Source organism: Chromobacterium sp. HL1, from assembly GCF_057418835.1.
Genome location: NZ_CP162399.1, coordinates 4,633,863 through 4,687,716 on the forward strand (window position 1 = coordinate 4,633,863; position 53,854 = coordinate 4,687,716).

A 53,854-nucleotide genomic window follows, 5' to 3' on the forward strand; every position below is an offset into this window, starting at 1 on the left:
CGAGCCCTCGGCGCGCGCCAGGCTGTCCAACCAATTTTCATTGCCTGAAAAAATCATGGCAGCTTCCTCCAGCCCTCATATTGCAAACGCCGCTCCACCGCGGTGGCGGATCGGCGGCAGGCCACCACCGGAATGCCCAGCGCGTGGGCGCTGTCCCGGTAATTGCGCATCACATTGTGTCCCAGGAAATCGGTGAGCAGGATCAACAGATCCGGCTTGCCCGGCAGCGGCGCCTTGCGCTGATGCACGACGTTGCGCCCGCAGATGTGGCGGGAAATCCGGATATCGTAGCTTTGCAGAACCGCCGGAATATTCCCCAAGCTGTCCGCGCCTATCAGCAGAGCGTTCATCAGCCACCTCCTTCTCGCGCGGCGCGGCACGCCGCCTTGACATGTCCTCACTCTAAGCCGATGTAATGGCGCAGTAAAGATATATAAAATTAGTTTTTTATTTCCAATAAATATATAAATGCCGCCGCGATCCCATCGCGTCATCCTCCGCGACGATGAATCGGCAAACCTTTGAAATCTCTAGGTAAAACAAGACGCCGCCTCCGCCGCCACGGCGGGCCTCATCTCGCGCCCCTCCCCCCGTCCTTGCCAGCAAAACTATCGACAGAAAAACCGAAACCCGCTACGCTGCGCGCCCTCGGCCTATCCGCCCAACCTATTGATCTGTATATACAAATGAACGCAGTTCTTCTGGCCGTCATCGTCATGCTCGGGCTGGCGCTCTTGCGCACCCACGTCGTCATCAGCCTGCTGCTCGGCGCCTTGATCGGCGGTCTTAGCGGCGGCCTGTCTCTGTCCCGCACGCTGGAAGCCTTCAACAACGGCATCACCGGCGGCGCCGCGGTGGCCTTGTCCTACGCCCTGCTGGGCGCCTTCGCTCTTGCCATCGCCAAATCCGGCCTGCCCCACGCGATGGCGGATCTGGCGATCAAGCGGCTGGAACGAGGCGGCGCGCAAGGCAAACTGAAATGGGCCTTGATCCTGTTGCTGGCCCTGGTCAGCGTCGCCAGTCAGAACCTGGTTCCCATCCACATCGCCTTCATCCCGCTGCTGGTGCCGCCGCTGCTCTATGTGATGGCGCGGCTGCACCTGGACCGCCGCCTGGTCGCCTGCGTGATCACCTTCGGCCTGGTCACGCCCTATATGGTGTTCCCGGTGGGCTTCGGCGATATCTTTCTGAAGCAGATCCTGCTCGGCAACATCGCCAAATCCGGCATGGACGTGCGCGGCGTCAATGTGATGCACGCGATGGCGATACCGGCGCTGGGCATGCTGGCCGGCCTGCTGTGGGCGGTGCTGGTCAGCTACCGCAAACCGCGCCAGTACGCGCTGGGCAAGATAGAAAACGCCGAACGCACCCGCGCCAAGGTCAGCCGCAAATCGCTGGCCACCGCGCTGCTGGCGATCACGCTGGCCTTCGCGGTGCAGCTGTATACCGATTCGATGATCATGGGCGCGCTGGCGGGCTTTCTGCTCTTCCTCGCCACCGGCGTGGTGAAATGGAAGGACGCGGACGGTTTGTTCAACGAAGGCATGAAGATGATGGCGATGATAGGCTTCACCATGATCACCGCCCAGGGCTTCGCGGAAGTGCTGAAAGCCACCGGCCAGGTGGGCGCGCTGGTGACCGCCAGCGCCGGCCTGTTCGCCGGCAATCAGGGCGTGGCCGCCTTCGCCATGCTGCTGGTGGGCCTGGTGGTGACCCTGGGCATAGGCTCGTCCTTCTCCACCGTGCCCATTCTCACCGCCATCTACGTGCCCCTGTGCATGCACCTGGGCTTCTCGCCGCTGGCCACCGTGGCCATCATCGGCACCGCCGGCGCGCTGGGCGACGCCGGCTCGCCGGCTTCGGACTCCACGCTGGGCCCGACTTCAGGCCTGAACGTGGACGGCCAGCACGACCATATCCGCGACACCGTGCTGCCCACCTTCCTGCACTACAACCTGCCTGTGCTGGCGGCCGGCTGGATCGCGGCCATGGTGTTGTAGAATGGCCGGCATGGATGATCAAATCGATGCCCGCCTGGCCGAAATGGAAGTGAAGCTCGCCTTCCAGGACGAACTATTGGACGCGCTGAACGCCACCGTGGCGCGCCAGCAAAAAGACATGGAGTTGCTGCAACAGCAGATGCGTCTGCTCTACCAGCAATTCCGTCAGGCCCAGCCGGACGACGCCGCGTCCGGCCTCAGCCTGCGCGACGAGATTCCGCCGCACTATTGAGGAGCAGGCGGCTCAAGCACCCCGCCGCCGCGACACCACCGCCTCGATATTCTTGCGGCCGATCAACGGCGCCGGCTCCGGCATGTCCGCCGGCTCCGGCCCCAGCCATTTGTACATCACCAGACAGTCCACCAGACCCAGCCGCGCGTGACGATAGGCGCGCGGCAAACGCCCCACCTGCTCGTAGCCCAGCTTGCGCCACAAGGCCACCGCCACCTCATTGCTGGCCACCACGGAATTGAACTGCATCGCCAGGAAGCCGCTGTCCCGCGCCAATTGCTGCGAATGCTCGCACATCAGCCGCGCCACGCCCTTGCCGCGCGCCGCCTCGGCCACCATATAGCCGCAGTTGCAGACATGGCCGCCCGGGCCGGCGGCGTTGGGCTTGAGAAAATACGAGCCCAGCAGCGCGCCGTCCTCCTCCGCCACCAGCGTGTGCAAAGGCAGCCGCAACCACAGCTCGCGCGCCTGCTCCCGCGTCATCTCCGGATCGAAGGCGTAGGTTTCCCTGGCCGCCACCACCGCGTGGAACACCGGCCAGAAACGCTCGAAATCGTCGTCGTTCATCGGTCTGATCGTAATCATGCTGCCTCCTGTTTCAATTGCGCCGTCCCCGGCTTCCTGGTCATGCGTCCGGACAACAGGCTGGCGCTGGCGATCAAGGCGCCGCCCGCCCATTCGCGCGGCGTCATCGCCTCGCCGGCCAGCAAATAGGCCGACGCCGCCGCGAACAACAACTCCATCAGCATCAACGTCATCGTCTGCGTCGCCGGCAGAATGGAAACCCCGTGCTGCGATATCACGCTGGTGCACAGCAAGGTGACGCCCAGGATGCCCAGCACCAGCCAGCTTTGCGGCGGTATCTCCAGGATACCGCCCAACTGCCCGGCCAGCGCCAGCTTGATCGCGCCGATGGACGCCACGCCGAACCAGATCGACGCCGATTTGACCGGCACCGGAATGGACTGGGCGCCGCGGCTGATCACATTGCCCAGCGCGAAGGCCATGCCGCCGGACAAGGCCAGCCATTCGTAGCGATGGCTGAGCGGCAGCTCCCCGGCGAACAGGCCGGGACGATAGATGAAGATGAAGCAGCCGAGCAGCGACAGGGCCACCACCAGCCAGCCGCTGCGGGTCAGGCGCTCCTTCAGGATCAGCCGCGACAGGAACACCGTCCACAGCGGCGATAGGTAGAACAGCAGCAAGACCCGCATCACTTGTCCCTCGGACACGGCCCAGGTATAGCTGTAGTTGCACCAGCCGAACACCGCGGTCAGCACCAGCAACACCGGCTGCAGCCGGAATTGGCGGCGGTAGACGTCGAAAAAGGTGATCACGCCCAGGGTGATGGCCACCAGATAGACCACCAGCGAGGTCATCGCCACGCTGACTCCGCTTTGATTGAGGCTGCGGAAGGGATACCACATCAGCCCCCACACCAGCGCGGTGGTCAGAATGCCGGTGGTGGCCAGAAACTTTTGTTTTACAGGTGTCATTGCTGTTCTTAAGATGTTCGCTGTTCGTTTGCTTGCGCCCGCTTTCCTGGAGATACCCGTGAACCCTCGCCTGGCCCAATTGCAGCCCTATCCGTTTCAACGCCTGCGCGCCCTGCTCGCCGGCGCGACGCCGCCCGCGGACAAGGCGCACATCAACCTGTCGATAGGCGAACCCAAGCACCCGACGCCGGCGCTGGTGGAACAGGCGCTGATAGCCAATCTGGGCGGCTTGTCGCAATACCCGGCCACGCTGGGCAGCGAAGCGCTGCGCCAGGCCTGCGCCGCCTGGATGCGGCGGCGTTATGATCTGAACCTGGATGCGCAAAGCGAGATACTGCCGGTCAACGGCAGCCGTGAAGCCTTGTTTGCTTTTGTGCAGACGGTGATCGACGCAAGCGCGGAGCCTGCGCCGGTAGTGATATCCCCGAATCCTTTTTACCAGATTTACGAAGGCGCGGCACTGTTGGCCGGCGCCGAGCCCCACTATGTCAACTGCCTGGCCGAACAGCGCTTCCAGCCGGACTGGAGCCAGGTGCCGGAATCGGTGTGGGCACGCACCCAGCTGGTGATCGTGTGCAGCCCCGGCAATCCCACCGGCGCGGTGATGTCGCTGGCCGATTGGGAAACCCTGTTCCAGCTGTCCGACCGCTACGGCTTCGTCATCGCCAGCGACGAGTGCTATTCCGAAATCCACTTCGGCCGGCCGCCGCTGGGCGGACTGGAGGCGGCGAGCAAGCTGGGACGCGGCTTTGAGCGGCTGCTGATGTTCACCAGCCTGTCCAAGCGCTCCAATGTGCCGGGCATGCGCTCGGGCTTCGTCGCCGGCGACGCGGCGCTCCTGGCGAAATTCCTGCTCTACCGCACCTACCACGGCAGCGCGATGAGCCTGACGATACAGGCGGCCAGCGTGGCGGCCTGGAACGACGAGGATCACGTCGAGTCCAACCGGGCGCAATACATCGCCAAGTTCGACGCGGTCACCCCGCGGCTGGCGATGGGGCTGGAAGTGCGCCGCCCGGACGCCGGTTTCTACCTGTGGGCCAAGGTGCCGGACGGGAATGATGTAGACTTCGCCAAGGCGCTGTTCGCCGAAGAACACGTCACCGTGCTGCCCGGCAGCTACCTGGCGCGCGAGGCCCACGGCGTCAATCCCGGCGCCGGCTATGTCCGCGTCGCGCTGGTGGCCACGCAGGAGGAATGCGTGGCCGGCGTCGAGCGCATCGTCGCCTTCACCGAGCGCCGGCAGCGCCAGACCCCCTGAATCCACGCGGCCCGCCTCCGGCGCGGCCGCTTGAAAGCGAATTGAATGACGACTTCCATCCACATTGCCAAAGGACTGAACACCATGCATCCGATCCAGACCCTGATCGAAGAAGCGTTTGAGAAGCGCGCCGAGATCACGCCCGCCACCGTCTCCGCCGAACTGAAGGCCGCCATCGGCCAGGTGATCGCCGAGCTGGACGCCGGCCGCCTGCGCGTGGCGGAAAAACAGGGCGCCGACTGGGTGGTGAACCAGTGGGTGAAGAAGGCGGTGCTGCTGTCTTTCCGCATCCGCGACAATGAAATCTCCGACGACGGCGTCAACCGCTACTTCGACAAGGTCGACACCAAGTTCGCCGACTGGAACCCGGCCCGCTTCCAGGAAGCCGGTTTCCGCGTGGTGCCGGGCGCGGTGGCGCGCAAGGGCAGCTTCATCGCCAAGAACACCGTGCTGATGCCGTCCTACGTCAATATCGGCGCCTACGTCGACGAAGGCGCGATGGTGGACACCTGGGCCACCGTCGGCTCCTGCGCCCAGATCGGCAAGAATGTTCACCTGTCCGGCGGCGTCGGCATCGGCGGCGTGCTGGAACCGCTGCAGGCCAACCCCACCATCATCGAAGACAACTGCTTCATCGGCGCGCGTTCGGAAATCGTCGAAGGCGTGATCGTAGGCGAAGGCTCGGTGATCTCCATGGGCGTCTACATCGGCCAATCCACCAAGATCTACGACCGCGAAACCGGCGAAGTCAGCTACGGCCGCGTGCCGCCGGGCTCGGTGGTGGTGTCCGGCAACCTGCCCAGCAAGGATGGCAGCCACAGCCTGTACTGCGCGGTGATCGTCAAGAAAGTGGACGCTCAGACTCGCAGCAAGACCAGCATCAACGAGCTGCTGCGCGGCGTGTAAGGCCCCGCCGTCCGCCGGCTCGGGCGGACGGTCGGCTCCCCCGCCGTCCGCCTTTTCTCCCCTCCGTCGTCGCCTCTCGGCGTCTCCGGCCGCATTGCAATGCAGCATATTTGCATCGCGAATGCTGTTGAAATTTGGCTAGTCCACGACAAGTCTATAAAATCTCCAGTTCGAAAAGAATCGGCAAAAAAGCGGCCGCTCTCCAAGCACCGCTCAGCCCAGGCCGCGAAGCGCCGCCAGCCAAGGCGCAGCGCAACGCCAAAGCTTGGGCGACGGGCTTCAAGAGCCGCTTTGCCTGAACGGCCCGCCATCGCACCGCTCCGGGTCCGCCGTTTCAACCGAAGCCGTCCGCGGCTTCACGCATGCTATCTGGAAAACTTGTGTCTTCTGACAATTTCATCGAGTTCAGAAACGTCAGCTTCGCCTATGGCGAACGGCCCATTCTGAAAAACCTCAACCTCGCGATTCCGCGCGGCAAGCTGGTGGCCGTCATGGGCGGCAGCGGCAGCGGCAAGACCACGCTGCTGCGGCTGATCTCGGGCCAGAACCGGCCGCAAAGCGGCGAGGTGCTGGTGGACGGCAAGAGCGTCGCCAAAATGAGCGCCGCCGAACTTTATCAACACCGCCGCCGCATGGGCATGTTGTTCCAGTTCGGCGCGCTGTTCACCGATCTGTCGGTGTTCGACAACGTCGCCTTCCCCATTCGCGAGCACACCAAGCTGCCGGACAGCATGATCCGCGACCTGGTGACCATGAAGCTGGAAGCGGTCGGCCTGCGCGGCACCCAGCAGCTGATGCCGGCCGAACTGTCCGGCGGCATGGCGCGCCGGGTGGCGCTGGCGCGCGCCATCGCGCTGGACCCTCAGCTGATGCTGTACGACGAACCCTTCACCGGCCTGGACCCGATCTCGCTGGGCGTGATCGCCCACCTGATCAAGAAGCTCAACCACGCGCTGGGCACCACCGCGGTGATGGTCACCCACGACGTGCACAAATCGCTGGAGATCGTGGACCACGTGCTCTTCGTCGCAGGCGGCGAAATCGTCGCCCAGGGCACGCCGGACCAGGTGCGCAATTCGGATTCGCCATGGGTGCACCAATTCATCTGGGGCGAGGCCGACGGCCCGGTGCATTACGCCTATCCGGCGGAGCGCTCGCTCGCCGACGACCTGGGACTCAACGGAGGCCGCCATGCTTGACCTGATCGCCGCGCCCTTGCGCAGACTAGGCCATCTCGCCATCAACGCCGTCTGGCGGCTGGGCTTCGCCTGCCGCTTTCTGGTGGCCATCCTGCGGGGCAGCGGCCAAAGCCTGCTGCGGCCGCAGCTGACCATACGCGAGGTCTACTTCGCCGGCGTGATGTCCTTGATCATCATCCTGGTGTCCGGCCTCTTCGTCGGCATGGTGCTGGGCCTGCAGGGCTACAGCACCCTCGCCAAATTCGGCTCCTCCGACGCGCTGGGCGCGGTGGTGGCGCTGGCCCTGCTGCGCGAATTGGGCCCGGTGCTGGCCGCGCTCTTGTTCGCCAGCCGCGCCGGCAGCGCGATGACGGCCGAAATCGGCCTGATGAAAACCACGGAGCAACTGGACGCGATGAGCGTGATGGCGGTCGATCCGATCGCCCGCGTCGTGGCGCCGCGCTTCTGGGCCGGCGTGATCTCCATGCCCATCCTGGCCGCGCTGTTCAACGTGGTCGGCATCTTCGGCGGCTACCTGGTGGGCGTGGTGATGATAGGCCTGGACGTCGGCACCTTCTGGTCGCAGATGCAGGCCAACGTCGATCTGCATTTCGATGTGGTCAACGGACTGATCAAGAGCCTGTGCTTCGGCGTCGCCGTCACCCTGATCGCCGTGTTCGAAGGCTATGACGCCACTCCGACGGCCAGCGGCGTGTCCGCCGCCACCACCCGGACCGTGGTCACCTCCGCATTGGTCATCCTGGCGCTGGATTTCATCCTGACCGCCTTCATGTTCTAGGAAAAACCCGAATGAAACGCTCTACTATTGACTTGTGGGTAGGCATTTTCGTGGCGCTGGGCATTGCCGCCGTCACCTTTCTGTCGCTGAAAGTGGCCAATCTGGTCCCGCAAAGCGCCAACCAGACCTATGTGCTCTACGCCGACTTCGACAACGTCGGCGGACTGAAGGTCAAAGCGCCGGTCAAGGAAGCCGGCGTGGTGATCGGACGCGTGGCCGACATCCGGCTCAACCCGAAAACTTATCGCGCCCGCGTGACTCTGAATATTGACAAGACCTATCAGATCAGCGACGACGCCAGCGCGTCCATCCTGACCGCCGGCCTGCTGGGCGAACAATATATCGGCATGCTGCAAGGCGGCTCGGAAACCAATCTGGCCCCGGGCGGCACCATCACCATCACCTCCTCGGCCATGGTGCTGGAACAATTGATCGGCAAGTTCATAACGGGCTTTACCGATAGCAACAAGAGCGCTGACAAATAGCGCGGCACAAAGACGGGGCACCCCGCAACACACTGCCGGCCGGCGCGCTGCCCGCGCCGCCGGCTCACTCGCAATCGATTGGAAAAAAGATGAAAAAACTGCTCGCATTCTGCTGTCTGCTGTTCGGCCTGTCCGCCGCGGCCCAAGCCGCCGGCGACACCCCCACCGACGTGATCAAGGACGCTTCCCGCCAGGTGCTGGAAGTGCTGAAACAGGACAACGGCAAGAACACCAAGCAAATCCGCCTGCAGGCGGAAGCGGTGGCGGTGCCGATGTTCGACTTCCCGCGCATGACCGCGCTGGCCGTGGGCCTGGGCTGGCGTCAGGCCAGCGCCGAACAGCGCGCGCAACTGACCCAGCAATTCCAGACCCTGCTGGTGCGCACCTATTCCGCGACCATGACCCGCTTCAAGACCGCCCAGGTCGACGTCAAGCCCAACCCGCTGATGAGCAACGGCGACCGCGACGCCACCGTGAAAACCACGGTGACCCTGCCGGGCAACGCCAACCCGGTCGCGGTGGATTATTCGCTGAACAAAGGCGCGCAAGGCTGGAAGATCTATAACGTCAGCGTGGAAGGCGCCAGCCTGGTCACCGTCTATCGCAACTCCTTCAACGAAGAAGTGCGCAAAAGCGGCGTGGACGGTCTGATCAAGCTGCTGCAGAACAAGAACGCGGCGCCGGCCGCCGCCGCGCCCGCCAAGGGCAACGCCTGATGCTGGAACGCACCGCCCCCGGCCAGGCCCGGCTCAGCGGCCAACTGAACATGGACAGCTGCGGCCCCTTCGCCGCGCCGCTGGCCAAGCTCGCCGGCGAAGCGCCCTTGCGCCTGGATCTGTCCGGCGTGACCGGCGCCGACTCGGCCGCGCTGGCCCTGTTGCTCGGCGCGCGCCGCGCCGCCGACGCCGCCGGCCACGCCCTGTCGCTGGAAAACTGGCCGAGCGGGCTCAGCGCCTTGCTGGACCTTTACTCGCTGGCGGAGCTGCTGTCCGCCCCGGCGGCGGATTGATATGCGGAGAGGATTTATGTCGTCCCTGAAACCCGCGCTGACCTGCCTGGCGCTCTCGCTGCTGCTGGCCGGCTGCGCCAGCAACCCGACGGTACCTTACGACCGCTTCGAGCCCTATAACCGCGCCATGTACCAGGTCAACGACACCGCCGACCGCTACGTGATCAAGCCGGTGGCCGAGGGCTACAAGGCCGTCACGCCGTCGCCGGTGCGCACCGGCGTCAGCAATTTCTTCGACAATCTCAAAGACGTCTACAGCGCGCTGTCCAACGCCTTGCGCGCCGAGCCGGAAAAAGCGCTGAACGACGTGATGCGAGTGGCGATGAACACCGGCTTCGGCCTGTTCGGCCTGATCGACATCGCCAGCCAGGCCGGCCTGAAGAACAACAAGACCACGCTGGGCGACACCTTCGCCGCCTGGGGCTGGCACGACAGCAACTATCTGGTGCTGCCCTTCTTCGGCCCCTCCACCGTGCGCGACGGCGCCGGCCTGACCGCCTCGCTGGCCGGCCCGGGCCCGGAAAAAATGTTCTACGACACCACCTGGCAGGCGGTGGGCTTCTACGGCCTGTACGGCGTGAACACCCGCGCCCGCTACCTGGGCGTGGAAGCCATGCTCAGCACCGCGGCGCTGGATCCGTACAGCTACACCCGCGACGCCTATATGCAGTTGCGCGCGCAGCAGCTGGGCCTGCCCAACCCCACCCAGCCGGCGGACACCTTCAGCCTGGACGAACTGGTCGACTCGCCCGCCGCGACGGCGCCCGGCGACAAGACAGCGGCCTCCGCCGCGCAGTAAACCCACTCTCTCCGCCGCCGGCCACTGGCCGGCGGCCTTCCTTTTTACTTATCAACAGGAAACGCCATGAGCAATCTGCCAGCCTGTCCGCAATGCAAATCCGAATACACCTATCAGGATGGCGCGATGTATGTCTGCCCGGAGTGCGCGCACGAATGGAACGAGCAGGCCGCGCCGTCCGAAGAGGCCCGCGTGATCAAGGACGCCAACGGCAATGTGCTGCAGAACGGCGACAGCGTCACCGTGATCAAGGATCTGAAAGTCAAAGGCTCCTCCCTGGTGGTGAAAGTGGGCACCAAGGTGAAGAACATCCGCCTGGTCGACGGCGACCACGACATCGATTGCAAGATCGACGGCATCGGCGCGATGAGCCTGAAGTCCGAATTCGTCAAGAAAGCGTAAATTCCGCGCTTCAAAACAAAACGCCACGGCCTGAGCCGTGGCGTTTTTCATTGCAAAAGCAAGCTTATCGCTTAGAGCCTGTTTACGATCTCGCGAGCTAGAGCGAGACAAGACGAAAACGGCTGAGAAAGCGGAATGTACATTCGGTACATGAGCATTTCGAAGACGGTTTCAACGCCGTATCGCCGACGCGCAGCAGATCGTAAACAGACTCTTAGCTGATCCGTTCGATCAGCGCGCCCACCGCGCCCAGCTTCTTCTCGATATGCTCGTAGCCGCGGTCCAGGTGGTAGATGCGATCGACGATGGTCTCGCCCTCGGCCACCAGACCGGCGATCACCAGGCTGGCCGACGCGCGCAGATCGGTGGCCATCACCGTGGCGCCGGACAGCTTCTCCACGCCCTTGATGATGGCGGTGTTGCCTTCCACTTCGATATTGGCGCCCATGCGGTTCAGCTCGGGCACGTGCATGAAGCGGTTTTCGAAAATGGTTTCGGTCACCACGCCGGCGCCCTCGGCCACGCAGTTCAGCGTCATCAGCTGGGCCTGCATGTCGGTGGGGAAAGCCGGGTAAGGCAAGGTGCGGAAGTTCACCGCCTGCGGACGGCGCTTCATGTCCAGCGAGATCCAGTCGTCGCCGCACTCCACCACCGCGCCGGTTTCGGCCAGCTTGTCCAGCACCGCTTCCATGCTCTTGGGCGCGGCGTTGCGCAGCACGATGTGGCCGCGCGTCATCGCGCCGGCCACCAGGAAGGTGCCCGCCTCGATGCGGTCCGGCATCACCGCGTAATCCGCGCCGTGCAGACGCTCCACGCCCTCGATCACCAGCCGGTCCGTGCCGATGCCGCTGATCTTGGCGCCCATGGCCACCAGACAGTTGGCCAGATCGGTCACTTCCGGTTCGCGCGCGGCGTTTTCCAGTACGGTGGTGCCCTCGGCCAGCGTCGCCGCCATCAACAGGTTCTCGGTGCCGCCCACGGTCACCATGTCCATGATGATGCGCGCGCCGCGCAGGCGGCGGGCCTTGGCCTTGACGTAGCCGTGCTCGATGCTGACCTCGGCGCCCATCGCCACCAGGCCCTTGATGTGCTGATCCACCGGCCGGCTGCCGATGGCGCAGCCGCCCGGCAGGGACACCGTGGCCTCGCCGAAGCGCGCCAGCGTCGGGCCCAGCACCAGGATGGACGCGCGCATGGTCTTCACCAGATCGTACGGCGCCACCAGGCTGTCCAGATGGCCGGCGGTGATTTCCATCTCGTGCACATTGTCCGTCATCACCCGCACCCCCATGCCTTGCAGCAGCTTCTGGGTGGTGGCGATGTCGCGCAACATCGGCACATTGGTGAAGCGCATGGTGTCTCCGGTCAACAGACTGGCGCACAGAATGGGCAGGGCGGCGTTCTTGGCGCCGGAAACGCGGATCTCGCCGTTGATCGGACCGTTGCCGATGATTTTCAATTTATCCATGACGGATCAGCCTTGCAGTTTTTGCCATTCGTCCGGCGTGGCGGCCTTGACGATGGACAGAGCGTGAATTTCATTGCTGGCCAGGCGGGTGGCGATCACCTCCTTGACCAGGCGGTGGCGGTCGATCAGGCGCTTGCCCTCGAAAGCCGCCGACACGATGGTGGCGTAGAAGTGGTGGCCGTCGCCTTCCACTTCCAGATGGGTACAGGCCAGGCCGGCCTCGATGTACTGTTTGACTTGTTGCGGAGTAATCATGAGAAATCCCGTGGATGCGCTCAATGGCGCAGTTTATAGCCAGATTTGATCAGCCAGAGCGTCAGGCCCGACAAGACGGCGAAGCTGCCGCCCACCACGCCGGCCGACAGCCAGGGGCTGACGTCGGCCTGGCCGAAGAAGCCGTAGCGGAAGCCGTCTATCATGTAGAACACCGGGTTGAGATGAGACGCGGCGTACCAGAACGGCGGCAGGCTGTTGATCGAATAGAACACGCCTGACAGGAAAGTCAGCGGCATGATCAGAAAGTTCTGGAAGGCGGCCAGTTGATCGAACTTTTCCGCCCAGATGCCGGCCAGGATGCCCAGCGCGCCCAGCACGCCGCAGCCCAGCACGGCAAAGGTCAGCGCCCACAGCGGCTGAGCCGGCAGCGGCAGGCCGAACCAGCCGGTGATCAGCAAAACCCCGGCGCCGACGGCCAGGCCGCGCACGACGGAGGCCAGCAGATAGGCGCCGAAGAATTCCAGCGCGGTCAGCGGCGGCAGCAGCAGGAACACGATGTTGCCGGTGATCTTGGACTGGATCAGGCTGCTGGAGCTGTTGGCAAAGGCGTTCTGCGCCATCGACATCATCGCCAGGCCCGGAATCAGGAAGGCGGTGTAGCTGATGCCCGGATAGGCCTCGACATGGCGCGACAACACATGGGCGAAGATCAATTGATACATCAACGCGGTCAACACCGGCGCGGCCACGGTCTGGAACGCCACCTTCCAGAAGCGCACCAGCTCTTTCTTGAACAGGGTCATGAAGCCGGTCATGGCTGCGGCCCTCCATTCATCATCTTGACGAACACGCTTTCCAGATCCGTCTCCACCACGTTCAGTTCACGCACTTCCACCGCCGCTTCGCGCAGCGCGGTCAGCACCGCTTCCAGCTGGCCCAGATGCTCCAGCTGCAACACCACGCGGCGGTCCTCGTCGCGCAGCTTCAAAGGCAGCAAGGCCGCCGGCAAATCGCCGGACAGCAGCAAGGCCACTTCGCGGCGCGCGCTGTGCGCCAGCAACTTGTCCTTGTTCTCCAGCGCCACCAGCCGGCCCTTCTTCAGCATGGCGATGCGCGAGCACAAGGCCTCGGCCTCCTCCAGATAATGAGTGGTCAGCACAATGGTGTGGCCGGCGCGGTTCAGTTCCTGCACGAACACCCACAGACTCTGGCGCAGCTCCACGTCCACGCCGGCGGTGGGCTCGTCCAACACGATGACCGGCGGGCGGTGCACCAGCGCCTGGGCCACCATCACCCGGCGCTTCATGCCGCCGGACAGGGCGCGCATATTGCTGTGCGCCTTGTCCGCCAAACCCAGCTTGAACAGCAACTCGTCGATCCAGTCGTCGTTGCGGCCCAGGCCGAAGTAGCCGGACTGGAAGCGCAGCGTTTCCCGCACCGACAGAAAGGGATCGAACACCAGTTCCTGCGGCACCACGCCCAGCGCCTTGCGCGCGGCGCGGAAATCGCCGACCACTTCGTGGCCCATGATGCGGATGCTGCCGCTGTCCGGCCGCGACAAACCTGCCATCGCGGAAATCAGCGTGGTCTTGCCGGCCCCGTTGGGGCCGAGCAGGGCGAAGAATTCGCCCGGTGCGACGGTAAAGCCGACCTGGTCCAGCGCCTGCAGCTGGCCATAGCGCTTGCTCACCGCCTGAATTTCAATAGCCTGGGGCATGAGAGAGGTAACACCGACAACGCCGCGCGGCTGAAGCCGCCAACGGCGCTAATGGTTTGACAAAAAAGGTCAATTATAGCGCTGGGCTACGCTTGAGGGGGAGAGTTCTTCCATCACTTCCGGCAGGAATATTCCACGGTAGACATATTGCAACAGTTGCGTGGCATTCTCGCCCAGATTGGTCTGGCTGCCGTCCGCCAGCCAGCGGTTGATCAGGCCGTGATGCATGGACTGCAACACCTCGGCCACCGTCTCCGGCGTCACGTAGGGCAAGGTCTGGCCGGCATCCACCGCCATCTGCACCACCAGGGTCAATTGCTCGCGGGTTTCTTGCATATGCGCAACACACTCGTCGTGAATGGGAGCCAGTTCGCCGACATGCTCGCTACGCATAAACAGAATGAGTAATATACGACGAACCTGTTGGTTCTCCCCAATCATGGTCAGCAGCCGGTGGCTATGGTTCCACAAGGCCAGAGCCGGACTCGAGTGTGCCGTTCTCAACAATTGCTCGCAGATGTCATCAAACTGCCCGCCCATCCTGTCCAGCATCGCCCGGTACAAGTCCAGCTTGTTCTGGAAATGCCAATACACCGCGCCGCGCGTCAATCCCGCCGCGCTGGCGATGTCTGCCAGTGTCGTTTTAGAGACACCCTTCTCGCTAAAAAGCTGCTCCGCCGTATCCAGCAGCAGATGCCGCGTTTGTTCGGCTTCTTCCCGGGTTTTGCGTGCCATGTTGAACGTATCGCTGATCAAAGGGGTCTGTCGGAAGCCCGCACCATAACACAATGCGTCGCTGGAAGCATTTTACATACGTACACGCATGTATGTAAAATGTCGCGACTCAAGATCGATCAATTCCCACTATCAAAGAAAAATTGCAGTACCTTTTACTTATAACACTCATACCCCCACATTCCTGAGGACATCCCATGAAGATGCAAGGAAACACCTTCGCCCAGAAAGGCGGGCACTGGCTGTTGCTCACCGCTCTGGCCGCCAGCCTGATGGCCTGCGGTCAAAAAAACGACCAGCACGCCGGCGCCATGCCGCCGGTGCCGGTAGGCGTGATTGAAATCACCCCTAGCGATGTGCCGGTCTCCTTCGAATTCGTCGGCCAGGCGGCAGGCTCGCGAGAAGTGGAAGTACGCGCCCGTGTGGGCGGCATTCTGCTCAAGCGCGCCTATACCGAAGGCAAGCCGGTCAAACAGGGCGACTTGTTGTTCCAGATCGATCCGGAGCCGTTGAAGGCGACGCTGGACCAGGCCCAGGGCAATCTGCAAGTGCAACAGGCTCAGCTGGTGCGCACCAAGCAGGACTTCGACCGCATCAGCCCGCTGTTCAAAGAGAACGCGGTCAGCCAGAAAGACCGCGACGACGCGGTCAGCGCTTATGAAGCCGCCAAGGCTTCCGTCGCCGCCGCCCAGGCCCAGGTGCAGCAGGCCAAGATCAATCTTGGCTACGCCCGCGTCACCGCGCCGATTTCCGGCATGACCAGCCAGGAAACCCGTTCCGAAGGCAGCCTGGTGTCCACCAGCGCCGACGGCAGCCTGCTGACCAAGGTATCCCAGCTGGACCCGGTCTACGTCAATTTCAGCATGTCCGACAGCGACATGATGAATCTGCGCAAGATGCAGGACTCCGGCCAATTGAAGCTGGCCTCCAACGGCCACTTCAACGTGCAGCTGAAGCTGACCGACGGCTCCACCTACGGCAAGAGCGGCCGGCTGAACTTCACCGACAGCCTGGTGGACGCCAGCACCGGCACCATCCGTTCGCGGGCCACCTTCGCCAACCCGGACGGCAGCATTCTGCCCGGCCAGTTCGTGCGCGTGATCCTGCAAGGCGCCCAACGCAGCAACGCCATCGCCGTGCCGCAGCGCGCGGTGCTGACCTCGCAGCAGGGCAAGATGGTCTGGGTCGTCGGCGCCGACAACAAGGTGCAGCCGCGTCCCATCACCGTGTCCCAGGACGTGGGTCTGAACGTATTGGTGGAAAGCGGCCTGAAAGCCGGCGACAAAGTGGTGGTGGACAACATCATCAAGCTGCGCCCGGGCGCCGATGTGAAGCCGCATCCGTTCAAGGCCGACGCCAGCGCGCCCGCCGCCGCGCCCAAACAATAAGGCAAAGGGGTAACCATCCATGTTTTCCGCCTTTTTCATCAGGCGGCCCATCTTCGCCAGCGTGATCTCCATCGTGATCACGCTGGCCGGCTTGGCCGCCCTCAAGGCATTGCCCATTGAGCAGTACCCGGAAATCGTGCCGCCGATGATCTCGGTGAGCGCGAGCTACCCGGGCGCCTCCGCCGAGGTGATCGCCAACACCGTCGCTTCGCCGCTGGAACAGGCGATCAACGGCGTGGACGACATGCTCTATGTGCAGTCCACCAGCTCCTCCAGCGGCAAGCTGTCGCTGAGCGTGACCTTCAAGATCGGCACCGACGCCGACCAGGCCACCATCAACGTCAACAACCGCGTGCAGTCGGTGTTGTCGCAGCTGCCGGAAGAAGTCCGCCGGCAAGGCGTCAACGTGACCAAGAAATCCTCGGCCTTCCTGCAGGTGATTTCGCTGTTCTCGCCGGACAAGACCTACGACACCCTGTTCATCAGCAACTACGCGCTGTTGAACGTGGTGGACGAGCTCAAGCGGGTGCCGGGCGTGGGCGACGTGATCAACTTCGCCGGCCAGGACTACTCGATGCGCGTCTGGCTGAAGCCCGATCGCCTGGCCCAGCTCAAGCTGACGCCCAGCGACGTGGCCGCCGCCATCCGCGAGCAGAACGCTCAGTTCGCCGCCGGCAAGGTGGGCGCGGAGCCGGTCAAAGGCAAGCAGGACTTCACCTACACCGTGACCACCCAGGGCCGCCTGTCCGAACCGGAAGAGTTCGAGAACATCATCGTGCGCTCCAACCCGGACGGCTCCGCCGTGCGGCTGAAAGACGTGGCGCGCGTGGAACTGGGCGCCTTGTCCTATGACTTCACCGGCACGCACAACGGCCGGCCCACCATCCCGATCGGCATCTTCCTGGCGCCCGGCGCCAACCAGCTGGCCACCGCGCAAGCCGTGGAACAGACGATGCAGAAACTGGCGGTGAGCTTCCCCAAAGGCCTGAACTACGCCATCCCTTACGACACCACCAAGTTCGTGGAAGTGTCGATCAAAGAGGTGTACTCCACGCTGGCCGAAGCCATGGTGCTGGTATTCCTGGTGGTGTTCCTGTTCCTGCAGAACTGGCGCGCAACCCTGATTCCCTGCCTGGCGGTGCCCGTCTCCATCATCGGCACCTTCGCCGGCATGTACGCCTTCGGCTTCACCATCAACACCCTGACGCTGTTCGGCCTGGTGCTGGCCATCGGCATCGTGGTGGACGACGCCATCGTGGTGCTGGAAAACGTCGAACGCCTGATGACCCAGGAAAAGCTGTCGCCGCTGCAAGCCAGCTTCAAGGCGATGGATGAAGTGTCCGGCGCGCTGGTGGCCATCGTGCTGGTGCTGTGCTCGGTGTTCATCCCGGTGGCCTTCCTCGGCGGCATCGCCGGCCAGATGTACAAGCAGTTCGCCATCACCATCGCGGTGTCGGTGTCGATTTCCGGCCTGGTGGCCCTGACCCTGACCCCGGCGCTGTGCGCGCTGCTGTTGAAGGAAGGCCATCAGCATCCGGCCCGCTTCTTCGTCTGGTTCAACAACTGGTTCGATCGCCTGACCCAGGGTTATTCCCGCGGCGTGGTGTTCCTGATCAAGCGCAGCGCGGTGGGCATCCTGCTGTTCGCCGGCCTGATCGCCATCTGCGTCGGCCTGTTCCGCATCATCCCGTCCAGCCTGGCCCCGGACGAGGACCAGGGCTACATCATCGCCGCCGCCTTCCTGCCGGACGGCGCGTCGATGCAGCGCACCTCGGCCACCATGACCAAGCTGGACGCGATGACCAGCAAGAACCCGGCGGTCCAGGACGTGATGAGCTTCGCCGGCTTCGACATCCTGACCGGCGGCAACAAGACCAACGCCGGCGTGTCCTTCATCACCCTGAAACCGTGGGATGAGCGCAAAACGCCCAACCTGTCGTCTCAGGCCGTGGTGGGCGACACCTTCGCCAAGGGCATGATGGGCATCACCGACGGCATCGTGCTGGCCTTCAACCCGCCGCCGATCTCCGGCATGTCCAACACCGGCGGTTTCGAGGCCTATGTGCAAAGCCGCGGCGGCGCCAGCTCCGTGGAACTGGGCGAAGTCACCAAGAAACTGGTGGCCGCGGCCGCCAAACGCCCGGAACTGAAAGGGGTGCAAACCACCTTCTCCGCCAGCGTGCCGCAGATCTACGTCAAGCTGGATCGGGCCAAGGCCAAGTCCCTGGGCGTGCCGGTCAACACCGTGTTCGACACCATGCAGAGCACCTTCGGCGCGCTGTACGTCAACGACTTCAACAAGTTCGGCCGCACCTTCCGCGTGCAGCTGCAATCGGAGGCGGATTTCCGCACCCGGGTTGAAGACCTGCGCAACATCTATGTGCGTTCGCAGGACGGCAATATGATCCCGCTGACGGCGCTGGTGACCATCAAGCACACCACCGGTCCGGAAAGCCTGGAGCGCTTCAACATCTTCCCGGCGGCCAAGCTGGTGGGCGGTCCCGCGCCCGGCTTCAGCTCCGGCGAGGCGTTGAACGTGCTGGAAGCCGTGGCCAAGGACACCTTGCCCGACGGCTACACCCTGGCGTGGACCGGTTCCGCCTTCCAGGAGAAATCCACCAGCGGTTCTTCCGCCGTGGTGTTCGGCTTCGGCATGATCATGGTGTTCCTGATCCTGGCGGCGCAGTACGAACGCTGGAGCCTGCCTATCAGCGTGCTGATGGCGGTGCCTTTCGCCATGTTCGGCGCGCTGATGGCCAACTGGATGCGCGGACTCGCCAACGACGTCTACTTCCAGGTGGCCTTGGTGACGCTGATCGGCCTATCGGCCAAGAACGCGATCCTGATCGTGGAGTTCGCCGTCCAACAAATGGAAGAAGAAGGCCTAAGCGTGGTCGAAGCCGCCATCGAGGCCGCCAAACTGCGCTTCCGCCCCATCGTGATGACTTCGCTGGCCTTCGTGCTGGGTTGCATGCCCTTGGCCATCTCCAGCGGCGCCGGCTCCGCCAGCCGCCACTCGATCGGCACCGGCGTGGTGGGCGGCATGTTGGCCGCCACCTTCATCGCCACCTTCTTCATCCCGATGTTCTTCATGCTCATCATGAAGTTCAGCAAACCGAAACAGCCTCAGCCCGCGGCCGAGGCAGGAGACAAGGCCGATGCTTAAACGCGCCCTGATTCCCTCATTGGTGGCGCTGGCGCTGACCGCTTGCGCGGTCGGCCCCGACTACAGCCGCCCCAAACTGGAGCTGCCGGACAGCGCCCAGGCCCAGAACCCGGCCATCGCCCTGGACTGGTGGAAGCAGTTCAACGATCCGGTGCTGGATCAGTTGATCGCCCAAGCCCTGGAACACAACCAGGACCTGGCCGCCGCCTCCGCCCGCGTCGACGAAGCCGCGGCCCAGGCCGGCATCGCCCGCGCCCAGCTGCTGCCGGCGCTGAACGCCAACGCCGGTTATCAGCGCGGCCGCGCTTCCAGCACGACAAGCACGCCGGGCGCGCCGCTGGTCAGCGACGTGCGCAACGCCAACCTCACCGCGTCTTGGGAACTGGACCTGTGGGGCAAGCTGCGCCGCGGCAATGAAGCGGCCCGCGCCGACTTCGCCGCCAGCCGTTTCGCCCGCGACAGCTCGAAGCTGGCGATCGCCGCGCAAACCGCGCAGACCTATTTCCAGCTGCGCGCCTACGACGCCCAGTTGGACATCGCCAAGCGCACGCTGCAAAGCCGCGAGGAATCGCTGAAGCTGCAGACCAAGCGCTTCAAGGGCGGCTTGATCTCGGAGCTGGACCAGCAGCAGGCCGAGGCCGAGGCGGCCTCCGCCCGCGCCAAGGTGCCGCAGATCGCCAGCGCGCTGGAGCAGACCGAAAGCGCGCTGGGCGTGCTGCTCGGCCACTCGCCCAAGCAGCTGGTGGCCGGCGGCATCCAGCGCGGCCAAAGCCTGGACGCGCTGTCCGCCCCGCCGGAAGTGCCGGCCGGGCTGTCCTCCAGCCTGCTGGAGCGTCGGCCGGACATCGCCGCCAGCGAGCAGCAGCTGATTGCGGCCAACGCCCGCATCGGCGTGGCGCGCGCGGCCTACTTCCCCAGCATCAGCCTGAGCGGGGCGCTGGGTTCGCAAAGCCTGTCACTGGACACCCTGTTCACCGGCCCGACGCGGACCTGGAGCTTTGTCGGCAATCTGGCGGCGCCGGTGTTCAACTTCGGCCAGACCGGCTACGCGGTGGACGCGGCCAGCGCGCGGCAGAAACAGGCGCTGGCGCAGTATCAGAAGACGGTGCAAAGCGCGTTCAAGGACGCGCTGGACGCACTGTCCGGCTACGGCGCGGCGCGGGAGATCCAGGCGGCGCAGACCACGCAGTTCCAGGCCTTGAACAAATCGCTGCGCCTGGCCAATCTGCGTTACGACAACGGCTACGCCAGCTATCTGGACGTGCTGGACGCGCAACGCAACAGCTTCCAGGCGGAGCTGGGCCTGGTGAGCGCCAAGCTGGACCAACTGAATGCCGTGGTGGGCCTGTACAAGGCGCTGGGCGGCGGCTGGGAAGCCCCGGCCAAGTCCTGATCCGCTACGTGCAAAGACAAACCCCGCCTTGGCGGGGTTTTTTATTGGCTAACCGCGGCATCAGGCCGGGAGAGCCGGCCACACTACATGGTCAAGGTCCGGCACGGACTCGGGCATATCCCGCAGTTGCTTGCGGTAGGCCTGCCAGGCGGTTCGCTGCTCGGCGCTGTACGGCGCGTCCGGCAACTGGGTTTTGTCGGACGCGGCTAGCAGACGGTCACGCTCAATACGCAGCAGCTCCAACTTGGCTGCGCGAATCAGCTGGCTCGCAGTGGCCGCGTCGACGTCTAGTTCGGCCAGTTGGTCGGCGGGCACATTGATCATGCCGTTAGGCAGTTTGGCAATCATCAGCATCGGAATCTCCTGGAGTTAAGCGGTCGGCGCGTCGACAAAGGCGTTCAGGGTTTGCGGCGGCGCAACGCGGCTGGCCAATGCAATAGGGCTGGCCACCCAGCGGGTGTTGACATGCTCATAACGCGCCAACTCCCTCTCCTCCCCTTTCCCATCATGAAAACCAAAATTCAAGGGCAAATTAGAAATGACTCGATAATTCAAACCCCCGCCACGCAGATAAGCTCCACTCAACACCATATTGCACTCAGCCAACGTTCCCTCCGGAAGGCTGTTGTACGCCGGCTTATTCACATCTATCCGATTTTGCTTGCAATACATCGCATGGGCGACATGCGACACCGTTGGATTATAGGTTTCGCTGAAGCGCTTGATTTCGAGAAACTTGGCGTCCCCGCCCCAAGCCACGTCACTGCCCTCCATTTCCAGCAACAAGCCCGCCTGATGCACACTGCTGGCATTCAACGGCCGCTCCGTCTCGGCGCCATTCCACGCATAATGACGAACAATGGATACCTGATGGACTCCGACATCTCCCGCGGACTGGAAACGCCACCACACCGGATAGAAGAAGTCCTTGCTGCCACCGATAGTAAAATCGATGACGATGCGGCGTTCCGGCGTATTCTCCTTGCGCCAATCCTCCATTTGCTGAATCTTGACATCCACGCGTCGATCGATATCGGCAATCTTGCCGTTTACCGTGCCGGTCAGCGCGTTCGACGCCTGTACCAGTTCCGCGATATTGCTTTCCAAGCTCATCATGCTCTCCAATAGTTCATCACAGAGTTCGGCCGGAACCCAGAGTCCGACCATGCTTTTCGTCCACATCAAGAAAGGTATGAACGAACTCGAGACTGACAAGGAAGCATTCTGGCACTGGCAAAATGCGCTGTATCTTAAAACATTTTAAAAAAGCAAAGGAAGCCACCTCCCCAAGTGGCTTCTTATTCATCCCTTCCAATCAGGGTTGAATTTTCTCAAGCTCGTCGAAGTCTGGGTTGGCACCACCTCTCCAAGCCAGAACCGCATCGATGAATGTACCCATTGCTTCGACCTCCTCCTTTTTTCCTCTACGCACGATGTTCAACTGTTGTTGGATGCTATAGGCGCTAAGGATTTTCCCCTCCGCCGCTGCCCGCAGATAATGATCAGCATCCACCTCCGGCACCTCGGTGCCTTCTGTATAATCAAACCAGCCGCCATCCAAATTCAGGCCGGCCGCTCCTTCATCAAATTCATTAATATTTTCAATATAGTCCATGATGTTTCTCCTTAACTAAAAACGATGGTCGCGTTGGCATTACCTGCCACACCGCTACTCGCCGGGGAGTACTTGACTTTGTTTTCTATTGATTTGGCAGAGCTACCTGTCGCATTGATGAATCCTCCGTTGGTTGCCTCATAAGCGATGACCGAACAATGACTGGCTGAGCTACCAACCACACTAGCCAGACCCGCCAGATCAACATAGAAACCCTTCTCAACATTTTGAATAGCCAGATCACTACCAAATACAGCGCCTTGATACCGTGCGCCAACACCTACCTTACAATCCTTGATTGCAGAAGGCTCCCCATCATTTGGGTGAACCTCCACTTTAGAACCGGAACTGCTGTAAATACCATAATTGGCACAATCTCGGATTTGTACTCCATAGGCAAAAACAACACTATTCTTGCCGGCAAGGCACCCCGTATCACTGCACTGGCTAATCACAGCACGATGCGCTGTTACAAAAGATTGATAGTCAGCCTTGATTCCAATGGTTATGACTTTGACACCATCAGGCCTGACACTTACAAACTGCTTCCCCCTTCCTTTTAACTTCACGTCATCAACAGTCGCTCGAGAAAAATCATGCACCAATATTCCATGACCGCCAAAATCTGTTACCTTTAAACCAGGGCAAAAATAAAGACTGCCATAAATCAATTCAACACCATTATGCACACCTTCTATTTGTATAGAGTTAGGGTCGGACACCACATAAGCTCCTCTTTGCAAATTCACGCCACGCCAAGTGAAATTTTTATCGGCATCGTTCTCTCCGACAATTTTAAACCCACTAAAATTGACCCCCCGCACCCCATTAAAAATCATCCCATGAGAAAGCTTGGCGTTATCCGGCACAAACTTAAGCACACATGCCTCCGGGTTTTTGATATTGCCTTCAATCCTGATCCGATGCGCATAGGGCTGCCCTCTCAAATGAATTGAAGTACTGGTGTGCACCCCGTCACTCACTTTAATTTTCACATCATGTCGCAATACCTTGCCACTCAAGGATGTCCACGCCTCATAAATCGTCTTGAAGGGCTTGCCCGGTCCCACTTCCAGAATCTGGCTGGCCGTGGTTCCCCAATTGGCCATCGTGCTGTCCATTTTAGCGACTTGAACATCCACCCTTTTATCAATAGCGCCGATCTTGCCATTGACAACTCCAGTCAATGCATTTGCTGACTTGACCAGATCTGCAACATTGCTTTCCAAGCTCATCTCTTTCTCCTTAAAGTCAAACAACAACACACAGCCATTTCGGCTGACATCAAAACCGCCTTTACCAACACTCTTTCATGACAAGTCCAGCAATTAATGAACATTTAAATTAATAAATTCAATAAATGCCGAACTAAACAGCGGATCAGCGTATTCATGAGATAGACGGGGAAGCCCTGCGACAAGTGCTGGATGCTGTCTCTTTACCGCATGCGATGTGCCAGCAACATCAGCACAGCTCGCCTAGACGGCTCAAAATAGTTTCATCCTCAACGCTTGGCTGCCCGCCTCCCCCCACGATCCGTTGGCTCAAATGCCCAGATGTTGTTTCACGAACAAATGCTGGAGACTGACGATGGCCGCCGCGTTGGCAGTGGCCAGTTCCAGGCCAGCGCGTTTATCGGCGGCATGCTCCTGCTCCAATGCTCGGCTTTGGCTTTGCAGGGCGGCCACCTGCGGTTCCAGCGCCTGCTGCTTGTCCGCCTGCGCGCGGATGCGATAGTCGCGCTCCAGACCGCGGGTGGCCTCGCTGATCTGGGCGGCGGCCAAAGCCGCCAACTCGCTGGCCAGGCTCAAATTGAGGCCGGCGCCGCTGGACTGGATGGTGACACTGTCCGGCGGCAGCGCGTTCAAGGCCAGGTCATAGGCCAGCAGCAATTGCACATCGGCGGCCTTATAGGCCAGCGCCGCCTTCGGGTCCGACCAGACCGCCAGCAAAGTGCCGTCCGCCAGAATGAAGCCGATCTCGCGCACCCAGAACGCCTTGTCGTCGTCGGCGATGGCGGTCAGATGGATCTGGGTATTGCCCAGCCGTTCGCCGCCGGCGATAGGGTAGCGCGCCTGCTCGCCGCGCAATTTGGTCTGGCTCTGCGCAGGCGCGTAAGCGCCGTCGCCCAAGGCGATGTGAGTGATCTGCGCGGACACGCCATCATTGCTGGCGCGCCAGATCGCGGCCAGGCCGGCGGCGGTGATAAGAGGTGCTAAAGGGGTGCTCACAACGATGCCTCCATGGTGACGTGGACCACGCCATAGATCTGCGTGGCGGATGAAAGGGCCAGCGGCTGCTGCGGCGCCAGCCGCATCGGCGCCGTCTCGGCGCTGCGGCGGATCAACGCGCGCGCCTGAGCGGCCGAAGCCAGGCCCAAGCGGCCGTTGAAGCGCGCGCCCAGCTTGAAGCGATAAGTGCTGCGCGCCGGCTTGGCGAGCTCCACCATGCGCCGCAGCCGGCGGTAAAGCTCGGGATTCAACAAGGCCTGGCCGGGCAACAGATTGTCGTTGGCCCAGGCGGTCAATTCGAAGGTATAGGGCGCGGCCGGCGGCTGGCGCTGCCACCACTCCTCCAGTTCCACCGTCACGCCGAGGATGCGGAACACTTCGCGCAGCGCCCAGGGCGTGCCCTTGTGTCGATGCAGTTCTATGCTCTGCTTGATCAGATCTCGGCGCTGCCGCTCGCTCTGGGTCAGCAGCCAGCCTTCATCGCCGTCGATATGGAATTGCTCGGCCAACAGGGGCAACAACTCCGGCTTGGCCGCGTCCACCAGATAGACCAGCAAGCCGCCTGGATCGATGTCGCCCAAGCGTTCGCTCAGCCGGGCCAGCGAGCCGAAGCGCGCGTCGCGCGCCAGCAGATTGGGGGTCACATCAGCCATCCTGGCCTCCGGTCATTTCCAGCTGAATGCCGGTGCAGTGCGACCAGCCTTGCGGCGGCACCACCTGGGTGGCGGCCGGCTCCAGCAAAGTCACCTGGTAAACGCCGGACACCGACAGCGTGGCGATCAGCTGCGACGGCACGATGTCACGGCCCAAGCGCTCCGCCTGCGCCTGCACGAAAGCGCCGACGGCGGCCTGCGCCTGCTGCTGCACGGTTTTGGGATCGACGTCGCGATACGGCGTCAGCCGCGCGCGCACCCGGTAGCCGTAATCCTCCGGCGGCAAGACCTCCACCAGATCGGTCAGCGGCCGCACCCGGTCGGCGCTGCAGGCGGCGGCCACCACGCTGAGCAGGCTGTCCGGCGGCATGCCGGTCTTGGTCAGCGGGTATAGCCGCACCACGCCGGGCGGCACCTGATTGGCGCTTTGCAATTCGCCGTTCTGCTGTTGCAAGCTGGCGCTGATCACCGCCACGTCGGCGATGTCCTGATGCGCGCGCAGCGCGTGGTGACGATAGGAGGCGGCGCTGCCGGCCACGCTGAACGACTCCGGCGCCAGCCTAATCCGCGCGCGCAAACGCTCGTCATCCTCGGCGTCGGCGCCGCCGGCGCTGGTATCGATATTGACCACGCTGGCGTCCACGTCCAGTTCATCCACCAGAGCGTTGATCTGGCCCGGCACAAAGCCGTTGCCGGCGGCGCCGGCCTCCACCGCGCTGACCGGCACGTCGACGCTGCTGCTGCCGGCGGGCGCAATCTGGCTGGCCAGCGTTTGGAACTGCACTCCGCCGCCGGCCACCAGGGTCTGCGCCGGAATCAGCTGCGCCAGCGCCAGCGGCTGGGAGAAGGCGATGCGCACCGTGCAGCGCGCGTGCTGGGCCGGCAAGCGGCTGACGCCGACCAATTCGCCCAGGTAGTCCAGCATGGGCGCGCGAGCGAAGGCCACCAGGTTTTGACGGCCGGCGTCGTTGAAGGCGGCGCGAACCACGCTTTCGCGATAGGCGATCAAATCGATCAGCAAACGCTCCACCTGGCCGGGATAGAGCGTCTTGCCGCTCATCTTCTGGTAGGCGTCGATCAGCTCGGCGGTGACGAGATGCGGATCGTCATCAATGAACTTGGGCAAGTCTGGGGTCATGGAAGAACGTCCTTGAATGGGGAGCGGCGGCGGCCAGGCGCGGCCGCCGCGGAGCGCCGAAGAGGAAGCGGATGGCGAAATGATCCGCCATCATGCTCCCCGCCGGCTTTTAAAGCCGTTTGGAAAAGAACTTGAACAGACTGCCGGCGCGGCCGGCTTCGGCTTCCGGCAAAGCGGCGGCGAAATCGCCGGCGGCCAGCTGCTGCAGCCGGGACACGGCCTCGTCGGTCGCCGCGCGCGCCGCCGTCTCGTCCGCTGCCTGACGCACCGCCTCCTTGCCCTTCAGCCGCGCGTCGCGGATTGCGTACAGCGCCTGTTCGCAGGCCGCCGCCTTGACCAGGATGCTGTCCGCCGCCTGCTGGCCATCCCAAGCCTTGGCTTCGGCCCAGGAGCGCACCGCCGGCGGCGCCTCGCCCTTGTAAGCGGCGTCCTTGAACGCCTGCGCCTCGGCGGCGGCGCGCTGGTATTCGGCCAGACGCGGCGGCGAAATCGCATGCCAGTTGGCAATCGCGTCCGCCTCGGCGTCCAGGCGCGCGCACTGCGCCAATTTATGCTGCTCCAGCCGCTCGGCTTGCAAGGCGGCGTCAAATCGCCATTCCGCACCGGTCCACACATGATCGGCGGAAGGCTGCGCCGGACGCAGCTCGCCATCGTAAGACAGCAGGTTTTCCACCATTCTCATCGCACCACCTCCCAAGTCAGCAAGGCATTGACGCAGTTGCTGTAACTGATGGCCAAGCCGTTGTCGTAATCGGCGGGCAACAGGTTCTTGGTGCCCTCCCCCATCAAATGCTCATCGCCGTTTGCGCCCGCGGCGTCGCCGATTTGATGCTCCATCTGCAAGACCTGCCACATCGACTTGCCGGCGATGTGCTCGAACATGCCGGTGCAGGTGGACACCACCATATCGCCCACCACGTTATTGGACGTGATGAGCACGGCGGCGGGGCCCGTCCAGTTCGAGTAACTGGACATGTTCGCCGTACCGCCGCCGGTGCCGGTAGGGCAGCCCAACCAATAGGCGGCGCCCGTCCAGCCCCCGCTGCCATGACTAATTTGCGAAATTTGCGTCGGATGCGGCGTGATCGTCGACGCGGTGATCCGCCCGGTTTTGATGAAGGGATCGAACGGCAGATAGACGGTGCCGGAGCCATTCATCGTCGCGGACCAGCTGCTTGCGCCGCGATTGATCACTTTTTGCACAACGGGCGCGCTGCCGGCCGCGCCGGTGATCACCCTGGCCAAACAGATATCCAAGGCCGTGGAGAAAAAACCGCCTCCCGCCGCGCCATTGGCGGCCCCCTTCAAGGACGCCGGCGCCGCGTCCGTCAACGCCCCTTTCTGCACATAGCAAGTCAAGACGCCGGACACAATCTGGGCGCGCAGGAAGTACTCGCTGCCGGGCGCCAATACCGGGCTGGTCCAGGCGCTGGTGACGAAGGTTCCCGCTTTGCCGGCGCCGGATTGAGTGTCCTGCCCCAGGCTGATGGCGATGCCGGCCGGCACCGACACCGTGCCGCCCTGGCCCGCCACCGCTGCCACGGTCATCGCCATCCGGTTGTCCGCCGTCGCCACGCAGGGCAGCGGCAAGGCGGTCAGGGGCAAGTCCCGCTTCGCCAACTCCTCGGCGATGCGCTGCTCCACCGCGGAGCGCGTGGCCAGCACCACGCTGGGGTCCACCAGCAGGGTGACCGCCGCGGTGTTGGACACTTCCAAAATCATCCGCACATAGAGCTGCTTATTGGAGCCGGCCGCCAGCAGCGGCTTGTAACTCTCGGGAAATTTGCCGACGGCGATCAGATCGCCGCGACTGTCGAACAGGCCCACCTCGCGGATGTAAAAACCGCCCACCGTATCCGGCAGCACCGCCTCCGCCACCACCCAGTTGGGGTTGTTCGGATCCACCGCTAGGTGGTTGAGCGCGCCGCGCCAGGTTTCGTGCTTGAGCGTGGTCTGGCTCTCGCTTGGCGTGTAATACCCGCCGTTGTCGCCGTCGCCCACCGCCATCTGGCTGATCTGCAGCGGCGCGCCGTTGGCTTGCGCCGCCGCCAGCTTGGCCTTGCCGCTGGCGGTGAGAAGCGTGAAAAACTCATTGGCCATCGATTGCTCCTGGAAAAGATTCAAGGGGTCTCATGCTGCGGGATAAAGCGTGACCGTCTCGACGCTGGCGTGCGCCAGGCCCAGCGTCACCGGCGCCTGCTGCCGCAGCGCCGTCGTCTGAAACGGATAGACAGTAGCGGTCTCCACGCTGTCTAACGCCAGCGCGGCGTTCAAGCTGGCGCGCTGCTCCAGCGACACCGGCTGGAACGGCAGCACGGTGGCCAGTTCGCCGGCCTGGGTGGTCAAGGCCAGCACCGGAACGGCGCTGCGGTTGCTCAACACCAGCGCCAGCTGCTCCAGCACCGAGCGGGCGTTCTTGTACTCGTTGATCATCGCCTCCAGCGCCGCCAGCGTGGCGGCGTCTATGCCGCGGGCGGCCAGGTCGATTTGGATTTTGAAGTAATAAGGCTTGCCGCCGTATTCGAACCATTCGCTGATCTGGCCGGACAAGGCCAGCGTGGCCAGCACCTGTTGCAAGGACCAGCGCGTGCCCTTGCTGCGGTGCAGGTGGATGGACTGTTTGATCAGCTCGCGCCGCTGGCGCTCGCCCTGGCTCAGCCGCCAGCCCTCGTCGCCGGCGACATGGAATTGCTCGGCCAGCGCCGGCAGCCAGCCGGCGTCCACCTGATCCACCAGATAGACCAGCAAGGTGCTCAGATCGGCGTCGCCCAAGCGGGTGGTGAGCTGCGCCAGTTGGCCGAAGCGTTCGTCCTTGGCCAACATATTGGGCACGGTTCCGCTGCCCGTAGCCGCCGCGCTCATAGCCGCAACTCGGTTTCGCGGATCACGCCGTCGGCCAGCCGCCATTGCACGCTGAGCCGCGCGTCGCCGTTGCCGCCCACGCTGTAGAACACTCGCGCCACGGCGACGCGCGGTTCGCCGTACAAGGGGTGGCTGATCGCCTCCACCGCCTCGCGCACCACATGCGGCCGGGCCCGATCCACCGGGTAGTCCAGGTAACGGAACAAATCGCTGCCAAACTCCGGCCGCAGCGGATCGCTGCCCTTGGGCGTGCCCAAGATGATGCGCAAGGCCTGATGGATGTCGTCGAGGTTTTCGACGATGTCAGCGGGGGATGCCTGATCGCGGGCCTGCAAGGCCGGCTGCCAGTGCAAGGAGGAGATGTCGGATATGCGGGTCATGGGCCTATGATGCCGCAAGGCCCGCCGCGGGGCTTTTAAAGCCGGTTAGGGAAACAATTGAATTACAAGGACAATTTCGCGAATGCCGCCGCATCCGGCGGAAGCCTTGCCTCCATGCCTTGACCCTCCGCACCCGGTCGGCAACAATCCCCCCGTTGCCGCCCACATGCGGCACACGGGATTGGCGTCCCGTTGCTATGAAATTACGCAAGCAGTACACCCATGGCTCTGCCAACTTGGCAGGCGTGTGGTGGGAGAGTGCTATGCACTCGCCGGTTTCATAGCTCGGTACGCCAATCCTGCCACGCGCCTGCCCAATACCTCAGCCTTCCCCGGCAGGTGGTTTATCTTGTGTCACAGCAGGAGAAACACCATGCAACAGCCTCAAAACTTTCCCCCGCACCGTCGCTACAAACTGAACGCCCTGGGACAACAGGAAGCCCTGCTCCCCTTCGTCCGCTTCTGCCCCGGCCGCACCTACCCGCATTACTGGCAAATGCCTACGCCCAGCAAGGATCTCCTCGCCGACCACGCCTATGGCCGCGAATGCGCGGCTCACCTATTGCAATGGCTGAAGGACAACCGGGAATATGTCGGCAAAGGCCTGCTCAGCCGCGTGGCGCGCGACATCGATTTTGACGACCGCGCCGGACGCGGCCAGTGGATGGGTTTCTTCAACTATCTGGAAATCATGATGCTGCTGGGCGCCGACCGGGTCCGGGTCTACCGCCATGTAGACAGCCAACACCAGATCTACCTGGCGCTGGAGCAGCGCTTCAGCCTGGAAGCGCGCTTCCGCCGCATCCGCCTGCGAAACCGCTAAGCGCCTTGCGGTGGGTATCCCCGCGCTCCACCCACCCTACAGTGAACGGTCTTGTAGGGTGGGTGGAGCCGCAGGCGATACCCACCAAACCCCGCCGCCAAGATCCAAGCATCGGTCCCATCGCGTTTCCGCGTAGGCATCGCCGGGCTCCGCCCACCCTAGGGCAGGAGGCTTGTCGGACGGATGGCGCCTTCAGAAACGGGCCACTGAAACCAAGGCCTCCGCCTGTTCAAGCGCCGCAGGCCAGGCGCACTTGCTCCAGCAATGCGTCCGCCCGCGCCCAGTCGCTGTAGCGGCTCGGGCGCGCCGCGGCCTCGTAATCCCGCATGGCCCCATCGATATAGTCTTGCAGGCCCGGCGTGGCCGGGCCGTACTCCGGCGCGCCGCCGGCGGTTTTCAAGGCCAGCAGGCCGGCCAGCTCATCGCGCAGCCGGACATCGTCCAAAGTCCCAGCGACCAATTCCGCCAGCGCCAGCGGCGGCATGCCGCGCCGCGTCTTCACCCATTGCGCCGCCAGCAAGGGCCGCAGCACGTACAGGTATTTTTTCAGTCGCAGTTGTTGCTCGAGCTTGCGGCCGCGGTAGTTCTTACGCGCCACGGACAGATAATGCCAATAGGCCGCCTCGCCGGCGAAGTGCTCCGGCCCCAGGTCCCGCAAGACCCGGCAGGCCACCGGGTGCTGGCGGTAGACCTGCGGCGAGGCCAGCCACTCCAGCAGCGCGGCGTTGCCGCCCAGGCTCAGCCGCAGCGCCTTGCGCAGCTCCCAGCCGCTGATGTCCAGCCCGTCGGCCAGCGGCAGTTCGATCACGTCGCGCCGGTCGCCGGTCTCGTACCACGCTTCCGGATGCAGGTAGACGAAGCGCACATCGTAATCGCTGTCCGGCGCGGCGTAGCCCCAGCAGCGGCTGCCGCCTTCGGCCGCGTAAAGGATGCGCACGCCGTGGCTCGCCTCCACTTGTTCCAAGCGCGCCAGCACCAGCCGCCGCGCGGCCTCCGCCGGGCGCTCGGCATGGTCCGGGCGGGTGCATGCTTCCATCGACATGCTTCGATTCTCCCTGTCTCGCCGCGGCGCGCCGGAAGATGGCGCGTCGTCCCGCCGATTGCAAAATTTCCCTTTACCCCATTTAAGCTATTTAATACAAATGGCGGCATGCCGTTGGAAACCGATGCCGCCGGCGGGCCCACACCATAATAACCGGGCCGGGAACCGGCGTCCGCTCGCAACGGCTTTTGGGGAAGAACACATATGAAGCGATGGGGACAACCATGATCACCACCATCAAGGGCAAGATTCTGGCCAGTTCCGGCCTGCTGATCCTGATCGGTTTTTGCGTGCTGGCCGGCGTCAATATCTACGCCAGTTATCAGAGCGCGGAGAAGGCGGTGCTGGACAACGCCAAGCTGTTGGCCGAAAGCGAGGCCGGCCAGGTGCAACGCTTGCTGGGCAAGACTTACGATTCGGCCCAGGTGGTGGCCGAGTCCGCGGTGGCGGTCAAGCACAATCTGCCGCCCAACGCCCGCCAGCTGATATCCGACATCGTCAAAGGCCAGTTGCCCAACAATCCGGACGCGGTCGGCTATTGGGCGATCTGGGAGCCCAACGCGCTGGACGGCCGCGACGCGGAGCTGGCCGGCAAGGAGCACAACGACAAGACCGGCCGCAGCGGCGTGTACTGGTATCGCAAGAGCGGCAAGATCGACGTGGTGTGGGGCGGCGAGGGCGTGGACGACAGCGCCTACTACACCGAGCCGCGCAAAACCGGCAAGCCGATGCTGACCGAGCCTTACGTCGATCCCGACATCAAGATCCTGATGGGCACCATTTCCTTTCCCCTGTCGAGCAACGGCAAGGTCTTGGGCGTGGCCGGCTGCGATATCGCGCTCGGTCATTTGCAGGAGCTGGCCGCCAAGGTCAAGCCTTATCAGAGCGGCTTCATGAGTTTGTATTCCAATAGCGGCGTGCAGCTGGCCGGCCGCGACCCGGCGCTCAACGGCAAGGCGGACGCCGGTCTGCCGGCGGCGGCCAAGACGGCGATCAAGGGCGGTCAGCCGGCGGAGTACGACAGCGACGACGGCTTCCGCCACTTCATCATGCCCATCACCGTGGGCGAGGCCGGCATGCCGTGGGCGGTGCGCATTTCCATCCCTTTGAGCGAGGCGTTCGCGCCGGTGCGCGCGGCCAGCTGGCAGTCGGCCTTGATCAGCCTGGGCATTCTGGCGCTGATCCTGTTGCTGCTGGGCGCCACGCTCAGCCAGTTGCTGCGCCCGCTGGGCCGGCTGCAATCGGCGATGAGCGAGCTGGCCTCCGGCAGCGGCGATCTGACCCGGGCGCTACCCATCGCCAGCCGCGACGAGATCGGTCTGGCCGCCGGCGCCTTCAATACCTTCACCGGCTCGCTGCGCACGATGATGCTGGACGTACGCCGCCACGCCGGCGATGTGCTGGGTTCGGTGCGCCAGTTGTCCGGTGACGTGGATCAGATCCGCGGCAGCTCGGCGCGCCAGTCCGAGGCCGCCAACGCCACCGCCGCCAGCGTGGAGCAGTTGTCGGTCAGCGTCAGCCACATCGCGGAATCGGCTCGCGTGGCTGAGCAGCGCGCGCGCGAGGCCGATACGCTGTCCAGCGAGGCTTCGGCCAATGTCGACGCCACCGTGCGCGAGATCGGCCGCATTTCGCAGACGGTGCGCGAGCTGGCCGAGGTGCTGAGCGGCATGCAGCAGCGCTCGGACCAGATCAGCGGCATCGTGTCGGTGATCCGCGACATCGCCGACCAGACCAATCTCTTGGCGCTGAACGCGGCGATCGAGGCGGCGCGCGCCGGCGAGATGGGCCGCGGCTTCGCGGTGGTGGCGGACGAAGTGCGCAAGCTGGCCGAGCGCACCGCTCAGGCCACGCTGGAAATCTCCGGCGTGATCCAGACCATGCAGCAGGACACCACCAAGGCCTCCGACAGCATGGACGGCGCGCTGCGCCAGGTGGACCAGGGGGTGAAGCTGGCCGAGGAATCGGCGCAATCGATCCAGCAGATCAGCGGCCACGCCCAGCAAGTGGTGGAATCCGTGGGCGACATCGCCGCCTCCACCTCCGAACAGTCCAGCGCCAGCCAGGAAATCGCCCGCCACATCGAAAACATTCACGGCATGTTGCTGCAAACCGACGAATCCATCAGCCAGGCGCAGCAGGCCACCACTTTGTTGGCGCGCCTGGGCGAGGAGCTGGATTCCCTGATTGGAAAATTCAAGCTGTAGCCGCGGCTTGGTCGGATTTTTTGATCGACTCTTGCGGTTTTTTGCGCTTTTTTCGCGCCGCCCCGGCCCGTATAGTCCGTTCATGGCCGGCCGCCCTCCGCGGCCGGCGTCATCAATCAAGGCCGGCGCGCCGGCAGGAGAACGCAAGATGGACAAATGGATCGCATTGCTTGCCCGCGTGCTGTTGGCTCAGGTCTTCATCCTGGCCGGGATAGGCAAACTCGGCGCCGGCTACGCCGCCACCCAAGGTTATATGGCCGCGATGGGCGTGCCCGGCTTCTTGCTGCCGCTGGTGATCGCTTTGGAAATCGGCGGCGGTCTGGCCTTGGCGCTGGGCGTGCAAGCGCGCTGGGTGGCCTTGCTGCTGGCCGGTTTCTCGGTCGCCTCGGCGCTGCTCTTCCACTGGGAACCGGGCAATAGCCAGCAAATGATCCAGCTGACCAAGAACCTGGCCATGGCCGGCGGCCTGCTGATGGTGTTCGCCCACGGCGCGGGCAAGCTGTCCTGGGACGGCCGCAAGGACTGAGAGCCTGCTCAAAATGTGCCGCGCGTCGGCGGGAGAGTGAGGCAGGAGCGTTGAACAGGCTCTGCACCGGCCCGGGCCGCGACGGCCCGCCCTCCTCTTGCCCGCCGACTCGTGCCACAATGCCGCATTGCATTGAATCGAGCGCGCCATGTCCCTGCATTTCCACGTGATTCCGGTCACGCCGTTTGCCCAGAACTGTTCCATCCTGTGGTGCGACGCCAGCGGCCGCGCCGCGGTGGTGGACGCCGGCGGCGATATCGAACGCATCGCCGACTGGACCGCCCGCCAGAACCTGACGGTGGAAAAACTGCTGCTGACCCACGGCCATATCGACCACGCCGGCGGCGCCGCGCGCCTGGCCGAGCAACTGGGCGTCAAGATAGAAGGCCCGCAGCGCGCGGAAAGCTTCTGGCTGGATCAACTGCCGCAGCAAGGCCATATGTTCGGCTTTCCGCGCAGCGAGGCGCTGACGCCGGACCGCTGGCTGGAGGAAGGCGACACTGTCAGCGTGGGCGAGGAAAGCCTGAACGTGATCCATTGCCCCGGCCACACCCCCGGCCATGTGGTGTTTCACAGCCCAAGCGCGCGGCTGCTGATCGCCGGCGACGTGCTGTTCCAGGGCTCGATCGGCCGCACCGACTTTCCAATGGGCAATCACCAGCAACTGATCGACGCCATCCAGCAAAAGCTGTTCCTGCTGCCGGACGACACCACGGTGGTGCCGGGCCACGGCCCTTTGACCACCTTGGGCGAGGAAAAGCGCAGCAACCCCTATGTGGCCAACCCTCGCTACCGCTGAGCCGCGATGCCTCCCGAATTTGAACGCAAGGTGATCGCGCTGCTGCTGGCGCTGCCGCCGGGCCGGGTCACCACTTACGGCGCCCTGGCGGAACAGGCCGGCTATCCGCGCCATTCGCGCCACGTCGGCCGTTTGCTCAGCCATTTGCCGGAAGGCCTCAGCGTGCCCTGGTTTCGGGTGCTGGGCGCCGGAGGGCGCATCTCGCGGCCGGGCAGCGAGCAGGCCGACTGGCAGCGCTTGCTGCTGGAAGAGGACGGGGTGGAATTGAGCGCGGCCGGCAAGGTGGATTTAAGGCGTTACGGCTGGCCGGACGCGCATTTTTGTAGCAAAAAACTGTAGTTCCACAACATTTAATGTTTCATTCCAAATATCTATAGCTCAAAATACATCGCATTTACATAAAATGACAAAAATGCGACAGGCGCATTGTAAATACTTTGCAAACGAATATTTCTGAGCTAGTCTGCGCCCGCGCCGACAGGTCTGTCCGCGCGCACTACACGCTACACGCACAATATTCTGGTGAAACAATGAAAACTCGCAATCTGCTGCTGGCCCTGGCTCTGGTGGGCGGCTGTACCCTGGCGCAAGCCGGTGATTACTCCTTCGGCAATGTCAGCTTCAACCAGTTGAACTGGTCGCCGAGCACCTTGGATCGCACGCAAGCCGGCCCGTTCGGCGCCAAGCGCAACTTCCAATACCTGGAAGCCGAAGGCGGCATCGGCCGTTCCTGGGGCGATGTTTACGGCTTCTTCGATCTGGAGAACTGGAACCGCAACGACAAGGAAATGCCGGCAGGCGATCGTCGCTACACCACCAAGGTAGTTGCGCGTTTCAACCTAGCTGAAGTCGGCGGCGTGCCGGTCAAGCTGTACACCCACGTATACGATACCCGCGGCCACAATTTCTTTGACCAGAACCGCGTAGTGGGCCTGGGCACCGACCTTAGCTTCGGCAAAGTCTGGTTCAAGCCTTTCCTCGGCTTCCACCAGGAACTGAAATATGGCGTTGGCGCCAATATGAACGGCTATATGGCCGGTTATGTCGCCGGTTTCGACTTCACCGCCTTCGGCCAGCCGTTCTCGGTGACCCAGTGGCACGAAACCGAATTCGACCGCGCCAAGGAATACACCACCCTGGCCACCCCGAACGGCGTAAGCGAACGCCGCACCGGCCAGAACGGCGCCATCGGCCTGTGGTGGACCCCGGTCAAATCCATGACCGCCGGTCTGCAGTACCGCTACGCCGTCAACAAGCTGGGCGTGGCCGGCAACGAAAACGCCGTCATCTACTCGCTGAAATACAACTTCTAAGCCCTATCGGCCTGGAAATGAAAGCCACCCTTCGCGGTGGCTTTTTTCATATTGGCCTTCTCCCGCGGCAAGCTTGGCCTCAAGGCCGATTGACACCTTACTTACTAGTAAGTATCTTCAACGCCAACACCGGCAAGCCCAAGCAATCAAACACTTGCCCGCCGCGCTGGCGCCGGACGGCGGCCGCGGCCACAATGATCTGCGCGAGAAATCTACACGAGGACGAAAACATGACGGCATACCCGCACCTGTTGGCCCCGCTGGACCTGGGCTTCACCACGCTGAAAAACCGCGTGCTGATGGGCTCGATGCACACCGGCCTGGAAGAAGCCCCGCAAGGCTTTGAGAAAATGGCGGCCTTTTACGCCGAGCGCGCCCGCGGCGGCGTGGGCTTGATCGTCACCGGCGGCGTCGGCCCCAATCCGGAGGGCTGTGTCGCCGAAGGCGCGTCCATGCTGGCCGACGAGGCCGAAGTGCCGCACCACAAGCTGGTCACCGACGCGGTGCACGCCGCCGGCGGCAAGATCGCGCTGCAAATCCTGCACTCCGGCCGCTACAGCTTCCAGGAAAAATGCGTGTCCGCCTCGCCGCTGATCGCGCCGATCAACTTCTACAAGCCGCGCGAGCTATCCGACGCCGACGTCTGGCAAACCATCGCCGACTTCGCCCGCTGCGCGCGGCTGGCGCAGCAGGCCGGCTACGACGGCGTGGAGGTGATGGGCTCGGAAGGCTATCTGATCAACCAGTTCATCGCCCGCGCCACCAATAAGCGCAGCGACGACTGGGGCGGAAGCTTTGAAAACCGCATCCGCTTCGCCATTGAAACCGTGAAAGCGGTGCGCGCCGCGGTGGGCAGCGATTTCATCATCATCTACCGGCTGTCCATGCTGGACCTGGTGCAGGACGGCAGTTCCTGGGATGAGGTGGCGCATCTGGCCGGAGAGATCGAGAAGGCCGGCGCCACGCTGATCAATACCGGCATAGGCTGGCACGAGGCGCGGGTGCCCACCATCGCCACCATGGTGCCGCGCGGCGGCTTCGCCTGGGTCACCAAGAAGCTGATGGGCAAGGTGAAGATTCCGCTGATCACCACCAACCGCATCAACACCCCGGAAGTGGCCGAAGAAATCCTGGCCGGCGGCTGCGCCGACATGGTGTCCATGGCGCGCCCCTTCCTGGCCGATCCGGACTTCGTCAACAAGGCCGCCGCCGGCCGCGGCGACGAGATCAACACCTGTATCGGCTGCAACCAGGCCTGTCTGGACCACATCTTCCAGGGCAAGCTGACCAGCTGCCTGGTCAATCCGCGCGCCTGCCGCGAGACCGAACTGAACTACGAAAAAACTGCCCAGGCCAAGAAGCTGGCCGTGGTCGGCGCCGGCCCGGCCGGCCTGGCCTTCGCCACGGTGGCGGCGGAGCGCGGCCATCAAGTGACCTTGTTCGACGCCGCGGCGGAAATCGGCGGCCAGTTCAACGTGGCCAAGCGCATTCCCGGCAAGGAGGAGTTCTACGAAACCCTGCGCTACTTCAAGCGCAAGCTGGAACAAACCGGGGTGGAGCAGCGGCTGAACACTCGAGTGGCCGCGGCGGACCTGGCCGGCTTCGACGAAGTGGTGCTGGCCACCGGCATCGCGCCGCGCACGCCGGAGATTCCCGGCGTGGACCATCCCAAGGTGCTCAACTACCTGGACGTGCTCAAGCACGGCAAGGCGGTTGGCAAGCGCGTCGCCATCATCGGCGCCGGCGGCATCGGCTTCGACACCGCGGAATTCCTGACCCACGAAGGCAAGTCCAGCTCGCTGGACACCGCCGCCTTCATGCGCGAATGGGGCGTGGACATGGCGGTGGAGCATCCGGGCGGCCTCAGCCCGCAAGGCCCGCAACCGCACCCCAGCCCGCGCGAGGTCTACCTCTTGCAGCGCAAAACCAGCAAGGTGGGCGAAAGCCTGGGCAAGACCACGGGCTGGATTCACCGCGCCAGCCTGCAGATGAAGCGGGTGCGCATGCTGTCCGGCGTCAGCTACGACAAGATAGACGACGCCGGTCTGCACATCACGGTCAAAGGCGAGGCTCAGCTGCTGCCGGTGGACAATGTGATCATCTGCGCCGGCCAGGACCCGCTGCGCGAGCTGCAGGCGCCCCTGCAGGTCGCCGGCAAAAGCGTGCATTTGATCGGCGGCGCCGACGTGGCGGCCGAACTGGACGCCAAACGGGCGATCGATCAAGGCTCTCGCCTGGCCGCCCGCATCTGATTCCCGCCCGCTCTCTCGCCGGCCGGCCATGCCGTAAAGACATGGCCGCCGGACTGTCCTAAGCAGGCTCTCAGGCCCGGCTCCGCCGGGCCTGTGCGCTGCCCCCGCCGTTCCCGCCCGCGCTTTTCCGCGCAAAACACCGTCCTTTAGTACAGATCGGCCCTGATAAAACGTTTTAGCTCTTGTTTGACGTTCATTAATTTGTCATCGTTGCGGCCATCGAATTAATTCATATATATGACCATATGACCGACATGCGTCAGGCGGACCTCCGCCTGCCTCTGTACCAGCAAGTGCGCGACGCTTTGGCGCGCGACATCGCCAACCGGGTATGGAAACCCGGCGAAGCGATTCCCACCGAGGCGGAGCTGGTGGGACGCTTCCACACCTCCATCGGCACCATCCGCAAGGCGGTGGATCAATTGGTGGCCGACGAGATGGTGGAACGCCGCCAAGGCAAGGGCACCTTCATCAAACCGGCCAACTTCCAATCCTCGCTGCTGCGCTTTTTCCGCTTTCACGACGCGGCGGGCAATTACCGCATCCCGGAAGCGAAAATCCTGCACCGCGAGCAATTGACGCCGCCGCCGGCCATCGCCGACAGCCTGCAGCTATCGCCGGGCGCACAGGCCATCCACCTGACCCGCTTGCGCTATCTGGACCGCGAGCCCTTGCTGGCCGAGTCCATCTGGCTGCCCGCGACGCGTTTCCAGGCGCTGCTGGCCATTCCGCTGCACAGCTTCGGCGACCTGCTCTATCCGCTGTACGAGGACTGCTGTCATCAGGTGGTGGCCTCCGCGCGTGAAATCCTGACCGCGGAAGCCATCGCCTCGCCGCACGCGGAACTGCTGCAACTGACGCCCGGCACCCCGGCCATCGTGCTGGAGCGGCTGGCCAAGGCCTATGACGGCAGCCCGCTGGAATGGCGCAGCGTGCGCGGCCGCGCCGATAAATTCCGCTATCAGGCGGACATCCGCTGATTCCGCGCCGCCCGCGCCGTGGCAGCGGCGCGCGGCGACGCATCGACAACAAGCAAGAACCATAAAGGGCAGCATCATGTTGCATTGGTATAAGCAGGTTTCGCCGGGTGAACGCAAGACCTTCTGGGGCTGTTTCGGCGGCTGGGCGCTGGACGCGCTGGACGTGCAGATGTTCAGCCTGGCCATCCCGGCGCTGATCGCCGCCTTCAGCCTGAGCAAGGCGGAAGCCGGGATGATAGGCAGCGTGACCCTGGTGGCCTCGGCGCTGGGCGGCTGGATCATGGGCGCGGTGTCGGACCGCGTCGGCCGGGTGCTGGCGCTGCAAATCACCATCGTCTGGTTCTCGCTGTTCACCCTGCTGTCCGGCTTCGCCCAAAGCTATGAGCAATTGCTGGTGTTCAAGGCGCTGCAAGGCTTCGGCTTCGGCGGCGAGTGGGCCGCCGGCGCGGTCCTGATGGCGGAGATCATCCGGCCGGAACACCGCGGCAAGGCGATGGCCTCGGTGCAAAGCGCCTGGGCGGTGGGCTGGGGCGCGTCGGTGCTGCTGTACTCGGCGATCTTCCTGCTGTTCCCGGCGGAAATCGCCTGGCGCGTGATGTTCGGCATCGGCATCCTGCCGGCCTTCTTCATCATCTATATCCGCCGCCACATTCCGGAACCGCCGCGCCGCGAACGTCAGGCCGCGCCCGCGGTGCCGCTGCTGGACATCTTCAAACCCGACGTGCTGCGCATGACCCTGATCGGCTCCTTGATCGGCGTCGGCGCGCACGGCGGCTACGCCGCGCTGATGACCTGGCTGCCGATGTTCCTCAAGACCGAGCGCCACTTGTCCATTCTCGGCACCAGCGGCTATCTGGCGGTGATCATCGTCGCCTTCTGGTGCGGCTGCATGGCCAGCGCCTACCTGCTGGACCGCATCGGCCGCCGTCTCAACCTGCTGCTGTTCTCCGTCTGTTGCGTGGCCACGGTGCTGATCTACGTGTTCGCGCCGCTGAGCAATCCGCTGATGCTGTTCCTGGGCTTTCCGCTGGGCTTCTTCGCCGCCGGCATTCCCTCCAGCCTGGGCGCGCTGTTCAACGAGCTCTACCCCAGCGGCATGCGCGGCGCCGGCGTGGGCTTTTGCTACAACTTCGGCCGCATCCTGTCCGCCGGCTTTCCCTTGCTGGTCGGCTATCTGAGCGACAGCTGGACCCTGGGCGCCTCCATCGGCGTCAGCGCCGCGATGGCTTACGCCATCGTCGCGCTGGCCGTGTTCTGCCTGCCGGAAACCAAGGGCAAGCCGCTGAACGACACGCTGCCGGACCCGCGCGGACCGGAAGCCCGCGACGCCCGCGCCTCGGCCTGAACGGCGGACGCGCCATTTCATTGAAATTGTGAGGTCACCATGGCATTAGACGAAATCGCCAACCAGATCACCGATGACGAGTTCGCCCTGGACACCATCCAGGGCGAGCGGGTCATCATCACCTCGCCCATCATCCTGGGCACGGCCGGCAGCGAATGGGAGGGCTCGCCGATTTTCCGGCGCGACTACCTGCTCGCCCTCTTGTCCCACAGCATCCGGCATAAAGTGCTGGACGCCGCCGACATCGACGCGGCGCTGGACCTGGGCGCCGTGCGCGGCGGCGCCTGTCAGGCCTGCGGCTGAACCCGGCGCCGATGATAGACGGGCACGCCCACATCTTTCTGCGTCAGCTGATAGGCACCGCCCCGCTGCGCTACAAGCCGTACCGGGACGCCCCCTTGCAAGCCTATCTGGCTCAGCTGGATCAGTTCGGCATCGCCGGCGGCGTCCTGGTGCAACCCAGCTTTCTGGGCACGGACAACCGCTATTTATTGCAGGGGCTGCGCGAGAGCGAGGGGCGGCTGCGCGGCATCGCGGTGATCGCGCCGGACTGTCCGCTGCCGGCCATGCGCGCGATGGATGACGCCGGCGTCGTCGGCCTGCGGCTGAATCTGATCGGCCGGCCGCTGCCGGACCTGCACTCGCCGGCGTGGCGCCGCTGTCTGGCGCATGCCGCCAGCCTGGACTGGCAAGTGGAGGTGCACCGCGCGGCGCAGGATTGGCCGGTCTTGCTGCCGCCGCTGCTGGACGCCGGAGTCAAGGTGGTCATCGACCACTTCGGCCGGCCGCATCCTGCTTTGGGGGTGGACGATCCCGGCTTCCGCCGCATGCTGGACGCCGGCGCGGCCAGCGGCCGCGTCTGGGTCAAGATTTCCGCGGCCTATCGCAACGGCCTGGCCGGCCGCGGCGAGGACATCGCCCGCGCCGCGCTGCCGCTGCTGGACAGCGCGCTGGGGCCGGGGCGGCTGCTATGGGGCAGCGATTGGCCGCATACTCAGTTCGGCTCCATCCGCTACGCCCGCACGCTGGAGCTGTTGGAACAGTGGCTGCCGGACGCGGAACGCCGCCGACGCATCACTCACGATACGCCCGCCCGGCTGTTCCGCTTCGACGCGGCTACAGAAAGTGGCGGTCCTCCGCCAAATGACTGGCCGGACAGCTGAACATCAACACCAGCGGCGCGGCGCCGGTATTGCTGAGTTGATGCTGGGTATTGGCCGGCACCACGAAGGAGCTCCGCTCCGCCACCTCATGAGCACGCGCCGCCCCGGTGGCCACATCCACCAGCCTCATCTCGCCTCGGCCGCTGACGATATGGTAGTGCTCGTCGCCATGACGATGATAATGACCGTTGATGGCCACCCCGGGGGCGATTTCGGTTAAATACGTGCTGAAGCCGGCGTCGCCGGCCAATTTCAAAATCTTGATACCCACGCTCTTGTCGTAAACGCCGTTTTCAAGTTCCAACTGCCAATCAATCACCTTCATGATATTCCTAACAAACCGTAATAGCGGACAAAACAAACATTAAAAGCGAGCTATTATTTCAAACCTGCGCGCCTTATGCGCCTTCTCTGTGCGCCTTAATCCTTTAGTACAGTTAATCAAGGCCAAACGGCCATTCGCATTGACACTATCGGAACAAAAAATCTATAAGTGCCCAGCTTAGAGCCTGTTCAAAGCTTAGCGAACAAGAGCGAGACACGGCGTTGCGGCATTAGGAACGCGCGCGCATACGGCGCGCCGCGTTTCAAAACCGGTGTCAACGCCATTCCAAGCATCTCGCCAACGCTCAGCAACCATTGGACGGCGGCCGACGCGACAGCGAGGCCAAGACAGCGCACCCCGACATGACCAACCTCCGCACCAGGCGCACATTATGGACTATCAGCTCGTCTCCCCTGAACGCTTCACCGAAGAGCAAAGCGAATTCGTGGCTCAGTTCCGCCAATCCGTCACCCAGATCTCCGGCCAGACCGACATGATCGTCGGCGCCAAAGACGCCAACTCCCGTCATCTGGCGTCCAGCGACGCCTACGCCAGAATCGTGGCGCTCAAGCGCGGAGATGACGTGGTGGACCGTCTGGACAAGGAAATGCCCTGCGAAGGCACCGCCCAGTTCGCCGATTGCTATGTGCAGGAAGACTTGGCGCTGATGCAAACCTGCGATCCGACACGCAAGGTCTCCATCCTCAACGTGCATGAATACGGAGACGGCCTCAAGGCGCGGGTGTTCTCCAAGCATCTGCTCAAGCACGAGGCGACGCGCTCCATCCTGGGCACCATCTATTACGCGCATGAAATCGAGATCGCCAACTTCATCAACCTGATGCCCAATTACATTTTGGAATTCGGCGCCGGCTGCAGCATAGAACAGGTGCAGGGCGAATTGAAACTGCTTGACGTGGAATTGACGGAATACGAACAGGAAGTCTGCTTCCTGATGCTGCTGAATTGGGACTTCAAGCAAATCGCCGACTTCATGAACAAATATCGGCCCAAGCCCAAAACCCGGGTGGCGGATTCTATTATCAAGAGCAAAAACTATATCTGCGAAAAACTGGGCCTGCCCTCGCAACGACGCGCCGAATTATGTGATGCGCTGATTGCCGCCGGCATGCACCGCAAAATGCCGACCTCGCTTTTTAGCCGGCTGATCGGCTCCAAACAGCTGTGATATCCAACTGGGTATTCTCCATTTTTCTGGAGTTACCCCATAAGCATAAAAACGCTATGCTCTGAGCCTGGAGCGGTACACCGCGCGGCCGGACTGCCATCCCATGCCGATATCGCCGGCCCATCACGCGGCGAAGCCGGGCGGCCGACGCATCTCGCCGGTTCGCGCCTCAAGCGCGACGCCGCGACGCACTATCGGGATGCCGGCCGCTCGACAATAAAAAAACTTGAAACGCCGCCAAATCCAGCCCTTGCGCAACGCCAAGCGCCTCCCGCCTGCGCGCCGCCTCAGGCGGGCGTCGCAAGGCGACGCCAGGACGGCGAAGCGGCGGCCATTTCAAGATCAACGCGGGCCAAAGAGAAACCATGATGCGACAGGAGTCAGCAATGAGCATACGCGCCTTGAATTATGGCAAGCATTCTGCAAGATCCTTATCGGGAATCGCCAGAAACGTGGAGGCCTTCGCGCTGGACACGATAGACGGCGAACGCGTGATCATCACCCTGCCCGCCATCCAGGGCGAGCAAGGCAGCGAATGGGAAGGATCGTTGATTTTCCGTCACGACTACCTGTTGGAGCTGCTGGCCTACAGCGTGGAACACGGCATCATCAAGCCCGGCGAGGTCAGCAAGGCCTTGATCGACGGCAGTTCGCGGCCCAGCCAGGTCTAAGACCGCGAACAGACGCCAAGCCCGAACCCGAGCATCCTCCAACCGCCGCGCCCTGCGCGGCGGTTTTGCTTTCAGCGGCCGCCTCGGCGGCATATCGCCGCCAGTTCCCCGGCCGCGGTGGCCGGGTCCGCCGCGCCGAACACGCCGCCTATCACCGCGATCGCATCCGCGCCGGCCGCCAGCGCCTGTCCGGCGTTGCCGGCATGGATGCCGCCTATCGCCACCAGGGGCGCGCCCAAGCTGCGCGCCTCGGAGAACAGACCCAGCCCCGCGCGCGCCGCGTCCGGCTTAGTGCCGGACGGAAACACCGCGCCGAAGGCGAGGTAGCTGGCGCCGGCCTCCGCCGCCCGTCGCGCCCGCTCCAGGCTGTCGTAGCAAGACGCGCCTATCAGCGCGCCGGCACCCAGCCGCCGCCGCGCCGCGCTCAGGGCGGCGTCGTCGCGGCCCAGATGCACGCCGTCGGCCCCGACGCGCGCCGCCAGCTCCACATCGTCGTTGATGATGAAGACCACGCTCTTGCGCCGGCACAGCTCGGCCAACGCCTGCGCCTGCTCCAGACGCAAAACCGCGTCCTCGCTCTTGTTGCGGTATTGCAGGATGTCGATGTGCGGCGCCGCCGCCTGCGCCAGGCTCAGCAGCCGCGCGCTGTCCTCGGTGTCCGGCGTGATCGCGTACAGCCCCTTAAGCCTGTCCGGCATCGTCGTCCTCGTCGTCGCCGCGCGCCCAGAACATCCGATCCGGCAGGAACTGGCCCATGCCGGGCCGGAAACCGTTCAGCAAGGCCTGGTAGGTGTATTCCTGCGCCTCCCGCACCGCTTCCGGCAACAGCAGGCCAGTGGCCAGCATGCCGGCGATGGCCGAGGCCAGCGTGCAGCCGGAGCCGTGGTAGCTGCCCGGCAGACGCTCCCAGGCGTCGGAGCGCACCAGGCCGCCGGGACCGTACAGCTGGTTGACCACTTCCTTGGTGTTTTCGTGGGTGCCGGTGATCAGCAGGTGCGGGCAGCCCAGCGCCAGGATGCGCTGCGCGCACTGCTCCAGCGTCAGATCTTCGTCCTCGTCGGCGTCGTTGCTGGCGATGCGCCGCGCTTCTATGCTGTTGGGCGTCAGAATGGACACCTGCGGAATCAGCATGTCGCGCATCGCAGCGATCAGGTCCTCGTCGGCCAACTCGTGGCCGCCGCCGCTGGCCAGCACCGGATCCAGCACCACCGGGATGTCCGGGTAGTCCGCGATCAGCTGCGCCACCACCGCCACGTTCTCCACGCTGCCCAACATGCCGATCTTGAAAGCGGTGACCGGAATGTCTTCCATCAGAAAACGCGCCTGGTCATTGACCCAGTCCGCGTCCAGCACCATAAAGTCATTGATACCGACGGTATCCTGCACCGTAATCGCGGTGATCACCGACAAGGGATGGCATCCCAGGCTGGCCAGCGTCAGAATGTCGGCCTGGATGCCGGCGCCGCCGGAAGGGTCCGAGCCCGCCAGGGTAAGGACCACGGGAGGAGTGGGCTGAGTGGTCAAGACGGAAACCTCTTCGTTCTGTATATGGGCGGAGCGGCCGGCGGGCGCATTGTCAGTGTCGCGGACCACTCTTAGAATAACTGTTTTACTCGATCACAAGGTGATGCGATGCGTACTTGGATGTGTCTGATCTGCGGCTTTATCTACGACGAGGAAGCCGGCCGTCCGGAGGATGGTATCCCGCCGGGCACCAAGTGGGAAGACATTCCGCCCAACTGGACTTGCCCGGATTGCGACGCGCGCAAAGACGATTTCGAAATGGTGGAAATCTGAGCCGGCGCCGCCCGCGTCCGCCGCGATTTCCCGCCGCGCCGCAGCTCGCCGTCCAGGCGGCGTCCGGCGCTCAAGAGGCCATACCGCAATGAAAAGTTTCTGGAGCAAAACCCTGGCCGGCCTGCTGGCCGCCGCCGCCCTCGCCGGCTGTGCCCAGGTCAACACCACCCAGGGCGGCGCCGTCGGCGTCAACCGCGGTCAAACCATGCTGCTGTCCAGCCAGGAAGTGGAGCAGATGTCGGCCAAATCCTATGCCCAGCAGCTGGGCAAGGCGCGCGCCGGCGGCCAGCTCAACGCCGACGCGGCGATGACGGCGCGGGTGCGCAAGATCTCCCAGCGCCTGATTGCCCAGGCGCCGGTATTCCGCCCCGACGCCGCCAAATGGCGTTGGGAAGTCAATGTGATGCGCAATGACGAACCCAACGCCTACGCGATGGCTGGCGGCAAGATCATGGTCTACTCCGGCCTGATCACCAAGCTCAAGCTGAGCGACGCCGAACTGGCGGCCGTCATCGGCCATGAAATCTCGCACGCATTGCGCGAGCACTCGCGCGAAAGCATGAGCCAGGCCTACGCGCAGCAAGTGGGTCTGTCGCTGGTGGGCGCGGTGGCCGGCCTCAGGCAGAACCAGCTGGACATGGCAGCGATGGCCGCCGACGTGGCCTTGTCCAAGCCCAACAGCCGCACCATGGAATCCGAGGCCGACATCATGGGCCTGGAACTGATGGCGCGCGCCGGCTACGACCCCAACGCCGCGGTCAACGTCTGGAACAAAATGCAGGCGGCCGGCAATGGCGGCGGCGTGGAATTCCTGTCCACCCACCCGTCCGGCCCCACCCGCATCCACGACCTGCAGCAGCGCATCCCGCAAGTGATGCCGCTGTACCAGGCCGCGAAGAAAGGCTGAACATGCCCTTGCGCAAAGAGGATATGGACGCGCTGCTGGCCCAGGCCCGCGCCTTGCCGGGCGCCCAGTTCGACATCAAGTGGGAAACCCGGCGCGTGCTCAGCCTGGAAAGCAAGATGTTCGCCCTGTTCAACGATGACACGGTGATGTACAAGGTGGCCGACGACGATTTTCTCGTCCTCAGCGGCCTGCCCGGGGTGCGGCCGGCGCCGTATCTGGCGCGGGCGCGCTGGATAGAAGTGTCGTCGCTGGAGGCGCTGAGCCTGGAGCAGTTGCACGACGGCCTCGCCGACGCGCGGCGCCTGGTGCTGGCCAAGCTGCCCAAGGCGGTCAGACAGCGCTACGAGGCCAACGCATGAGCGCAGCCGGGCCCATCGCCGCGGTGCTGATTCACGTCGCCGATTGGCGCGCCGGACTCGCCTGGTATCAACGGGCTTTTCCAGCGGCGCAAGCCGTAGACCTGCCCGATTTCGACTTCGCCTGCCTGGAATGGCAGGGCGTCTGGCTGGAAATCGTGCGGGCCGACGCCAAGGTGGGCTCCGGCGCGGCCGGCAGCGTCGTCTATTGGCGCAGCGGCGACCTGGACGCCGACATCCATCGGCTGACCGGCCTGGGCGCCGCCTTGTATCGCGGCCCGCTGGCGATAGAAGCGCAACAGGGCATCTGCCAATTGCGGGACCCATGGGGCAATTGCATCGGTTTGCGCGGCCCATGGACGCCCGCCACAAGGACAAGGACACCGTGAGCTACCTTTACCTGAAAGCCTTCCACATCTTCTTCGTGGTGTCCTGGTTCGCCGGGCTGTTCTACCTGCCGCGCCTCTATGTCAATCTGGCGCTGGCGGAACAGGACGCCGAATACCAGCGCCTGCTGCTGATGGCGTGCAAGCTCTACCGCTTCATGACCCCGCTGGCCGCGCTGGCGCTGGCCACCGGTCTTGGCCTGTGGCTGGGCTTCGGCATCGGCGGCGGCTGGCTGCACGCCAAGCTGACCCTGGTGCTGCTCTTGGTCGGCTACCACGGCTGTTGCGGCAAGCTCTACCGCGACTTCGCCGCCAAAACCAACCGCCGCAGCCATACTTGGTTCCGCGTGTTCAACGAACTGCCGGTGCTGGTATTGCTGGCGGTGGTGATTCTGGTGGTGGTCAAACCGTTCTGAGGAGATGGATCGCATGCGCAAATGGATTGCATTGTGGCTGGGCTGCCTGCCCGCCTGGGCCGCCACCCCGCTGCCGCCCAAACCGGCGCTGCCGCCGGAAGTGGTGGCCACGCTGCGCCGCGACGGCGCGGAGCTGCTGCGGCTGCCGATGTGCGTGGACGCCAAGGGCGCTTTTTCCGGCCAGCGGGAGGTCGGCGACGCCCTGCTCAGCATCGGCGGCACCGTCTCCGCGGCGCGCGCCCAGCACAAGCCCTTGCTGAACGCCAACGCCAGCTGGAGCGACCAGGACGGCAAACGCGTGGTCAGCGCCCAAACCCTGATCGGCGCGCAGCCGGAATTGGTGGGGAGCTGGCCGCAACGCGCCACGCCTTACGGCCAGAGCAGCGGCGTAGTCTCTCAGCAAAGCAGCCTGTCGCTGTATCTGCAGATCTCGCCGCGGGCGGAAGCCTGCGGTAAACCCAAGGGCGAACAGATCGCCCATTAGAAGCTGTTCAATGTCCGCTGCGCTGCGGCGATACAGCGTTGAACCGGCTGGAGTAGGTATAAAATGGCAGTGGAAATCGAACGCCGCTTCATCGTCGTAGGCGACGCCTGGCGCGGCCTGGCCCCAGGCGTGCAATACCGCCAGGGTTATCTATCGGTGGAAAAGGAACGCACCGTGCGCGTGCGCGTGGTCGGAGATCAGGCCTGGCTGACATTGAAAAGCAATATCAGCAACGTCAGCCGCCACGAGTTCGAATACCCGGTGCCGCTGGCCGACGCGCAAACCATCATGGGAGCGATGTGCCCGATGGTGGTGGACAAGCTGCGCCACCGCATCGAGCACGGCGGCTTCATCTGGGAAGTGGACGAATTTTTCGGCGACAACGCCGGCCTGATCTTGGCCGAAATCGAGCTGCCGGATGAAAGCACCTCATTCGACCAGCCGGCCTGGATAGGCGATGAAGTCACCGAGGACGGCCGCTACACCAACGCCTATCTGTCCAAGAACCCCTATAGCCGCTGGTAGTCTTGCCGGCCTGACGCCATAGATTAGCGATGGCTCGGATCAAGGCTATGCGAATGGGTTGCCATATTGCAGAACGTAATCATGGTAGCCCATTTTAAATAACTTATGCTCCATCTCTATTTCCGCCGAATCACCCGCGTGCAAAGATTTTAATACGCTTTCCGAAAACTCCATGGCCGCGGTTCCATTCGCCGTGATCAGGTTTCTATCCCGCACCGTTTGCGCTGCGATAAAGCCTGCGTGATGGCGATATTCCGGATATTCCGCCCACAAATGCTGAGCATTGCCCGTATGGCGATAATCATTCAACAAGCCATTCCGCGCCAAAAAATCCACCGCGCCGCAAATTGCCGCCACGACAACCCCTGTTGCCAAGCAAGCGGCAACCCTCTCCCTCAACTCAGAGCTATCCAGGCCCCAGGCGTTGCCGCCGACTAAAACCAACAGCGCGGTATCGCCGGGAATATCCATCAGAGCGTAGTCAACAACCGTTGTAAAACCGCCCATGGATTTGCACACGCCCCGTTCCAAGGAGGCCGTGGCCACCGACCACTGCTTGCTCATCGCCAGCCGGCTGGCCAGAAAAGCGCTTTCCCACTCGGCGTACTCATCCAATAAGAAAAATACGGCTTTTTTCATGACGCGTTCTCTATCGAAAATGACATGGTCAAAAGCATATATCACTCATAGCCCACCCACGCCAGCCTCGGTTAAAATAGCGGCCAATGGCGGGTCCAGCGCCCGCGCCCAATCCGAACACACCCGCGGCCGCGGCCGCCCGACAAGGAAACGCACATGTCCCGCAATCTGGAACTGTTTGAACGTGGCAAGAAATCCATCCCCGGCGGCGTCAACTCGCCGGTGCGGGCCTTCGGCCAGGTCGGCGGCACGCCGCGCTTCGTCCAGCGCGCCGAAGGCGCCTACTTCTGGGACGCCGACGACAAACAGTATCTGGACTATGTAGGCTCCTGGGGTCCGGCCATCGTCGGCCACGCCCACCCGGACGTGGTGCGCGCGGTGCAGGAAGCGGCCGTCGGCGGCCTGTCCTTCGGCGCGCCCACCGAGGGCGAAGTGCTGATCGCCGAGGAAATCCGCAAGCTGCTGCCCTCGGTCGAGCAAGTGCGCCTGGTCTCCTCCGGCACCGAAGCCACCATGTCGGCGATCCGCCTGGCGCGCGGTTTCACCGGCCGCGACCTCATCGTCAAATTCGAAGGCTGCTACCACGGCCACTCCGACAGCCTGCTGGTCAAGGCCGGCTCCGGCCTACTCACCTTCGGCAACCCGTCCTCCGGCGGCGTGCCGGCCGACTGCACCAAGCACACCCTGGTGCTGCAGTACAACGACGTCGAACAGCTGGACAAGACCTTCCGCGAAATCGGCGGCCAGATCGCCTGCGTGATCCTGGAACCGATCGCCGGCAATATGAATTTGATCCAGCCCTCGGCCGAGTTCGTCCAGGCGCTGCGCAGCCTGACCGAACAACACGGCGCGGTGCTGATCTACGACGAAGTAATGACCGGTTTCCGCGTGGCGCTGAACTGCGCCCAGGGCCTGCACGGCGTCAAACCGGACCTGACCACGCTGGGCAAGGTGGTGGGCGGCGGCATGCCGCTGGCGGCCTTTGGCGGCCGCGCCGACATCATGGCCTGCATCGCGCCGCTGGGCAACGTCTACCAGGCCGGCACCCTGTCCGGCAATCCGCTGTCGGTGGCCGCCGGCCTCGCCACCCTCAAGCTGATCCAGCAGCCGGGCTTCCACGCAGAGCTAGGCCGCCGCACCGCGCGTCTGGCCCAGGGCCTGGCCGACGCCGCGCGCGCGGCCGGCGTGACCATGAGCAGCGACAGCGTGGGCGGCATGTTCGGCTTCTACTTCAGCGAGCACGCGCCCAAGTCCTACGCCGAAGCCACCCGCTGCGACATCGAACGCTTTAAGCGCTTCTTCCACGCGATGCTGGACGAAGGCGTCTACCTGGCGCCGTCCGCCTACGAAGCCGGCTTCGTCTCCAGCGCCCACAGCGACGACATCATCGATCAAACCCTGGCCGCCGCAGCCCGCGCGCTGAGCCGCGTCTAAGCCTGAACGCCGCCGCCTCCGCGCGGCGGCGCCTTCCCGCATGCACACTCCCCCCACCCGCCTGGCCTGGCGGCTGCGCGTCGAAGCCTCCGGCGTGGAACTGCAGCCCTGCGAGCAAACGCGAGGTCCCGACGGCTACGGCCGCGGCCGGCGCCTGCCGCTCACCAGACTGCTGGCGGAACAGGACGCACTGGACTGGCTCGGTGGCCAGGACCGGCTGATCCTGCGCGCGCTGGCCGCCTTGCAGGCCGACATCGCCGCCGACGGACACGCGGCGCTGGACGCGCTGGCCGCGCTGCCGCTGCTGGTCGGCCACCCAGCGCTGTACTGGGCCGACGCGCCGGAACAGCCGCTGCGGGTGGAGGCCGGCCAAGTGGCGCTGGAACTGGAGCGTCAGGGCGAACAGATCTCCCTGCGGCTGAGCCCGCCCGGCATCGCCGCCTGCGCCGGCGTGCTGTGGCGCAAGCTGGCGCCGGACCGTCTCGCGGTCTACCGGCTGGACGAGGAAGTGCGCCAGATCGCCGCCCTGCTCGGCCACAGCCTGAGCCTGCCCTGGCACGCCCGCAAGAAAGTGCTGGACGCCATCCGCGACATCGCGCCGGAACTGCCCTTGCACGACGTCAGCGCCAGCTTTGACGACAGCCTGCCCAGCCAGCCGGCCGACGCCGTTCTGCGCGCGCTGCTGCGGCTGGACGAGGCCGGCCTGCGGCTGCAGCTGAAAGTGCGCCCGCACCTGGCCAGCGCGCTGTACGCGCCCGGCCGCGGCGCGCCCGGCCTGGTGGTGAGCGTGGACGGCGTCGCGCTGCAGCTCAAGCGCGACCTTCCCGCCGAGCGCGCCCGCCAGCGCCAGGTCCACGCCGCCTGCCCGACGCTGGCCACCGCGCGCCGCGACGGCGACGAATGGGCGGTGGACGGCCAGCAGGCGGCCTTGGACCTGCTGGCCGAACTGCAGACGCTGGACGCGGACACCCTGCAATGCGAATGGCCGTCCGGCCAGCGCCAGCGCATCCGCGCCGGCGTCGGCCTGCCGCAGCTGAAACTGAGCGCCAAGCGCAAGGGCGGCTGGCTGGAAGTGGACGGCGAACTGGGGCTGGACGACGGCAACATCCTGGCGCTGCGCCATCTGCTGGAAGCGCTGGCCGGCCAGTCCGGCCGCTACCTGCGCCTGTCCGACGGCGACTGGCTGGCGCTGTCCGACTCCCTCGCCGCCCGCCTGCGCCAGCTGACGCTGCTGGCCGACCACGCCGCGCCCGGCGGCCTGCGCCTGAGCCCGCTGGCCGCGCCGCGGCTGGGCGAGCTGGCGGCCGAGGCCGGCGCTTTCGACGGCGACGCCGGCTGGAATGAACAATGGCGGCGGCTGCAATCGCTGCAAAGCTTCGAACCCGAAATACCGGACACCCTGCGCGCCACGCTGCGGCCTTACCAGCAGCAAGGCTACAACTGGCTGGCGCGGCTGGCCCACTGGGGCGCCGGCGCCTGCCTGGCCGACGATATGGGCCTGGGCAAGACGGTGCAGACGCTGGCGCTCTTGCTCAGCCGCGCCGCGCTCGGCCCGCAACTGGTGGTGGCGCCCACCTCGGTGGCGCTGAACTGGCTGGCCGAGGCCGCCCGCTTCGCGCCCAGCCTGCGGCTACGGCCCTACCAGCAACAACGGCGGCTGGACAGCGCCGGCCCCGGCGATCTGGTGGTGACCAGCTACGGTCTGCTGCAACGCGACGCCGACGCCTTCGCCGAGGTGCGCTGGGCCAGCGTGGTACTGGACGAGGCGCAGGCGATCAAGAACGCCGCCAGCCAGCGCGCCCAGGCCGCCCACGCGCTCTACGCCGATTTCCGCCTGGCCGCCAGCGGCACCCCGGTGGAAAACCATCTGGGCGAATTGTGGAGCCTGTTCCGCTTCGTCGCGCCCGGCCTGCTGGGCAACGAGGACAAATTCCAGCAGCGCTTCGCCCAGCCCATCGCCGACGGCGACGAGGACGCCCGCGACGCGCTGAAAGCGCTGATCCGCCCCTATCTGCTGCGCCGCACCAAGCAACAGGTGCTGACCGAGTTGCCGCCGCGCACCGACATCACCCGCGCCGTCCCGCTGAGCGAGGCGGAAATGGAAGTCTACGAGGCGATGCGTCAGCAGGCGCTGGACAAGCTGGGCCAGCCGGGCGAGGCCGAGGGCGGCGCGATGCAGGTGCTGGCCGAGCTGACCCGGCTGCGCCGCTTCTGCTGCCACCCGACGCTGACCCAGCCTGACAGCGCCTTGCCCTCCGCCAAGCAGGCATTGTTCCGCGAACTGATGCTGGAACTGCTGGACAACGGCCACAAGGCGCTGGTGTTCAGCCAGTTCGTCGATCACCTCGCCATCGTCCGCCGCTGGCTGGACCAGCAAGGCATACGCTACCAATACCTGGACGGCGCGGTGCCGGGCCCGCAACGCAAGGCGCGCATGGACGCCTTCCAGGCCGGCGACGGCGAGGTGTTCCTGATCAGCCTGAAAGCCGGCGGCACCGGCCTCAACCTGACCGCCGCCGACTACGTGATCCACCTCGACCCCTGGTGGAACCCGGCGGTGGAAGACCAGGCCAGCGACCGCGCCTACCGCATGGGCCAGCAGCGGCCGGTGACGGTGTACCGGCTGGTGGCCCAGCACACCATAGAAGAAAAGATCGTGGCGCTGCACGCCAGCAAGCGCGAGCTGGCCGACAGCCTGCTGGACGGCGGCGATCTCAGCGCGCGGCTGGACGGCGCGGCGCTGTTG

Annotated in this window: 61 protein-coding genes (2 of these 61 only partly in view); 36 read left to right on the forward strand and 25 right to left on the reverse strand. The window is 64.2% G+C overall.

Annotation, left to right across the window (positions count from 1 at the left end; genetic code table 11):
- Positions 1-57 carry the start of a hypothetical protein gene (locus AB1Z25_RS21130; RefSeq protein WP_486636103.1) on the reverse strand. It extends 102 nt beyond the left edge of the window, so 57 of the gene's 159 nt are visible here — the first part of the coding sequence; its start codon is at positions 55-57; the stop codon falls past the left edge of the window.
- A complete protein-coding gene (locus AB1Z25_RS21135) occupies positions 54-350 on the reverse strand; it encodes a DUF2325 domain-containing protein (RefSeq protein ID WP_486636104.1) in 297 nt (98 codons plus the stop codon). Before AB1Z25_RS21135 ends, AB1Z25_RS21130 begins: the two co-directional genes overlap by 4 nt.
- A 336-nt stretch (positions 351-686) precedes the next feature.
- Here AB1Z25_RS21135 and AB1Z25_RS21140 point away from each other — a divergent pair, with 336 nt between their 5' ends.
- Complete coding sequence (locus AB1Z25_RS21140) at positions 687-2,000, forward strand: Na+/H+ antiporter family protein (protein WP_107801048.1); 1,314 nt, start codon at positions 687-689, stop codon at positions 1,998-2,000.
- 10 nt (positions 2,001-2,010) lie between these two features.
- Positions 2,011-2,232 carry a SlyX family protein gene (locus AB1Z25_RS21145; RefSeq protein ID WP_486636105.1) on the forward strand — a complete coding sequence of 74 codons (222 nt, stop codon included), beginning with the start codon at positions 2,011-2,013 and terminating at the stop codon, positions 2,230-2,232.
- Positions 2,233-2,244: 12 nt separating this feature from the next.
- Here the strand turns inward: AB1Z25_RS21145 and AB1Z25_RS21150 are convergent, their stop codons facing one another.
- The gene (locus tag AB1Z25_RS21150) at positions 2,245-2,817 is read right to left on the reverse strand and encodes a GNAT family N-acetyltransferase (RefSeq protein WP_486636106.1); all 573 of its coding nucleotides are present in this window, start codon (positions 2,815-2,817) and stop codon (positions 2,245-2,247) included.
- Positions 2,814-3,728, reverse strand: a complete 915-nt coding sequence (locus tag AB1Z25_RS21155; protein ID WP_486636107.1) for a DMT family transporter — start codon at positions 3,726-3,728, stop codon at positions 2,814-2,816. Before AB1Z25_RS21155 ends, AB1Z25_RS21150 begins: the two co-directional genes overlap by 4 nt.
- 58 nt (positions 3,729-3,786) lie before the next feature.
- Between AB1Z25_RS21155 and dapC the strand changes: the two genes are divergently transcribed.
- The 9 genes from dapC to AB1Z25_RS21200 all read left to right on the forward strand — a co-directional run bounded on the left by dapC (position 3,787) and on the right by AB1Z25_RS21200 (position 10,567).
- Positions 3,787-4,989 carry a succinyldiaminopimelate transaminase gene (dapC, locus tag AB1Z25_RS21160; protein WP_486636108.1) on the forward strand — a complete coding sequence of 401 codons (1,203 nt, stop codon included), beginning with the start codon at positions 3,787-3,789 and terminating at the stop codon, positions 4,987-4,989.
- A gap of 84 nt (positions 4,990-5,073) precedes the next feature.
- A complete protein-coding gene (dapD, locus tag AB1Z25_RS21165; protein ID WP_227108622.1) occupies positions 5,074-5,895 on the forward strand; it encodes a 2,3,4,5-tetrahydropyridine-2,6-dicarboxylate N-succinyltransferase in 822 nt (273 codons plus the stop codon).
- 380 nt (positions 5,896-6,275) lie between these two features.
- A complete protein-coding gene (locus AB1Z25_RS21170; RefSeq protein ID WP_199225948.1) occupies positions 6,276-7,094 on the forward strand; it encodes an ABC transporter ATP-binding protein in 819 nt (272 codons plus the stop codon).
- Positions 7,087-7,872 (forward strand): lipid asymmetry maintenance ABC transporter permease subunit MlaE, encoded by a 786-nt coding sequence (mlaE, locus tag AB1Z25_RS21175; protein WP_107801053.1) that lies wholly within the window; start codon positions 7,087-7,089, stop codon positions 7,870-7,872. Before AB1Z25_RS21170 ends, mlaE begins: the two co-directional genes overlap by 8 nt.
- A gap of 11 nt (positions 7,873-7,883) precedes the next feature.
- Positions 7,884-8,357, forward strand: a complete 474-nt coding sequence (gene mlaD, locus AB1Z25_RS21180) for an outer membrane lipid asymmetry maintenance protein MlaD (RefSeq protein ID WP_107801054.1) — start codon at positions 7,884-7,886, stop codon at positions 8,355-8,357.
- An 89-nt stretch (positions 8,358-8,446) separates the two neighbouring features.
- Entirely contained in the window at positions 8,447-9,073 is a 627-nt protein-coding gene (locus AB1Z25_RS21185) for an MlaC/ttg2D family ABC transporter substrate-binding protein (protein WP_107801055.1), read from the forward strand.
- Entirely contained in the window at positions 9,073-9,366 is a 294-nt protein-coding gene (locus AB1Z25_RS21190) for an STAS domain-containing protein (protein ID WP_107801056.1), read from the forward strand. The genes AB1Z25_RS21185 and AB1Z25_RS21190 overlap by 1 nt, the downstream gene beginning before the upstream one ends.
- Positions 9,367-9,382: 16 nt before the next feature.
- Entirely contained in the window at positions 9,383-10,165 is a 783-nt protein-coding gene (locus AB1Z25_RS21195) for an MlaA family lipoprotein (protein WP_486636109.1), read from the forward strand.
- A gap of 66 nt (positions 10,166-10,231) precedes the next feature.
- Positions 10,232-10,567: a zinc ribbon domain-containing protein YjdM gene (locus tag AB1Z25_RS21200; RefSeq protein WP_486636110.1), complete on the forward strand. Its 336-nt coding sequence runs from the start codon at positions 10,232-10,234 to the stop codon at positions 10,565-10,567.
- Between the two features lie 214 nt (positions 10,568-10,781).
- On the opposite strand, the gene murA is transcribed toward AB1Z25_RS21200, so the two are convergent.
- The 5 genes from murA to AB1Z25_RS21225 form a co-directional block, all read right to left on the reverse strand.
- Positions 10,782-12,035 (reverse strand): UDP-N-acetylglucosamine 1-carboxyvinyltransferase, encoded by a 1,254-nt coding sequence (murA, locus tag AB1Z25_RS21205; RefSeq protein WP_107801059.1) that lies wholly within the window; start codon positions 12,033-12,035, stop codon positions 10,782-10,784.
- A 6-nt stretch (positions 12,036-12,041) separates the two neighbouring features.
- The gene (locus AB1Z25_RS21210) at positions 12,042-12,290 is read right to left on the reverse strand and encodes a BolA family protein (RefSeq protein ID WP_048407933.1); all 249 of its coding nucleotides are present in this window, start codon (positions 12,288-12,290) and stop codon (positions 12,042-12,044) included.
- 20 nt (positions 12,291-12,310) lie between these two features.
- Entirely contained in the window at positions 12,311-13,066 is a 756-nt protein-coding gene (locus AB1Z25_RS21215; protein ID WP_107801060.1) for an ABC transporter permease, read from the reverse strand.
- Positions 13,063-13,968, reverse strand: a complete 906-nt coding sequence (locus tag AB1Z25_RS21220) for an ABC transporter ATP-binding protein (RefSeq protein WP_486636111.1) — start codon at positions 13,966-13,968, stop codon at positions 13,063-13,065. The genes AB1Z25_RS21215 and AB1Z25_RS21220 overlap by 4 nt, the downstream gene beginning before the upstream one ends.
- A gap of 69 nt (positions 13,969-14,037) precedes the next feature.
- Entirely contained in the window at positions 14,038-14,703 is a 666-nt protein-coding gene (locus AB1Z25_RS21225) for a TetR family transcriptional regulator (RefSeq protein WP_107801062.1), read from the reverse strand.
- A gap of 197 nt (positions 14,704-14,900) precedes the next feature.
- Between AB1Z25_RS21225 and AB1Z25_RS21230 the strand changes: the two genes are divergently transcribed.
- Genes AB1Z25_RS21230 through AB1Z25_RS21240 form a run of 3 tightly spaced genes read left to right on the forward strand, consistent with a single transcriptional unit; the run spans position 14,901 to position 20,650 of the window.
- Positions 14,901-16,091: an efflux RND transporter periplasmic adaptor subunit gene (locus AB1Z25_RS21230; protein WP_227105658.1), complete on the forward strand. Its 1,191-nt coding sequence runs from the start codon at positions 14,901-14,903 to the stop codon at positions 16,089-16,091.
- 19 nt (positions 16,092-16,110) lie between these two features.
- Complete coding sequence (locus tag AB1Z25_RS21235; protein WP_107801063.1) at positions 16,111-19,257, forward strand: efflux RND transporter permease subunit; 3,147 nt, start codon at positions 16,111-16,113, stop codon at positions 19,255-19,257.
- On the forward strand, positions 19,250-20,650 hold the full coding sequence (locus tag AB1Z25_RS21240; protein ID WP_486636113.1) for an efflux transporter outer membrane subunit: 1,401 nt from the start codon (positions 19,250-19,252) through the stop codon (positions 20,648-20,650). Before AB1Z25_RS21235 ends, AB1Z25_RS21240 begins: the two co-directional genes overlap by 8 nt.
- A gap of 60 nt (positions 20,651-20,710) precedes the next feature.
- On the opposite strand, the gene AB1Z25_RS21245 is transcribed toward AB1Z25_RS21240, so the two are convergent.
- The 11 genes from AB1Z25_RS21245 to AB1Z25_RS21295 form a co-directional block, all read right to left on the reverse strand.
- Positions 20,711-21,004 (reverse strand): tail fiber assembly protein, encoded by a 294-nt coding sequence (locus AB1Z25_RS21245; protein WP_227105664.1) that lies wholly within the window; start codon positions 21,002-21,004, stop codon positions 20,711-20,713.
- Positions 21,005-21,019: 15 nt separating this feature from the next.
- Entirely contained in the window at positions 21,020-21,763 is a 744-nt protein-coding gene (locus AB1Z25_RS21250) for a hypothetical protein (protein ID WP_235085802.1), read from the reverse strand.
- A gap of 202 nt (positions 21,764-21,965) precedes the next feature.
- Positions 21,966-22,265: a hypothetical protein gene (locus AB1Z25_RS21255; RefSeq protein WP_107801555.1), complete on the reverse strand. Its 300-nt coding sequence runs from the start codon at positions 22,263-22,265 to the stop codon at positions 21,966-21,968.
- 11 nt (positions 22,266-22,276) lie between these two features.
- Entirely contained in the window at positions 22,277-23,500 is a 1,224-nt protein-coding gene (locus AB1Z25_RS21260; protein WP_486636114.1) for a hypothetical protein, read from the reverse strand.
- 309 nt (positions 23,501-23,809) lie between these two features.
- A complete protein-coding gene (locus AB1Z25_RS21265; RefSeq protein WP_486636115.1) occupies positions 23,810-24,496 on the reverse strand; it encodes a phage tail-collar fiber domain-containing protein in 687 nt (228 codons plus the stop codon).
- Positions 24,493-25,149: a phage tail protein I gene (locus AB1Z25_RS21270; protein ID WP_486636116.1), complete on the reverse strand. Its 657-nt coding sequence runs from the start codon at positions 25,147-25,149 to the stop codon at positions 24,493-24,495. The genes AB1Z25_RS21265 and AB1Z25_RS21270 overlap by 4 nt, the downstream gene beginning before the upstream one ends.
- The gene (locus AB1Z25_RS21275) at positions 25,142-26,287 is read right to left on the reverse strand and encodes a baseplate assembly protein (protein WP_107801561.1); all 1,146 of its coding nucleotides are present in this window, start codon (positions 26,285-26,287) and stop codon (positions 25,142-25,144) included. The genes AB1Z25_RS21270 and AB1Z25_RS21275 overlap by 8 nt, the downstream gene beginning before the upstream one ends.
- Positions 26,288-26,396: 109 nt before the next feature.
- Positions 26,397-26,969, reverse strand: coding sequence for a hypothetical protein (locus AB1Z25_RS21280; protein WP_486636117.1), 573 nt, complete (start codon positions 26,967-26,969; stop codon positions 26,397-26,399).
- Positions 26,966-28,387, reverse strand: a complete 1,422-nt coding sequence (locus AB1Z25_RS21285) for a phage tail protein (RefSeq protein WP_486636118.1) — start codon at positions 28,385-28,387, stop codon at positions 26,966-26,968. The genes AB1Z25_RS21280 and AB1Z25_RS21285 overlap by 4 nt, the downstream gene beginning before the upstream one ends.
- 30 nt (positions 28,388-28,417) lie before the next feature.
- A complete protein-coding gene (locus AB1Z25_RS21290) occupies positions 28,418-29,149 on the reverse strand; it encodes a phage tail protein I (protein WP_486636119.1) in 732 nt (243 codons plus the stop codon).
- Positions 29,146-29,529 (reverse strand): GPW/gp25 family protein, encoded by a 384-nt coding sequence (locus AB1Z25_RS21295; RefSeq protein WP_107801567.1) that lies wholly within the window; start codon positions 29,527-29,529, stop codon positions 29,146-29,148. The genes AB1Z25_RS21290 and AB1Z25_RS21295 overlap by 4 nt, the downstream gene beginning before the upstream one ends.
- 373 nt (positions 29,530-29,902) lie before the next feature.
- On the opposite strand from AB1Z25_RS21295, the gene AB1Z25_RS21300 reads away from it, so the two are divergent.
- Positions 29,903-30,352 (forward strand): hypothetical protein, encoded by a 450-nt coding sequence (locus AB1Z25_RS21300; protein ID WP_486636120.1) that lies wholly within the window; start codon positions 29,903-29,905, stop codon positions 30,350-30,352.
- Positions 30,353-30,581: 229 nt separating this feature from the next.
- On the opposite strand, the gene AB1Z25_RS21305 is transcribed toward AB1Z25_RS21300, so the two are convergent.
- Positions 30,582-31,394 carry a nucleotidyltransferase domain-containing protein gene (locus tag AB1Z25_RS21305; protein WP_486636121.1) on the reverse strand — a complete coding sequence of 271 codons (813 nt, stop codon included), beginning with the start codon at positions 31,392-31,394 and terminating at the stop codon, positions 30,582-30,584.
- A 224-nt stretch (positions 31,395-31,618) separates the two neighbouring features.
- On the opposite strand from AB1Z25_RS21305, the gene AB1Z25_RS21310 reads away from it, so the two are divergent.
- From AB1Z25_RS21310 to AB1Z25_RS21355, 10 genes are all read left to right on the forward strand, one after another.
- Positions 31,619-33,601 (forward strand): methyl-accepting chemotaxis protein, encoded by a 1,983-nt coding sequence (locus AB1Z25_RS21310; protein WP_158274386.1) that lies wholly within the window; start codon positions 31,619-31,621, stop codon positions 33,599-33,601.
- A gap of 148 nt (positions 33,602-33,749) precedes the next feature.
- Positions 33,750-34,127, forward strand: a complete 378-nt coding sequence (locus tag AB1Z25_RS21315) for a DoxX family protein (protein WP_107801175.1) — start codon at positions 33,750-33,752, stop codon at positions 34,125-34,127.
- A gap of 148 nt (positions 34,128-34,275) precedes the next feature.
- Positions 34,276-34,926 (forward strand): MBL fold metallo-hydrolase, encoded by a 651-nt coding sequence (locus AB1Z25_RS21320; protein ID WP_227105681.1) that lies wholly within the window; start codon positions 34,276-34,278, stop codon positions 34,924-34,926.
- Between the two features lie 6 nt (positions 34,927-34,932).
- A complete protein-coding gene (locus AB1Z25_RS21325; RefSeq protein WP_227105683.1) occupies positions 34,933-35,265 on the forward strand; it encodes an MGMT family protein in 333 nt (110 codons plus the stop codon).
- A 191-nt stretch (positions 35,266-35,456) separates the two neighbouring features.
- Positions 35,457-36,239, forward strand: coding sequence for an outer membrane protein OmpK (locus AB1Z25_RS21330; RefSeq protein ID WP_227105685.1), 783 nt, complete (start codon positions 35,457-35,459; stop codon positions 36,237-36,239).
- A gap of 230 nt (positions 36,240-36,469) precedes the next feature.
- Positions 36,470-38,491, forward strand: a complete 2,022-nt coding sequence (locus tag AB1Z25_RS21335; protein ID WP_486636122.1) for a 2,4-dienoyl-CoA reductase FMN-binding domain-containing protein — start codon at positions 36,470-36,472, stop codon at positions 38,489-38,491.
- A gap of 245 nt (positions 38,492-38,736) precedes the next feature.
- Entirely contained in the window at positions 38,737-39,471 is a 735-nt protein-coding gene (locus tag AB1Z25_RS21340; protein ID WP_486636123.1) for a GntR family transcriptional regulator, read from the forward strand.
- A 76-nt stretch (positions 39,472-39,547) separates the two neighbouring features.
- Positions 39,548-40,816 (forward strand): MFS transporter, encoded by a 1,269-nt coding sequence (locus tag AB1Z25_RS21345; protein ID WP_107801180.1) that lies wholly within the window; start codon positions 39,548-39,550, stop codon positions 40,814-40,816.
- A gap of 39 nt (positions 40,817-40,855) precedes the next feature.
- Positions 40,856-41,119 (forward strand): hypothetical protein, encoded by a 264-nt coding sequence (locus AB1Z25_RS21350; protein ID WP_107801181.1) that lies wholly within the window; start codon positions 40,856-40,858, stop codon positions 41,117-41,119.
- Between the two features lie 11 nt (positions 41,120-41,130).
- On the forward strand, positions 41,131-41,979 hold the full coding sequence (locus AB1Z25_RS21355; RefSeq protein ID WP_486636124.1) for an amidohydrolase family protein: 849 nt from the start codon (positions 41,131-41,133) through the stop codon (positions 41,977-41,979).
- Here the strand turns inward: AB1Z25_RS21355 and AB1Z25_RS21360 are convergent.
- A complete protein-coding gene (locus tag AB1Z25_RS21360) occupies positions 41,933-42,304 on the reverse strand; it encodes a cupin domain-containing protein (protein ID WP_107801183.1) in 372 nt (123 codons plus the stop codon). The genes AB1Z25_RS21355 and AB1Z25_RS21360 overlap by 47 nt on opposite strands.
- A gap of 391 nt (positions 42,305-42,695) precedes the next feature.
- Between AB1Z25_RS21360 and AB1Z25_RS21365 the strand changes: the two genes are divergently transcribed.
- Both AB1Z25_RS21365 and AB1Z25_RS21370 read left to right on the forward strand, forming a co-directional pair.
- Positions 42,696-43,493, forward strand: a complete 798-nt coding sequence (locus AB1Z25_RS21365; protein WP_107801184.1) for a hypothetical protein — start codon at positions 42,696-42,698, stop codon at positions 43,491-43,493.
- Positions 43,494-43,879: 386 nt separating this feature from the next.
- The gene (locus AB1Z25_RS21370; protein WP_146176757.1) at positions 43,880-44,164 is read left to right on the forward strand and encodes a hypothetical protein; all 285 of its coding nucleotides are present in this window, start codon (positions 43,880-43,882) and stop codon (positions 44,162-44,164) included.
- A gap of 71 nt (positions 44,165-44,235) precedes the next feature.
- Here AB1Z25_RS21370 and thiE read toward each other — a convergent pair whose 3' ends face one another.
- Positions 44,236-44,862 (reverse strand): thiamine phosphate synthase, encoded by a 627-nt coding sequence (gene thiE / locus AB1Z25_RS21375; protein ID WP_486636125.1) that lies wholly within the window; start codon positions 44,860-44,862, stop codon positions 44,236-44,238.
- Positions 44,846-45,688, reverse strand: coding sequence for a bifunctional hydroxymethylpyrimidine kinase/phosphomethylpyrimidine kinase (gene thiD, locus AB1Z25_RS21380; protein ID WP_227105696.1), 843 nt, complete (start codon positions 45,686-45,688; stop codon positions 44,846-44,848). Before thiD ends, thiE begins: the two co-directional genes overlap by 17 nt.
- Positions 45,689-45,796: 108 nt before the next feature.
- Here thiD and AB1Z25_RS21385 point away from each other — a divergent pair, with 108 nt between their 5' ends.
- The 7 genes from AB1Z25_RS21385 to AB1Z25_RS21415 all read left to right on the forward strand — a co-directional run bounded on the left by AB1Z25_RS21385 (position 45,797) and on the right by AB1Z25_RS21415 (position 49,035).
- The gene (locus AB1Z25_RS21385) at positions 45,797-45,961 is read left to right on the forward strand and encodes a rubredoxin (protein ID WP_039756174.1); all 165 of its coding nucleotides are present in this window, start codon (positions 45,797-45,799) and stop codon (positions 45,959-45,961) included.
- Positions 45,962-46,049: 88 nt separating this feature from the next.
- Positions 46,050-46,868, forward strand: coding sequence for a M48 family metallopeptidase (locus AB1Z25_RS21390; RefSeq protein WP_107801187.1), 819 nt, complete (start codon positions 46,050-46,052; stop codon positions 46,866-46,868).
- 2 nt (positions 46,869-46,870) lie between these two features.
- Positions 46,871-47,227 (forward strand): MmcQ/YjbR family DNA-binding protein, encoded by a 357-nt coding sequence (locus tag AB1Z25_RS21395; protein WP_235085757.1) that lies wholly within the window; start codon positions 46,871-46,873, stop codon positions 47,225-47,227.
- Positions 47,224-47,613, forward strand: a complete 390-nt coding sequence (locus AB1Z25_RS21400; protein ID WP_486636126.1) for a VOC family protein — start codon at positions 47,224-47,226, stop codon at positions 47,611-47,613. The genes AB1Z25_RS21395 and AB1Z25_RS21400 overlap by 4 nt, the downstream gene beginning before the upstream one ends.
- Positions 47,580-48,026 carry a CopD family protein gene (locus AB1Z25_RS21405; RefSeq protein WP_486636127.1) on the forward strand — a complete coding sequence of 149 codons (447 nt, stop codon included), beginning with the start codon at positions 47,580-47,582 and terminating at the stop codon, positions 48,024-48,026. The genes AB1Z25_RS21400 and AB1Z25_RS21405 overlap by 34 nt, the downstream gene beginning before the upstream one ends.
- Before the next feature lie 13 nt (positions 48,027-48,039).
- Positions 48,040-48,510: a hypothetical protein gene (locus AB1Z25_RS21410; protein ID WP_235085752.1), complete on the forward strand. Its 471-nt coding sequence runs from the start codon at positions 48,040-48,042 to the stop codon at positions 48,508-48,510.
- A gap of 63 nt (positions 48,511-48,573) precedes the next feature.
- Entirely contained in the window at positions 48,574-49,035 is a 462-nt protein-coding gene (locus AB1Z25_RS21415) for a CYTH domain-containing protein (RefSeq protein WP_486636128.1), read from the forward strand.
- A 45-nt stretch (positions 49,036-49,080) separates the two neighbouring features.
- Here the strand turns inward: AB1Z25_RS21415 and AB1Z25_RS21420 are convergent, their stop codons facing one another.
- Positions 49,081-49,674 carry a DJ-1/PfpI family protein gene (locus AB1Z25_RS21420; RefSeq protein WP_486636129.1) on the reverse strand — a complete coding sequence of 198 codons (594 nt, stop codon included), beginning with the start codon at positions 49,672-49,674 and terminating at the stop codon, positions 49,081-49,083.
- A 156-nt stretch (positions 49,675-49,830) separates the two neighbouring features.
- Here AB1Z25_RS21420 and hemL point away from each other — a divergent pair, with 156 nt between their 5' ends.
- Together hemL and AB1Z25_RS21430 are read left to right on the forward strand one after the other, a co-directional pair.
- On the forward strand, positions 49,831-51,108 hold the full coding sequence (gene hemL, locus AB1Z25_RS21425; protein WP_486636130.1) for a glutamate-1-semialdehyde 2,1-aminomutase: 1,278 nt from the start codon (positions 49,831-49,833) through the stop codon (positions 51,106-51,108).
- A 40-nt stretch (positions 51,109-51,148) separates the two neighbouring features.
- Positions 51,149-53,854: the 5' portion of a DEAD/DEAH box helicase gene (locus AB1Z25_RS21430; protein WP_486636131.1), read on the forward strand. It continues 21 nt past the right edge of the window; only the first 2,706 of its 2,727 coding nucleotides appear in the window; the start codon lies at positions 51,149-51,151; its stop codon lies beyond the right edge, outside the window.

Bases quoted from the DNA above. Each gene is read 5' to 3' on its own strand.
- AB1Z25_RS21135 (WP_486636104.1), bottom strand. From the start codon at position 350: ATGAACGCTCTGCTGATAGGCGCGGACAGCTTGGGGAATATTCCGGCG.
- AB1Z25_RS21140 (WP_107801048.1), top strand. From the start codon at position 687: ATGAACGCAGTTCTTCTGGCCGTCATCGTCATGCTCGGGCTGGCGCTC.
- AB1Z25_RS21145 (WP_486636105.1), top strand. From the start codon at position 2,011: ATGGATGATCAAATCGATGCCCGCCTGGCCGAAATGGAAGTGAAGCTC.
- AB1Z25_RS21150 (WP_486636106.1), bottom strand. From the start codon at position 2,817: ATGATTACGATCAGACCGATGAACGACGACGATTTCGAGCGTTTCTGG.
- AB1Z25_RS21155 (WP_486636107.1), bottom strand. From the start codon at position 3,728: ATGACACCTGTAAAACAAAAGTTTCTGGCCACCACCGGCATTCTGACC.
- dapD (WP_227108622.1), top strand. From the start codon at position 5,074: ATGCATCCGATCCAGACCCTGATCGAAGAAGCGTTTGAGAAGCGCGCC.
- mlaE (WP_107801053.1), top strand. From the start codon at position 7,087: ATGCTTGACCTGATCGCCGCGCCCTTGCGCAGACTAGGCCATCTCGCC.
- mlaD (WP_107801054.1), top strand. From the start codon at position 7,884: ATGAAACGCTCTACTATTGACTTGTGGGTAGGCATTTTCGTGGCGCTG.
- AB1Z25_RS21185 (WP_107801055.1), top strand. From the start codon at position 8,447: ATGAAAAAACTGCTCGCATTCTGCTGTCTGCTGTTCGGCCTGTCCGCC.
- AB1Z25_RS21190 (WP_107801056.1), top strand. From the start codon at position 9,073: ATGCTGGAACGCACCGCCCCCGGCCAGGCCCGGCTCAGCGGCCAACTG.
- AB1Z25_RS21195 (WP_486636109.1), top strand. From the start codon at position 9,383: ATGTCGTCCCTGAAACCCGCGCTGACCTGCCTGGCGCTCTCGCTGCTG.
- AB1Z25_RS21200 (WP_486636110.1), top strand. From the start codon at position 10,232: ATGAGCAATCTGCCAGCCTGTCCGCAATGCAAATCCGAATACACCTAT.
- murA (WP_107801059.1), bottom strand. From the start codon at position 12,035: ATGGATAAATTGAAAATCATCGGCAACGGTCCGATCAACGGCGAGATC.
- AB1Z25_RS21210 (WP_048407933.1), bottom strand. From the start codon at position 12,290: ATGATTACTCCGCAACAAGTCAAACAGTACATCGAGGCCGGCCTGGCC.
- AB1Z25_RS21215 (WP_107801060.1), bottom strand. From the start codon at position 13,066: ATGACCGGCTTCATGACCCTGTTCAAGAAAGAGCTGGTGCGCTTCTGG.
- AB1Z25_RS21220 (WP_486636111.1), bottom strand. From the start codon at position 13,968: ATGCCCCAGGCTATTGAAATTCAGGCGGTGAGCAAGCGCTATGGCCAG.
- AB1Z25_RS21225 (WP_107801062.1), bottom strand. From the start codon at position 14,703: ATGGCACGCAAAACCCGGGAAGAAGCCGAACAAACGCGGCATCTGCTG.
- AB1Z25_RS21230 (WP_227105658.1), top strand. From the start codon at position 14,901: ATGAAGATGCAAGGAAACACCTTCGCCCAGAAAGGCGGGCACTGGCTG.
- AB1Z25_RS21235 (WP_107801063.1), top strand. From the start codon at position 16,111: ATGTTTTCCGCCTTTTTCATCAGGCGGCCCATCTTCGCCAGCGTGATC.
- AB1Z25_RS21240 (WP_486636113.1), top strand. From the start codon at position 19,250: ATGCTTAAACGCGCCCTGATTCCCTCATTGGTGGCGCTGGCGCTGACC.
- AB1Z25_RS21245 (WP_227105664.1), bottom strand. From the start codon at position 21,004: ATGCTGATGATTGCCAAACTGCCTAACGGCATGATCAATGTGCCCGCC.
- AB1Z25_RS21250 (WP_235085802.1), bottom strand. From the start codon at position 21,763: ATGAGCTTGGAAAGCAATATCGCGGAACTGGTACAGGCGTCGAACGCG.
- AB1Z25_RS21255 (WP_107801555.1), bottom strand. From the start codon at position 22,265: ATGGACTATATTGAAAATATTAATGAATTTGATGAAGGAGCGGCCGGC.
- AB1Z25_RS21260 (WP_486636114.1), bottom strand. From the start codon at position 23,500: ATGAGCTTGGAAAGCAATGTTGCAGATCTGGTCAAGTCAGCAAATGCA.
- AB1Z25_RS21270 (WP_486636116.1), bottom strand. From the start codon at position 25,149: ATGGCTGATGTGACCCCCAATCTGCTGGCGCGCGACGCGCGCTTCGGC.
- AB1Z25_RS21275 (WP_107801561.1), bottom strand. From the start codon at position 26,287: ATGACCCCAGACTTGCCCAAGTTCATTGATGACGATCCGCATCTCGTC.
- AB1Z25_RS21280 (WP_486636117.1), bottom strand. From the start codon at position 26,969: ATGAGAATGGTGGAAAACCTGCTGTCTTACGATGGCGAGCTGCGTCCG.
- AB1Z25_RS21285 (WP_486636118.1), bottom strand. From the start codon at position 28,387: ATGGCCAATGAGTTTTTCACGCTTCTCACCGCCAGCGGCAAGGCCAAG.
- AB1Z25_RS21290 (WP_486636119.1), bottom strand. From the start codon at position 29,149: ATGAGCGCGGCGGCTACGGGCAGCGGAACCGTGCCCAATATGTTGGCC.
- AB1Z25_RS21295 (WP_107801567.1), bottom strand. From the start codon at position 29,529: ATGACCCGCATATCCGACATCTCCTCCTTGCACTGGCAGCCGGCCTTG.
- AB1Z25_RS21300 (WP_486636120.1), top strand. From the start codon at position 29,903: ATGCAACAGCCTCAAAACTTTCCCCCGCACCGTCGCTACAAACTGAAC.
- AB1Z25_RS21305 (WP_486636121.1), bottom strand. From the start codon at position 31,394: ATGTCGATGGAAGCATGCACCCGCCCGGACCATGCCGAGCGCCCGGCG.
- AB1Z25_RS21310 (WP_158274386.1), top strand. From the start codon at position 31,619: ATGATCACCACCATCAAGGGCAAGATTCTGGCCAGTTCCGGCCTGCTG.
- AB1Z25_RS21315 (WP_107801175.1), top strand. From the start codon at position 33,750: ATGGACAAATGGATCGCATTGCTTGCCCGCGTGCTGTTGGCTCAGGTC.
- AB1Z25_RS21320 (WP_227105681.1), top strand. From the start codon at position 34,276: ATGTCCCTGCATTTCCACGTGATTCCGGTCACGCCGTTTGCCCAGAAC.
- AB1Z25_RS21325 (WP_227105683.1), top strand. From the start codon at position 34,933: ATGCCTCCCGAATTTGAACGCAAGGTGATCGCGCTGCTGCTGGCGCTG.
- AB1Z25_RS21330 (WP_227105685.1), top strand. From the start codon at position 35,457: ATGAAAACTCGCAATCTGCTGCTGGCCCTGGCTCTGGTGGGCGGCTGT.
- AB1Z25_RS21335 (WP_486636122.1), top strand. From the start codon at position 36,470: ATGACGGCATACCCGCACCTGTTGGCCCCGCTGGACCTGGGCTTCACC.
- AB1Z25_RS21340 (WP_486636123.1), top strand. From the start codon at position 38,737: ATGACCGACATGCGTCAGGCGGACCTCCGCCTGCCTCTGTACCAGCAA.
- AB1Z25_RS21345 (WP_107801180.1), top strand. From the start codon at position 39,548: ATGTTGCATTGGTATAAGCAGGTTTCGCCGGGTGAACGCAAGACCTTC.
- AB1Z25_RS21350 (WP_107801181.1), top strand. From the start codon at position 40,856: ATGGCATTAGACGAAATCGCCAACCAGATCACCGATGACGAGTTCGCC.
- AB1Z25_RS21355 (WP_486636124.1), top strand. From the start codon at position 41,131: ATGATAGACGGGCACGCCCACATCTTTCTGCGTCAGCTGATAGGCACC.
- AB1Z25_RS21360 (WP_107801183.1), bottom strand. From the start codon at position 42,304: ATGAAGGTGATTGATTGGCAGTTGGAACTTGAAAACGGCGTTTACGAC.
- AB1Z25_RS21365 (WP_107801184.1), top strand. From the start codon at position 42,696: ATGGACTATCAGCTCGTCTCCCCTGAACGCTTCACCGAAGAGCAAAGC.
- AB1Z25_RS21370 (WP_146176757.1), top strand. From the start codon at position 43,880: ATGAGCATACGCGCCTTGAATTATGGCAAGCATTCTGCAAGATCCTTA.
- thiE (WP_486636125.1), bottom strand. From the start codon at position 44,862: ATGCCGGACAGGCTTAAGGGGCTGTACGCGATCACGCCGGACACCGAG.
- AB1Z25_RS21385 (WP_039756174.1), top strand. From the start codon at position 45,797: ATGCGTACTTGGATGTGTCTGATCTGCGGCTTTATCTACGACGAGGAA.
- AB1Z25_RS21390 (WP_107801187.1), top strand. From the start codon at position 46,050: ATGAAAAGTTTCTGGAGCAAAACCCTGGCCGGCCTGCTGGCCGCCGCC.
- AB1Z25_RS21395 (WP_235085757.1), top strand. From the start codon at position 46,871: ATGCCCTTGCGCAAAGAGGATATGGACGCGCTGCTGGCCCAGGCCCGC.
- AB1Z25_RS21400 (WP_486636126.1), top strand. From the start codon at position 47,224: ATGAGCGCAGCCGGGCCCATCGCCGCGGTGCTGATTCACGTCGCCGAT.
- AB1Z25_RS21405 (WP_486636127.1), top strand. From the start codon at position 47,580: ATGGACGCCCGCCACAAGGACAAGGACACCGTGAGCTACCTTTACCTG.
- AB1Z25_RS21410 (WP_235085752.1), top strand. From the start codon at position 48,040: ATGCGCAAATGGATTGCATTGTGGCTGGGCTGCCTGCCCGCCTGGGCC.
- AB1Z25_RS21415 (WP_486636128.1), top strand. From the start codon at position 48,574: ATGGCAGTGGAAATCGAACGCCGCTTCATCGTCGTAGGCGACGCCTGG.
- AB1Z25_RS21420 (WP_486636129.1), bottom strand. From the start codon at position 49,674: ATGAAAAAAGCCGTATTTTTCTTATTGGATGAGTACGCCGAGTGGGAA.
- hemL (WP_486636130.1), top strand. From the start codon at position 49,831: ATGTCCCGCAATCTGGAACTGTTTGAACGTGGCAAGAAATCCATCCCC.